The following is a 53,016-nucleotide window of genomic DNA, read 5'->3' as shown; positions in this document are numbered from 1 at the left end:
CGCGCGGTCGACGGGGCCTTCGCTGCCAACGGTCAGCAGGCCGGTGGCCAGGTCCACCTCGACGTTCGTGACGCCGGCGACCTCGCTGACCTCCTCCTTGACCGAGCTCACGCAGTGGCCGCAGGTCATGCCGTGCACGGTGTAGGTGGTGGTGCTCATCGCTGTCTCCTTGGACGTCATCGTCGTCTCCAGTCTCTGCTTCGAGTCTAACACCGTACCCCCCTAGGGTATTTGAGCCCGGGGTCTTATGAGATTCGGGTCACGTTTCTCTTGTGGATACGGATGGCGTACGCCTGGCGGCATGTCGTCACCCTGCCCTCTTCCTATACCCCCAGGGGGTATATCCGAACAATCCGGAACCTAATACACCCCATGGGGGTATGTCAAGCTGGCCTGATGTGGCCCGAAAGCCTTGCATCGGAGCGAGAGGCATCTACCTGCGCCAGCAGGTGTGTGGCGGAGGCCTGCGTGTGCTGTGTGCGGCGTTCTGGAACCAGCGATGAACGCTGGCAAGCGCACTCACCCAGGCCCCCTGGAAGGGCGCTCGTCCCTCCTGCACCCTGGACACGCTTCACCCCATCAGGAACCCCCTGCGCATCCGGGCTGGATATTTGGCATGATCGAGCTGTTGTCCCAGATGGGCCACACATTCGGCCCATCTGGTCAGAGCACAACACAGGGACCGCAGCCATACCTTGCTAGGCTGCTTGTCAACCGTTGGGTCTCACCCCGGCAGGTGAGACCGTCGAAGAAGTGGGGTCACACCGTGAAGAAGCTGCTCGTTCTGGCGCTGATCGCCCTCGGGGGGTTGCTGATCTGGCGTAAGGTGCAGGCCGACCGCGCAGAGCTCGATCTCTGGACAGAGGCGACCGGTAGCGAGAACTAACCGACCGGCGAGGCGATGAGTGACGTCGTCCCCATCAAGCTGGCGTGCCTGGACCTGGCAGGCACCACAGTCGGTGACATCGCCATGGTCGAGCGCGCCTTCGCCGAGGCGATCGCGACCCAGGGCATAGTGCCCGGGACCGGAGCGTACGCGCGTGCCATGGTTCACGTGCACCGGTCCCGGGGCTGCCCCAAGATCGATGTCTTCCGTGGGATCTTCCCCGGCAACGAGGCCCAGGCCCAGGCGGCGAACCTGACGTTCGAGCGCTCCTACGAGGGAGCGCTGGAGCGGGCAGGTCTCGTCCCCGTGCCCGGAGTCCTGGAGGTCCTCGACAAGCTCCGCGGCACCGGCATCAAGCTGGCCCTGATCACCGGCTTCAGCCGCACCACCCTGAGCCGTGTCCTGAGCGTCCTAGGCTGGCACGACAAGATCGACCTGGCCATCTCCCCCGAAGACGCCGGCGGCCGCGGCCGCCCCTGGCCCGACATGGTCCTCCACGCCGTACTCCGGCTGGGAGTGCCCGACGTACGCCAGGTGGCCGTCATCGGCGACTCGGAGAGCGACATGCTCTGCGGCAAGCGAGCCGGGGCCTCGATCGTGGCAGGCGTCATGACGGGCGTGCACAGCAGAGAACGCCTCCTGAAGGGCGGCGCCACCCACATCCTCGACTCGATCGCCGACTTCCCGAACTTGATCCTGAGCGACGACCTTGGTACGACGCAGGTAGCTTCCTCCGCCCGGTAAGCTATCTTCGTCGAAGGGGCCTTAGCTCAGTTGGCAGAGCGCCTGCTTTGCAAGCAGGAAGTCAGGAGTTCGAATCTCCTAGGCTCCACCAGGGAGAACTCACCCTCGCCGATCAGGGCGAGGCGGGGGTGAGTGACGAACTGCGTGACTATCGTCCTGTAGTGGTGGCAGCCCTAGGCGATGTGCCCGGCGCCCAATGAGATCGCTGAGATGCGGAGTGCAGCAGCGAGCAACCCGCTACGGCCCAATGGAACTCCCACGGAGCATCCCCATGGGAAGCTGAGCGGTGTATCTCGGTGCTCGCTTGGCATTCCACCCAGCTCCGCCAGTGGCGGGGCCTCAGACCGCCGCACGAGTGGCGTATGTACACCAGCAGTACTTGCCGACTTTGCGCTGGCCACCGTCACCGTGGCACTGGCCACGCTGCTCATACCGACTGGTGGATCCCCAGAAAGCCACGCGTACCCGTATTGCGTGACGAACTAGCCCTTGTTCCGTTGGACAAGTAGGCTTCTCTCATCGCCTTTATCGGGAGCGTCATATGCCTGAGTACAATGACACCCAGATTCCATATGTTCACGAAGCCGTGATGGATCGGTATCGCCAGGAAGCTGCCTTAAGGCGTGTACGGAGGAGGCGTGGCTTCTTCGTTTCGGCTGGGATCGGATCACTCGTAGTTCTTGCAGCAGGGATCCTCTTCTTTATTATCTTTCCGCGAGAAACGGGGAGCGTAGTACCTGGCACAGCAAGCGCTTCTCTGGCTCTAGTCTGCTTTATCGTGGCCGTCGCTTGTCTTGTACGCAGTCGTTTTATTGGACGAGAGATACGTCAGCGCGAGAAGAAGCTCGCTCAGATAAAGGCCAATATCCGACCCGAAAACGTGTCAGAAGCCGACGAGGTAGAGTTGGCTGCCCACCTTGCAATGTATCATGCCGAAACTCTAGCTGTTATAAACGAGTATCGCGATAATGCAACTCGGTATAGAAAGATCCATAATCGGTTCCAGTCTATTGTCATTATTGGGTCAATCGTCACCACCGCAGTCACAAGTGCAGCTGGACAACTCGAATATCTGCGAGTGGTTGCTCCGTTTATTAGTATTCTCGTTGGAATTTCTGCGGGCATGACGGGTTACTTCAAGTTTCGTGAGCGGAGCATAAATCTCCAGCGTACCGCAGACGATATCGAGCACGAGTACACCGCTGTCTGGCTTGGTATCGATCGATATCGAAACATTGATGACGAGCTTGGACGCTATGTGGAGTTCGCTGAGCGTGTGGAGCACCTGAAGGCTGAGCAGCGAAAGGTGGAACAACAGCTTGAGCAACCTCCTGAGCTTGCAAATCATGCGGCAGCCCCTCAGTTGCACCAGTGAATTTCATTCGCCGTCATGGTCCACGTGAAGATCGCGGAGTAATCCGCTACTCGGTTCAATGCTGTAAACGTGAAACGATTCCGTGCGCATGCTGCCGAAGATGTCCCTTGGGTGCACGGCCATGAGGTTGTGCCGTAAGGGTGCTCCCCTGGCGCCGTGAGCGGCGCCGGGGAGCAAAAGCGTGAAGTCTAGCTAGTCCTGGTCACCGAAGATCGCATCCATGGCCGCAGCTCCTTCGAGGAGAACAGGGCGAAGCTGAAAGCGGTATACCGTCTCCGTTACCACAGTGTTGGCGTGTCCAACTAGCCGGGAGATGTCTTCGATTGGCACCCCAGAGTCTGATAGAAGCGATACGAAGCTATGCCGCAGTTCGCGGGGCGTCCATTCTCTGTCACTTAGACCAGCGATGCTGAGCACCCTGCGAAAGTCGCGTCGAACGTTCGTCGCGGTGACTGCTGTGCCAGTCTTTGTGCGAAAGACCAAGCCTCCGACGGCCGGTGAATTGTGTGCATCGGCGCGGACTTCGTCTTGAGCCTCTTTGAGCAGGCGAAGAGCCTTGACTGCGCGGGCTGGCAGTTTGAGTGTGCGCCGTGACTTGATGGTCTTCGTATCGCCCTTCTTGCGTACGGATCGCCAGACGTAGACAGCGAACTCCTTGTGATCCCACCCAATCTCTTCGACCGACAGCCACGCGCTGCGCTCCTGATCGAACGCCACGACGTGTGGCCACGTCAACGCGCGTACCTCTTCTGTGCGTGCCCCCGTCAGCAAGGACACAATGATGTAGGCGCGGATGCGATGTTCTGCCTGATCAGCGGCTGCCATGACGGCTTCTGCCTGTGCCAAGGTAAGCGCTCGTGATGGGCGGCCAGCGCGTCCCTCGGGGATATCGCATAGGTCAACTATGTTGCGCTTGACCTTGTCGCGCCTCATGGCATTCTTGATGGCGCGGTTGAGGATGGAATGGATGAGCTTGAGTGACCGTGTACTGAGGAGTGGGGCTTTGCTGGCAAGCCACTTGTCGACATCCTCGACCGAGAGGTCTCGCAGTTTGCGAGCGCCAAGGGCCGGAATGACATGCAGCCGTGCGAAGTCTGTGTATAGCCGAATGGTTTTGGCGTCTCGACCCTTGACCCCATGCTCCAGCCAATACTTAAGCGCATCGCTTACGGTGTAGTCCGCCGGTGCGATGGCCAGGCCGTCTTCGTAGTCGCGGAGGACTTCTTTGAGCTTGTTCTTGGCCTCGGTCTTGGTCTTGCCGCTGCCCCGCTTCACGATGCGCTTGCCGCTGGGGTCGTAGCCGAGGCTGGCGGTGGCGATCCAGCGTTGGCGCTTGTCGTCCCAGTGGAGGCCGCCGTCTCCTCTGCTGCGTCGCTTGGTCATTAGGCTGCTTCCTCTGCTTCCTTCTCTAGGAGGGCGATGTAGGCGCGGATGGCGTTGGCGGTGATGAGGCGGGCGCGGCCTTGCTTGACGGAGCGCAGGCGGCCGGTGCGGATCTGGTCGTAGATGACGGTGCGGCTCATGCGGAGCAGGCGCATGGCGTCGGTGACGCGGTAGAGCTGGGTGTCGGCGAGCCGGACGCTGTCCGGCGTTGAGGTGGTCACTCGTGGTTCTCCTCGTCGGCGGGGACAGCGGGGACAGGCAGCCGGGCCGGTTGTCCCTCGTGGGTGTGGGTGTGGGTGTGGGTGTTGGTGCTGGTCGTGGCGTGGTTGGGGACGGTAGGGACGCCGGGGACGCCGGGGACGCCTGCCGGGGACTCTGTTCCGGGGAGGCGGTAGTGGCCGGTGGCGTTGACGCAGAGCTGGCCGTCGGCGTTCATGCGTTGGCAGGTCTTGCGGACGTTCTCGTGGGACAGGCCGGTGGCGTCGGCGATGGCCTTGGGTGTGCTGTTTGGGTTGGCGCGGACGTGGCGGGCGATGGCGGCGCGGGTGTCGGACAGGGTGTGGTCTTCGGGTGGGCCGTCCAGGAGGTGCCAGAGGCCGGCGGCGGGTTGGAAGGCCATGGCGTATTCGGCTTCTTCGACGTCGCGGCCGGTGACGTGCAGGACGCCGTCAGCGGTGCCTCGGGCGCGTTTGAGGACGAGGGTGGCGTCTGCGGCTCCGGCCAGGCCGTTGGTGCCGGAGACTTCGCTCAGGAAGTCTTCTGAGGCCATCTTGCGGACGTGGTGGATCAGGACGACGGCGACGCCGTAGGTGTCGGCCAGGCGCTTGGCGCGGCTCATTGCGGCGTAGTCGGCGTCGTAGGCGGACAGGCCGGGTGGTGTGGTGCCTCGGATCTTGGCGAAGACGTCGATGACGACGAGGCGGGCGTTGGTGTTGCGGTCGAGCCAGCGGGCGATGGCCTCTTCGCCGCCTGCGGGCAGGGTCGGGCAGGTGGTGGCGAGGGTGAGGTCGCGCGGGGCGGGCTGGCCGCCGAGGATCTTGCCCATGCGGTTCTGCAGGCGGCGGGCGGTGTCTTCCAGGGCGAGGTAGAGGACGGGGCCGGGCTCCAGCTCGATGGCTTCCAGGGCCTTGGCGCCGCTGGCGACGGCGATACCGAGGCCCAGGCTGAGCCAGGACTTGCCGACCTTGGGCGGGCCTGCGAGGAGGCTGAGTCCTTCGGCGATGATGCCGGGGACGGCCCAGCGGGGCTCCGGGAAGGTCATGGCCATCAGTTCGTCGGCGGTCCAGGAGGTGCGGAACGGCACGGGCTGGCCTGGCGCTTGGACGGCATCACCGTTGACCAGGCGAAGGTGGGTGCTGCGGTCGTTGGTCATGCGGCCACCGTTCGAGGCCGGCGGGCTCCGGCGCGCAGGCCGGAGGCGATGGTGCGCTGGGCCTCGCGGTAGGGCTGGCCGATCTGCGTGGCTGCCTCCATGAGCCACGTAGTGACGGCGGCGGCGTGTAGCTCGCCTCCGGCGACGAGCTGGCCGAGCGCGACGGACGCGAGGTAGAGCGCGTTGTTGTGGCCGTGGGGTGGTGAGCTGGCCACCCGTTGCAGCTCACCGAGGACGGCGGCGCGGATGTACGCGCCGTGGCGGTCGGATGCGAGGGGCACGGTGATGGGCTTCTGTGGTGGCAGTGGGGCCGGGCGTAGTCGCTCCACTAGCCAGGCCGGGAGCGGTGCCGGTGGGATCGGGTGAAGGACCTCGTAGGGGCCGCTGCCGTGTTCGTCGGTGACGTGGCTGCCGGGGCCGACGACGTAGCCGCCGTTCGCGCGGGTGTCGATCAGCCAGCCGAGGCCGCCGTTGCCGCCTTGGGTGTTCGTCAGGGTGACTCCGTTCGGTGCGGTGAAGTACAGGTGCAGGCCGCCGCGTCGGGTGCGGACCTGGAAGGTCTCCAGCGGAAGTGGTTGTCCGGCCTGGTCGCAGAGGGCGGCGAGGACGTCTGCGCCGTCTCGGATGCCGGGGCGGTTCCACTGCGGTGGTGGTTGCTCGTAGGGCTTGGGCTGGTCGAGGTCGATGACGACGAGGCCGGATGGGCCGGTGGCGATGCCGAGGTTGTACGGGCGCTGCCAGATGCGGCGGATGGTGGCCGGGTCATTGGTGGTGCGGTGTTGCCAGTTGGTGAAGCCGCGGGGCGGGGTCTTGCCGTTCGGGGCGAGCGGGAAGACGTGCCAGCCTCGGGCGGCGGCTGCGAGGGCGTAGCGGGTCAGGTTCGTGATCGGCATGGGTGCTCCAGTCAGCGGGTGGCGTCGCGGTGCAGGGCGCGAAAGTGGTTCCAGATGTGGCGGCCGATCCGTAGGCGGAGGCCGGTGGCGCGGCAGCGGCGGCAGTCGTGGGTGCCGCGTCCGATGCGGTTGGGCTTGCGGCCCTTGCCGTGGCAGGAGCGGCAGCGGCGGAAGGGCCTGATGTAGCACTCGACGGCGTAACGGACGGTAATGAACAGGGTGGTGACGATCACTGCGCTAGCGATGAACAGGGCAGAGTCCATGGGTGGCCTCCTGGGCCGTTTTTGGGTGTCGTCAAGGGAGGGCGCTAGCGTGCTAACGCCCTGGCCAGGGCTTATTTCTGGTGCTAGCGGGGGTGCTAGCGATAGCAGGGTCAGCCGCTAGCGCTAGCACCCTCCGGCGGGGTCACTCGGTGCCAGTTCGGCGGTTACGGTCCGCTATGGCGTCGGTGAGGTCGTCCAGGCGGATGCCGCGCCTGGTCACGGCCTTGCCGTCGATGCGGCGGCCGATGCTCTGGACGGGTACGGCGTGCGGCTTGAGTGCGGTGGTGAGTTGTTCGGAGGCCCAGCCGGTGTAGAAGTCGGGGCGCAGGTCGGCCAGGCGGGTGCACAGGGTCTCGTTCCAGGCGGCCGTCTCGCCTGCGGGCCAGATCTGGGCGAGGTCGGTGAGCAGGTCGAAGGCGGGCGCGTCGGTGCGGGTCTGAGTGCCTTCCTCGGGCAGGGTGCCGGCCAGGCCGCGTAGCTGCATGGCGCGGGTCACCACGTGCTTGGCGGCGTCGGTGTCCACCATGAAGGAGCGGCGGGCGGCTGGCTTGCCCAGGCCGGACAGGATGCCCCAACCGGCCTCCTTGACCGGTTCGAAGATGGTGGCGCGGTACCCGTTCTTGTACATCGAGGTGCCGAGGATCATGTCGTTGGCGACCTGGTCGGCGACGCTCATGCAGTAGCGGGTGTTGACGTTGCGGGTGATGCCGGTCGGGAGGCTGTCCTTGTCGGGGATCTGGGTGCCGATCAGCAGGATCACGCCTAGGGCGCGGCCCAGCTTGATGACCTTCTCCAGGATCTCCCCGGCTTCCTTGCCGTACTTGCCGTGCAGGAACAGCTCCTGGATCTCGTCGATGGCGACGATCAGCGGGTGCAGGCCCGAGTCCTTGAGCGAGGCGAGTTCCGGAGTGACCTTGTTCTCCGGGGCCTTGCCGAGCTGGGCGAAGTGGGCGATGCGCTTAGAGCGGCGCTCGCACTCCTTGTAGAGCCAGCGGATCATCCCGGCGCAGCGGGCGATCGTCTCGTCGTCGAAGCCGTTGCCGTACTCCGTGGAGACCGGCTCCAGGACCTTGAAGTCGCCGACGCCCTTGAGTTCGTAGATGCGCAGTTCGGCGCGCGGGTCCAGGCTGGCCGCGAGCACGGCCAGGCGCAGGGCGAAGGTCTTGCCGGAGCCGGGCTGGCCGCCGACGAGCCAGTTGCGGAACATCAGGGCGGCGTTGACCGTGTCCATGCGGGGCGTGGTGGCGAACGGGAAGGGCTTGAAGACGTCCACCTTGCCGTCCTTGAGGAGGGGCCAGGCGGGTTGCTTCATCTGGGAGGCGGGCTCGTAGCCGACCCAGAGGGCGAGGCGGCCGGGGTGGCCGTCGCCGGGTTCGGGCCAGACCTGGTCGAGTGGGAGGCGCATGCCGGAGGCCAGCCGGCCACGGCGGGCGACCACGTCGGCGGCTTCCACGCCGAACGGAAGGTCGATGATGGCCAGGTGACCGGGGCCGTCGCGGTGGATGTCCTGCGGGAAGCTGATGGCGTGCTGGTCCTTGCTGACGGCCTGGTTGATGCCGGAGATGCCGCAGGACAGCAGCGCGCGACGGACCAGCTCGGCGGTGAGCTTGCGGTAGCGCGGTCCTTCCGAGACGCGGTCGGTGATGGGCTTGTCCGTGGGCCTACCGGCGCGGGCCAGCAGCGGCACCACCACGGCGATGGCCAGTAGGCGGCCCCACGTCGGGATGTCGGCCAGGAGGAAGACCAGCAGGGCGATCAGGGCCGTCACCGCGAGGGCGGCCAGGACCGACCAGCGCCAGCGGGACTGGCGCTGGCGCTGCTTGTCCAGCTTGAGCCAGGTCTCCGGGTCGTTGCGGTCGGCGGCGTACTGGCGCAGTGCCCAGTTGCCCTCCTCCGCCGTCGCCCAGTGCAGGAGCTTGCCCGTGGCGCGGAAGAAACCGATCGGGGCGTAGAGGGTGGCCTTGGCGGCGTACTTGGGAGAGCGGACCGCGTGGTAGCCGAGCACGTATCCGGCGTCCTTGGCGGCCCAGATCAGCATGGAGCGTGTACCGTTCCAAGACTTCAGGGTTGCGGGGACGATCGGAGCGCGGCGTCGGTCAGTGCTGGAGTGGTAGGGCACGTCGTCGTCCGGCGGGTCGACCGGCGGACCGAGGACCGTGCCCTCGATCGCGATGGTCTCGCGGTCGAAGAACTCGTCCTCGTCGCGGTCGTCCGCGCGGCGGGCGCGTCGGCGGGCCGCGTCCAGCGGGACGACCTCGCCACCGGTCTCGGGTGCGGTCGGACCGTCGTTCTCGTGGGAGTGGTCTTCGTGGTCCTGCGGGTGATGAGTCATGATGTGTGCACCTCGTGTGCGTAGCTGCGAGCGGGGTTGCGGGGCGCGGCCGGAGTCTTGGCGGATGAGGCCGCGTCCCGTACTGGCTTGTTCAGGGACGATGTGCGGTCGGACCGCGTCTCGTCCGTACGGGCGGTTGTGGTGATGTCGGCGGTCGGTCCTTGCGGTCCGACCGGTGGTGGATCGCCGGTCGAAGGGCGGGCGAAGGTGAGAGCCATCAAGCCGCCTCCTGCTCCGTGTTCTCGGCGGTCGGACCGGTCTCGGTCCGCAGGCGGGCGAGCAGTGCTCCCGCGCGGTCGGTGGAGATGGACTGGCCGGTCTGGCGGATGGCGTCGCGGAGCCGGTCCCGCGTCAGCGTGACGCCTCGGGCGTCGTGGTCGGCGGCGACCTGCCAGCCCAGCGGCATGAGGTCGTCCACCTCGGACGGGGCGATGGCAGGACGGGTGGTCTTGCGCGACTTACGGGGTGACGGCTTGCGGGCGGGTGCGGCGGTCAGGGCAGGACGCTGGGGAGCCGGAGGCGGCACGAGTCGTACCGGTTCGGTCCGGGCCGGCGCGAGTTCGCCGAGCTTGTACAGGGCGCGCTCGCGTCGGCTGGCCTTGAACTGCCACAGGCGGCCGTACCGGTCCTGAAGGTCGGTCTTGGCCAGGATCCGCTCACGCTCGCGGTTCAGGGCCTCGGGGTACGAGCGCACCTCCCAGAGCACCATCCGCCGCCACAGGGCGAACGTCGGCACCGGAGACAGCAGCCAGCGCGAGACGCGGATGCTGTCCAGGCGGCGGGACGGGTTGGCCAGGTTGGCGCGCTTGCGGACCGCGTGCGTGCCGATCTCGACGGCCACCACCCACAGACCGGGCAGGATCGCGTGGGCGACGACGGCGAACCAGTTCGGCCCGCCAGGTCCGGTGGCGTAGGCGGCGACGTTCAGGTAGACCGTGACGGCCGTGAGCGTCCAAGGGATGAACCGCAGCCAGCGCACCCGCATGTCCAGCCGGGCCAGGACGATGTCCAGCGCGGAGAACACGCCGATGCCGAGGTCCACCCCGAGGGGCAGCAGGAAGGCGAGCGGTCCGAAGGTGGGCTTGGCCGCGTCCATGACGGTGGCGAAGGAGATGACGAACCCGATCAGGCCCAGCACGCCGACAGCGGCGGCGGTGACCGAGATCAGGGTCTGCTCTCCTTCCGACAGCGGGCGCGGGCCGGGCTGGTCGTTCATGGTGCTGGCTCCGTTCGGTGAAGTGGCGGGACTGTTCATCGGTCCCACCGCCGTCCCCAGCAGCGCGGGCAGCCGGGCTTGCTGCACCAGTTGCGGGGAGAGGCGGCCCAGCCTCGGGCGACGACTTCGAGAGAGCCGCCCTGGCGGACGGTGGCGCGGGAGACCTGCCAGAGCCGGTAACGCTCCTGGCCCATGCGCACCAGCTCGATGCAGAGGCCGCCGACGAGGAAGGCGAGGGTGTAGGAGAGGACTGTGATCATGGCTAGCTCCACTTGCGGTTCTTGAACTGCTGGGCGGACTGCTTGCGACGCTTGATCGCCTCCGGGTCGGAGAAGCGATCGAGGTGCGGGTTGGCCTTGCGGGCGTTCTTCTGGAGCTGCGCCCACTGCTGGTCGGTGATGGTGTTCGGAGGCTGGTCGTGGGACATGGGCTGATCTCCGTTCAGTGGCCGGAGCGGGCGAGCATGCGGCAGACGCGGCAGCCGGGTTGGCAGCGAGCGCCGTGGATGACGCAGCGCTGGGCCGGAAGGCCGCCGCCGCAGCGGCAGCCGAACGGGCTCCGGGTCCGCTTGCCGCACTCGCAGCACTGGAAGCGGGCGGCCATCACGCCACCTCGTTCGCGCGGCGGCCGGGTAGGAAGGTGAGAAGCGGGCGTACGTCCCGCAGCTCCTCTGCGGTGTAGCCCGCCCAAACGCCCTCCTCCGGGTCGAGCGCCATGGCGTAGGACAGGCAGGCGGCGCGGGCCGGGCAGCGCGTCTGGCAGATGGCCTTGGCCGTCGCCTCCCGGGTCCAGCGCTCTTCGTCGGTCTCGATGTCGGGGCCGGTGAAGAGGACGGCCATGGTGGAGTCGCACGCAGGTTCGGCGTTGATGAGGTCGTCCAGGAGATCGGAGACCTCGTCGTTCTCGTACTCGTTGTTCACAGGTCCACCCCCAGCGCGCGGAGGGCCTGGACGAGAGCGAGGCGGATACAGGTGGGGCAGATCGGCGGCGACGGCGGCTCGACGTCCGGCGCGGACTCCTCCACGCCGTCGCACATGAGACAGAACCACTGGACGGGCTCGGCGAAGTCGTCAGGGACGATCCGCATGGTCTTGGACCCGTAGGTCATGATGAGTACACCTCTCTTGAAGGGGCGCCGGGGTGCGGGACTGGTTTGGCGACTAGGGACCGCATCCCGGCTTCTTCGTTGTTTGGCCTGGTCAACTGGGCTGATCATGCCCTGGTGCGTCTTATTTAAACAAGACGAACAAGCGTCGTCAACGACTGCTGGCATACTTGTTTGAACAAGGCGAACGAGAGGGGCTCAACATGCCCAGCCAGAGGCGGCGGGACACGCTCCGCGGGGACGTGTCGGCACGGATCGCCGAGGACCTACGACAGGCCATCCTGAGCGGCGAGTACGCCGAGGGGGACCGGCTTCCGAGCACGTCAGAACTCATGGAGCAGGAGCAGGTGTCGTCGCTGAGCGTGCGACACGCCTACCAGGCGCTGATCGGTGAGGGCCTGGTCGTGGCCGTGCCGAAGAAGGGCTTCTACGTCCGCGAGTCGCTGCGTATGACCTGGCACATGACGAAGTGGCAGGACCCGAAGCGCCTGGAGAACGTCAAGACCGACGGCTGGACGGCGGACGTCGAGGCCGCCGGGTTCTCCCACCGGCAGACCATCAGCGTCAGCATCCTGCCCGGCAGCCACCTCGTGGCTGGAACACCGATCGCGGAGCGGCTGGGCATTCCGGAGAACGAGCGTGTCGTGGTGCGTAGCCGCGTCCGGTTCATCGGGCCAGGACCGGATCAGCCGGCCAACGAGCCAGAGTCGCTGGCGGACTCCTATTACGCGTACAACCTCGTCAAGGACACGGGGATCATGGAGCCGGACAGCGTCAACACGGCTCAGGTCCTGGCCGAGCTCGGGTGTCCGATGCGCGACCACATCGACGAGCTGACCCCGCGGATCGCCTCTCGTCAGGAGACGGACCGGTTGCAACTGGCGGGGGTCATGGCGGTGCTCGAAGTCGTCCGTACGACGCTGACCACGTCAGGCAAGCCCGTGCTAGTGCTGCACCAGATCAGGCCGGGTAACGGGTCGAAGTACATCTACCAGGTGGAGTGCAGAGATGACTGACCGTCCCGTCCTGGCGGCCCGTCTCGCCGTCGAGAGCGATACCGAGCGTGTCGTCGAGCTGCGTGCCGAGTCCGAACGCTGGTTGGCCGAGCGTGGCATCCAGCAGTGGACGGCGAAGTGGGACGAGATCGGCCGGGAGAAGATCCGCCGCAACATCGCCAACCGCGAGACCTGGGTGTTCGAGGCCGGCGGCGAGGTGATCGCCACGGTCACGCTTAACACCCGGCCGGATCTGGACTTCTGGGACCCCGATACCGATGGGCCTGCCCTGTACCTGTACAAGCTGCTTGTTGCTCGGGACCAGGCGGGCCGGGGCCTGGGCGGCGACATCGTGGACTGGTCGGTGGACCAGGCCGCGCGGCAGGGGTTCCCGTGGCTGCGCCTGGATGTGTGGCGCACCAACCAGGGGCTTCAGCGCTACTACCTGGAGCACGGGTTTCAGCACGTACGCACGGTCGTGGTGGACGGGCGCGACTCAGGGGCCTGTTTTCAGCGGCGAGCCGCGCCCGTCTCCGTGCCGAACATCGTCGAAGAGGGCGTACGCGACGTTCTGTGACGTGAAGAGGTGGACTTCATGACCTGCGTTCCTTGTGCTGGTGAGCAGTCACCAGGGCGATCCACACCTGGCGAGCTTCCGGGTAGCGGCCCCGGCCGGTCTCCTCGTACCCGACGCCCTCGACGTGGCGCAGGACGAAGAACCTCCCGGCCTCACAGCACCACTCGTACTCACCACAGCACGAGGTCTCCGTCACCCGGACGCGGCGGGCGCTGGTCGGGACGTGCGGTTCCCAGACGTACATGGTGGCTTGCTTCCGGTTCACACAGCTCGGGGGCGGCGCCTGACAGCGCCGCCCAACGCGATGACTGAGCTGACGTACGAATCCGCCGGCCTTCAGTCGGCGGCGGCGATGGCCTTCTCCCTGCGCAGCCGCAGCAGGGTCACGCCGTAGATGTAGGAGGGGTCCGATGCGTAGCGGTCCAGCCGCACGAACTGCACCGCGCCCGTGGCGCCGGGCGCTAACGACTCCAGCGCCTGCCGCAGGCGCACGGAGGCCCGCTCCAGCTCGCCGGTGATGCCGCACGAGCCTCGGCCGTCGTCGTCAGAAGCCGTCCACGAGTAGAAACCCTCGGTGTCGAAGTGCACGACTACATCAGAGACATGTGCGGTACCACGCCTGTAGAGGACACTGAGAGGCGACCCCTGATGTCCGCCCCCGTGTCCGCCCGTCCCCGGAGGTGCACAGGATGACCGACATCCCCGAGGTTCCCGTCTGGGCCACCCGCCTGCTCGCCGCGCGCACCGCCCGCGACTGGTCCCAGCGCGACCTGGCCCGCGAACTGATCAGAGTCTCGGACGAGCCGCTGACCGAGGTGCCGAACCTCATCCGCCGCATCCGAGGCCACGAGACCGGCGAGCACCGCCCGGACGCCTTCTACACCCGGCTCTACTGCAAGGCGTTCGGCCTGACGGAAGACCAGCTGTTCGGCACCGTCATCAAGCCGGTCCCCACCCTCGCCCTCCCCACCCTGGCCCCCGACGCCGACCTGTACGAGCGCATCACCCGCGCCATCGAGCGCCCCTCCCGCGTCGATCTGGCGACCGTGCAATGGCTGGAACACTGCCTGGCCGAACACCGCCGCGTCGAAGACACCATCGGCAGCCGCCCCCTCCTACCCCTAATCCACGCCCAGCTCTCCACCGTGGCCGACCTCGCCCGAGGCGCCCGAGGCCCGCTCGCCGACCGGGCCGTAGCCGTGCTGGCCCAGTACGCCCAGTTCATCGCCTGGATGTGCCAGGACTCCCGCCAGCACGCCGCCGCGCTGGCCTGGTACGACCGCTCCCACGCCTGGGCCATCGAAGCCGGAGACGCCTGTCTCGCCTCCACCACCCTCAACATGCGCGCCCATCAAGCCTGGAGCCTTGGCGATGCACCCCGCTGCGTCCGCCTCGCCGAAGCCTCCCGCTGGCACGACGGCCGCACCACCTACGGCGTCCAAGGCATGGCCGCCCAGATGGCCGGCCGGGGCCATGCTCAACTGGGCGAGGCCAATCTGGCGCGCACCCGGCTCGCCGAAGCCGAAGACCTCATCCGGACCGCCGCCGAGCGCCCCGAGGACGAGCCGCCCTGGATGTACTTCTACGACGAGGGCTGGTTCCTCATGCAACGCGGCATGGCCGAGCTGGAACTCGGCGACGGCCGCCGCGCCACCGATTACCTCGAACGCGGCCTGTCCACCCTGCCTGACCACTACCGCCGCGACAGAGCCTGGTTCGGAGCCTGCCTCGCCCGCGCCCAGGCCCTCCAAGGCGACGCCGAAGCCGCCGTCGCCACGGCCCTGGATGTCGCTCCGGACGCCACGACGCTCAACGCCTACGCCGTGACCGAACTCCGCGGTGTCGCCCATGATCTGGCTTCAGCAGGCGCAGTCGGTTCTCAGACGATCAAAGACTCTTTGGCAGGGCCGTAGCCAGTGTCCCCGCCGTCCCTGCTGTCTCTTGTCTCCCTTTGAAGTGCAGAAATATTGGGAGCCAGCGGGGGACAGGTCGGAGACAGCGGCGTCGGTGCTGTCCCCGGGTACAGCTGAAACACTGGTCGCCAGCGGTCCGGCCCTGCCCCCGGGTGTTTCAGCACTCGCGCGTCGATGGCCTCTTGGTTTCGTTCTCGCCGCCCGTCAATCCCGGCGCTGTTGCGGACGTTCGGCATATATACGGTCTTTGACAGCACGATGGGGCCGGGCGCGCGAGGGCAAGCCGCATACGCCCCTCTGCGCGACAACCGCTTCACCGGAGTAGCCGACGAAGATTTCGACGTGGCGATCGGCGTCTGTGCCGCTGGTATGGAGCAGTCAAAGAGGGGGTGTTCCTGCCTAAAAGCGTTCTATGTCAGTCATGTGGCATTGCTTTGCGAGATCAAGTGATGTCGACATATCTCTTTCGATATATCCCGGCCGGTGATCCACCTGCTACGGTGATCGACCGCACATGTAGTAATGATTTGGGGCGAAGTGAGGACTTCCTTCAGTTCTTGCCTTTCGGACGCCACTTCTCAACGGGGAGTGGAGTATGCAACGGTCAAATTGATCAAGAGGATTGGTGCAGCTATGGCCGTGGATACATCAGACCCGGTTGCCATGGAGCAGTGGTTCTCGTCCGAGGGAACACCGACGCTTATTCGCCACTATTCGTTTCGACGCCATGTGCTACCGCGGGCCCTATCGTTCATGGCGGCCTGCGGGCTGACAGTTCTTGTCATTGCTCTAGGGAATAGTAGCGGGGCCATGCTTCTTATTATGCTGGTGTCGTCTGTTGCTGCATGGTTTGGTTTCCGCTTGGCGCGCCGTAGCCAACGCACTCTAGTCGCCCGTATCGCTACAGGCGCTATGCATATGATCTGGTTAACCTGGCCTGTCGCGATTCCATTGTTAGTAGCAGCTACGCGACCAGCAAGCGATCTCGGCATACTCCTGCCGAGTCACGAAGCGGACAAGTGGTACGAGCTTGTGTACGATTCGAAGTACCCCATTACTGTCGGAGACGTGTGGGCCGAGGCAGGTGTAGCAATCGGCTACCTGGTAGGGCTCTGGATTTTCGTGTCGATTTTCGCTCTAATGATTACCTGGTTCGGTGTATTTCGGTTAGTGGGGCGCGCTCTGAGAGATCTTGCTCAGCATGCGTTTGATCTCCTGCATATCCTCAGTCGCACCATGCCTGCAATGGTGTTCTTGACGCTGTTCCTATTTGTCAATGCCGATATGTGGCAGGCGAGTGAGTTGTTGACTCCGTTACGTCTCGTTGTAGCGTTAACCATCTTTGGGGGCATCGCTTTTCTCGCTACCGCAGCGCAACTGCGTGAAGAGCGGAACCAACTCATGGAGCGAGGTGCCACGGTGCCGAGCGAGGTCGAGAGTCGGTATCATGCAAGCGAAAACGTGCAGCTACCTATCCTGCCACCATTGACATGGACGCAGCGAATGAATGTCGTCATGGCGTTCGGTGCCCGACAGATCGCCCTTTCGGTGTGGGTAGGTCTTGGCGTGTTCGTGTTCCTGATGGCCCTTGGCGTGACTATAATCCCCGCTAAAACTGCAGCTCGGTGGATCGGCGCCGATTACCAGGAGCTGTCATGGTTACCCATACCGGTTGCACTTGTGCACGCCGCCGTTCTCCTTGCAGGATTCGCCGCCATGTATTTTGCGGTAATGTCTATGACGGATCCGGCATATCGAGAGACATTTTTCGCGCCAACTGCCCGAGATCTACAGGAGATCCTGCGGATTCACGCGGCTTACGCAGCTATCGTCGGCGCTTCGGAAACAGGTGCCGATGCGCGGACCATCGCACAGCGAGCGGTTACCCGCGTCCGTTCCAACTTTCGCGAAGCGCTAGACGATAGTTATCGGCGAATACGCTATCTTGGCCGGCGTTTCCCGCGGAGTGGCCGGGCCGATGGAGGTGATGCGTCCGCCGAGTCCGCAGAGGACGATGGGCCCGGCAGGTAGCATCCCGCAAGTCAGTTGCCCGGGTGTCGGTCGCGGACGCAGCCCGACCTGAAGTCCTGGCATCAGCCCAGGCACCAAACGATCGTGCAGCAGGCGTGGGGTCCCAGCTGAGCTGTCGCGACTACTGGGAGACTGACATCTATATTCGACCGCCCATGCTCAACAGCACAAGATCATACGCTGTGCCGATACCGCGCCGCTCAACACGCCGCACAGCTGAGAAGGCGCGCGAGCCCGACATGGTCATGAGTGACATTCTGCGTGACAACCACCGAAGATGATCACGAACGCTGGCGTACGCTCCCGTACTCTCAGTGCAAGTGAGAAGGATCACGCCGGTCGCCAGCATGTGTGTTCGAATTGCTTTGCAAGCAGGAAGTCAGGAGTTCGAATCTCCTAGGCTCCACTGCACGTAGAAGGCCACTTCCTATGATCGGGAAGTGGCCTTTTCGATCTTGTACAGCTGCGAAGTACAGCTACAGCGTCAACCTGCCTCGACACGCTCGCTCTGCTCCTGGGGGATCGGGAAGCCGTAGCGCTGTGAGATCTCCTTGAGGGCTTCGACGCAGGCTGACTGCACTGGCTGGTAGTCCGCGTACCGGAGCTTCACGCTCGCGTACGGCTTGTTCGGACACGGACCCCGTCTCTCAGTCATCCCGTGCCAGCCGCAGAGTCCTTTGTATCCCTCTGTGTCTAGGCTGTGGTTCTCTACGCTCGTAGGGCTTCACCCAAATCACGACATGCGCCATGACCGCTGACCTTACGAGCGCCAAGCAACAGACGGGTTGAGATTCGCTTGAGCAGATGTCCCCAATCGCTCGCGCACGAAGACGCCAGTGTGCTCTGCGATGATTTCCCGCATGTTGGAAGAGAAGCTCGACGCGCTCTCGCAGATGATGGCCGAGCACATGGACATGTCCTTCCCGCCTGGCTTCCGCGGCCTCGACATCGAGGACCAGGACATGGTGTTGCTCGACGCAGACGTCTATGGCTTCGCCGCAGGCGTCCTTGAAGGTTCGCTCAGCGCACAGCACCGTTCTGGCCTGACACGGCTGCTCTTGGCCTGCGAGAAGATCCTTCCGGTGATCGACGACCAGTATGCGACCAAGTACTACGCACATGTGCGCGACATGGCCGCATTGGCCGCCGAGATCGAGAGTCTGCGCGCCAAGTAGTCTGCGGTCACGGCACTAAGAAAGGCCATCCCCCGGAAGGAATGGCCTTCTGTGATTCATCGTGTTCTAGCGTTCTAGTATTACAACAACACTTCGTTGTTCTTGAGCCAGCGCCGCCAGTAATGGCTGCTGCGTGCGCGGGTCTGGGACATGCGTCGGCGCTCGGACCAGGCCAATGCGTGGGCGAGCGGTCGGGTGGTCAGGTAGATCAGGTGTGCCAGGAGACGACGGATCTCGGCGGGTGTGAGGCGGACCAGGCCGCTCGGGCTTTTGGGGCTTGAGCAGCGGTGACGGCCAGGAAGGCGTGGGCGAGCATGGCCAGCGTGATGTGCCGGTACCAGGCGTGATAGCGGCGTACCTGGTAGTGGTCCAGGCCGGTTTCGTTCTTGGCCGAGGCGAAGCACTCCTCGATCGCCCAGCGGGCTCCAGCGATCCGCACCAGTTCCTCAACGGGTGTGCCGACCGGGCCGTAGCACAGGTAGAAGGCGATCTCGTCAGGATCGGTGATACTGCGGCGGATCAAGATCCAGCGGGCAAAGCCGGGCTCGGCCTCCCAGTGCAGGGTCCCGGCCGCCCAGTCGTACCAGCGCGGTCCTTTAGCGCCGTCACCGGCAGAGATGCGCTTCCACGCCTGCTTCGGGATGTCAGCCAGGAGGCTGTCGGCGCGCACGTTGCCGCCCAGACCGATCCCCACCGATTGGTTACGGGGCACTGCGACCACATAACCGAGGCGGTGCTGCTCGACCATCCGGCGAAACTTCGAGTCCTGGCCGTAGGCCTCATCTGCCGTCACCCACCGGGCCGGCACCCCGGCCGCGAACGCGCGTGCCAGCATCGCCCGGGCCAGGGCTGGCTTGGTGGCGAACTCCACCGTCGCCGGGATGCCGGCGCGTGCGCACCGATCCGCATCAGCGGTCCAGGACTTGGGCAGATACAACTCCCGGTCGATCAGCGCCCGCCCGCGCGCCGTGGCGTACGCCAGGAACACCCCGAGCTGGCAGTTCTCCACCCGACCGGCCGTGCCGGAGTACTGGCGCTGCACCCCGGCCGACTGATCGCCCTTCTTCAGGAAGCCGGTCTCGTCCACCACCAGCACGCCATCGGGCCCGCCGAGATGCTCCACCACGTAAGCGCGCAGGTCATCGCGGACGGCGTCGGCGTCCCAGGTGTAGAAGTTCAGCAGCCGCTGCATGCCCTCCGGCCCGTCATCCCCGGCGGCCTCGGCCAACTGCCAGCTGTTCTTGCGCTCCACCGGCGCCAGCAATCCCAGCAGATACCCCCGCGCCCGACGGCGCGGCTCCACCCGCCCGAACCGTCCGGCCACCCGCGCGAACAGCTCATCAAACCCTGCCAGCCAGGCATGCAGGTCTTCCGCAGTCACCGACTCAGACACAGCAAAGATCATACACTAACGAAGTGTTGTTGTAATACTAGGCTCCACACGTATGAAAGCCCAGGTCAATGGCCTGGGCTTTCGATCTTCTGTAGGGCTGTTCAGGGTTCCGTGCCCGATGACCTCGCTGAGCGCCCCTGGGGCTACGTCGTTCAAACTTCTGTGCGCTCCCGCTGTCGCGCGTCCGCCGAGTGCTGATAGATCAGGGTGGCCCGCGTGCTGGAGTGACCCATTCGCGCCATCAGGTCCCGTGTGGACGCCCAGCGAGCGTGTTGCCCGGTGTGTCGCAGGTCTTGAAAGTGGATCTTCGGTACGCCTGCGTCTTCGAGAGTCTTGGCCCAGACGCGGCGGTTGAAGTCGTGTTGCGGAGCGGGCCGTTGTCCGGGCCGACGAAGACGAGGTCCTCGTCCCCGCCCGGGGGCGGCGGTGCTGCGCGCCGTCGCCCGGCCATCCGCATGCCCGGCGCGCGCCGGGCATGCGGCCTGGGGCCGGTCCCGACGCGCGAGCGGGACTACGGGCCGTCACCGTACGCACGCCGCGCCGTACCTTCGCCATCCGCCGGCCTTTGGTCGCGCCGCCGCCCATATGCAGCACGACGATCGCCACGGGGTGGCCGGTGTCCGATGTGGTTGAGGGCGATCGAAGATCCGAGGTTCGTTCCTTACCCCCGGCTCACGGCGACCGTGGCTGATCGTGCAGTAGCGACATCGTGATGTGTCCAAGATGCACCTCCGCCATCGTGCGCTGCTATAGAGGGTCCATGACCGGTACTGTCGCATCCCCGAGGCGAATAGCGTGGTTGGCTCCGCTCGCCGTCAACGTCCTGTTCGGTTACCTTGCGGTTTTTCCGCTGAGTCTCGTCTGGTACTACCTCACCAACTCTCCGCTAGTCGCTCTGGGCCTGACGGAACGGGACCCCACCGACAACGACGGAATTCTTGGTTACCTGATTGTGCTTGGCGGTGTAGGACTTTTCATCGTCCTGTGGGCGGTGGTCAATCTCGCACTCCGGGCGCTTTTGAGATTGCCTGCACGGTCCTATTGGCTGGTTTCGGTGGCCCCTTTGTTCGGCCCGTTCATCCTGACCTGGGTGTTTCCCGCCGCATGCGATCTATGGAAGATGCCGCTGGGCTAGCCATGACCCACTCCTGCCCTCAACGGCCGTTCCCCGGCATCGCTCATGAGCGGTGTGGAGACGTGGGTGTACCGTTCGGTGGTGGTCACCCTCGTGTGGCCGAGGATCTCCTTTACCACGCCGTGCCCGTCGCGTGTCCGTTGGGACGGGAAACAAGGGGGAAGCAGCGGGGAATCACGGGGAATGCGATCAGCGCTGTGATCTGCGTCTCCGCAGGTCAGCCGAGATCGGCATGTGTCTTTGCAAGCAGGAAGTCAGGTGTTCGAATCTCCTAGGCTCCACTGCACTTCGAAGGCCACTTCTTGTGATCGGGAAGTAGCCCTTTTCAATCTTGTACAACTGCAAGTACAGCTACGGTGACGACTCGCCCCGGCGTCAGGTGTTCGGCTCCCCTGAAAGCGAGTCGACGAACGCCTCAGCTTCTGACTGGCTCATGTCCTCGGTGCTTCGCGCAAGGAAGATGGCTTGTTTCCGGTGGCCGGCCTCAATCAGTTTGCGGATCCGGGTGGGCAGGTCATCCTCATCGAACACCGGGAAGCCCGGCAGGGCCCCACCGGCACGTAGAACCTTTGCGATTTCCAATGCGGTCGGCCCGGACACCTGGGACTCCTTGCGGATCAGGTTCACAGCGTCATGAAACCGTCCCGCCTCGATCAGGTCGTGCGCCCGGACCTGCACATCGACAGGAGTCATGAGGTCCAGGCCGACGTAGATACGCGATACCTTGCGTTGTCTCGGCCACCGGCTGATTCCGAGCCCGAGGATCACCAGCAGCAGGACAAGGAGGCTCGACTCCAACCCATCCGAGCCGAACATGCGGTGATCGCAATGAGAGAGACCGACAGTTCGGAGCTCCTCGCGGAATGCTGACGGCCGCTCCCTGGGGAAGCGGCTGTCAGGTGACATCGAATCCGCTTATCGGTCATGGCGTGACCTTGCGCCGGCCACTTGGCTGGCAGAGCCTGCCCAAGCGATCGTGCCATCGAACGTGACCATTCTCCGGTGAGAAGGCCCTGCGTGGCCTGATACCCCAAAACTCCGGCAGGCCGTCACTCCGGGGATTGGCGGCTTGTGAGAAGCTGCCGCCGCACAAGTACGCGGGGTCAGGTGCGGCCCAGCATCCAGGTGCCGGGGTCGGCGGGGTTCTCGCTGGTGAGGATGGCGTGGACGCCGTCAAGGAACTCCTGGCGATTGAGCCGGCCGTCGCCGTCGTTGTCGAGGCGGGCGAAGGCCAGCTCGCCGATCTTGCCGTCGAGGTCCATGGCGGTGTAGAAGCGGACGTACTCCTGGAGGGAGATGGCTCCGTCGGCGTCGGTGTCGGTGGCGTCGAACAGCGGGGCGGCCAGGCTGAGGACCACCTCGGCGTGCCCGTCTGCCGATCGCCCAACCTTGTTGCTTGCGGCGGCCAGGTATTCCGCGCAGCTCACGGAGCCGTCGCGGTCGATGTCGGCCACGCTGCGCAGGTGCTCCCACCAGTCCGCGAAGCCCTTCCTGATGCCCTGGTGGTGGGCGGAGTCGGGGTCGGGGGCGAGGGCGGCGCAGAACTGGTCGGCCCTCAGGGTGAAGTCGGCGGCGGTCAGCCGGTTGTCATCGTTGGTGTCCAGTGCGGCGAAGATGAGGGCGAGATTGGATGCGGTGAGCGATGAGGACATGCGAGCCTCCGGTCAGAGCGACGGAACGTTGTTCCCCCGAATCTCGCTCAACGTAGCACTCCACTTACTCAGCGTAAATATATGGTCACGCTTCCGTGTCATCCATCCCTGCTCGATCGGCCGGTGCCGACGCCGAGCCTGCGCCGGCCCGGGTGGCATTTTGGGCGGCTCATGCTCGTCGTTGTCGGGTGGCTGCTGTTCGGCGTCGGCTGGCTGATCGTGCTCGGTGTTGTTCTTGTCAGGCGGGGAGGCTAGTCGTGGCCTTCGCTCCGCTCAGGCCTCTCTTCTTGAGAGGAGCAGGCTTCACCTGCGCCTCTGTGTCGGTACGGCCTCGTGTTTGCCGGCCAGTGGGCGCAGCACGATCCCGAGCCGGGTGCTCGGCCATGGTGTGAACGGCTCACAACGCCCATTCGGGTTGGAGGCGTGACTTGGGGACCTGCTTTCAACGACGGCCGTTCCCAGGCGGGGTGCGTACGCTCAGTTCCTCCGGCCCGCCGTACCGTTCGTGTTCCACCACCCGCATCCTCACGGGCCTGACTCCGCGTCCACGATGACCACCAGCTTGCCGCGCGTGTGCCCCTCCGCCAGGTCCTCGTAGGCACGTGCCGCGTCGCTCAGGAGGTAGGTCCGGATCTCCGGCTCGGGCAGCGTGCCGTCCAGGACGTGGGCGGCGAGAACGTCCATGGTGCCGGGGTGGAGATCGGTGGTGCCCATCACCGTGGTGACCGCCGGGTGCGTCGGCGTGCCCGGCGTGGTGCTGAGCAGCCGTCCGCCGGGGCGCAGCGCCGTGGTTGCCGCGAGCACCGCCTCGCCGGTCAGCGCGAGGTTCACCACGGCGTCGACGCCTTCCGGGTGGCGGCGCCGTACCTCTTCGATCGGGTCGCTCTCGCGGTAGTCGATCACGTCGGCGGCTCCCAGGTTTCGCGCGTAGTCCCCGTCGGGCGTGGTCGCGGTGGCGAGGACCGTGCACTGCCTGGCCAGCAGCGGCACCACGACGCTGCCGATGCCGCCCGGCGCGCCGATCACCAGCACCGCTTCGCCTGGCCGGAACTGTCCGCGGCCGAGTACGGCGAGTCCGGCCATGCCGGTGCTGGGCAGGGCGGCCGCCGTGGTGGCGCTCAGCTTCGGTGGCCTCTTCGCCAGGTACGGCCCGGCCTGAAAGGTCGAGTACTCGGCCAGCGCACCGGAGGTGACGGCCGGGATGCCCACGCCGGAGGCGAACGACGGCGGTGCGCCGAAGCCGAACACCTCCTCACCCACCTCGAATCCCTCCGTCCCGGGGCCGAGCTTGGTCACCGTGCCGGCGACGTCGGTGCCGGGGACGAAGGGGAAGTCCAGCGGCACCATCTCGCGTACCGTGCCCGCGGTCATCAGCAGGTCGGCGGGATTGAGCGAGGCGGCCGCCACCTTGATCTGGAGTTGTCCCGGGCCGGGCTCGGGAATCGGCAGGTCCTCGATGGCGAACGAGTCAGGCGCGCCGTACGTACGGACGACAAGGGCTTGCATGACCATCCTTCCTGCGAGACAGGTTGTCTCTCAGCAGGCATACTGTCCGGCCCAGTACGAGGTGGACAGTCTCAACACTGGCGTTCTGTCTCAAGCTGGACAGGCGGCCCGAAGTGTCTCAGGAAATGTCCGAGTCCGGCGCATGAGGTATCCGCACGGCCGCCGGTCGCCGCTTCCTGCGCCCGCTCGGCCGGATCCATGAACCCTCTGACGGGCCGAGCAGCTCGTTCCTTGAGCGGTACCCGTGCTCAGTAGCTGTCGCTCCAGCGGTACCAGTGGCCCTGGACGTGCTCGAACGACGAGGCGACAGACGGATCGGAGTCATCGGTCGGTACGCGCTCGGGGCTCCAGACGTAGCCGTGGGGATCCACGCTGGGCCCGTTCTCGCCCACCTGGAAATAGACCCGGTCGCCCTCCCGAAAGACGGCCTGGAATTCAGCCTCCCCGACTCTCCGCGGCCGGTCGATTGAGCCGTCTTCCGGCCCGGTCGCCCGGGCGACCTGCTCCATCTCGGCGAACGAACGCATGACGCGTTGCTTCTCGACGTACCCGCAGGACGTCAGCAACGCCAAGGCGGCGCAGGCCAGCAGTATTCTCATGCCTTCGGTCCTCGAAGAGGGGGCCAGTCCCGTGCTCGTGACGCTCCGTTCAGCCACGGCGGCCCGGTGCGGGGGGCACGCGTTCGAGCTTGGTCCACCCCGTCCAGCCTCGCTGCTGCAGCAGCTCGATCAGCCGGCGTGCCGGCGGCACGGTGTCGAACGCCAGCTTGTCCATCAGCTTGACCAGCGATGAGTCGATGTCGGTGTCGTCGACATAGTCCTCGCCCCGCTCCTCCGCCATCCGCGTGAGGTAGGCGGCCAGCTTGTCGGCCAGCTCGACCAGTCGCGGGTCGTCGTCGGCCCGGTCGAGAGCCTGGCCGAGGGTGAGGTAGAAGTCGACGAGGCGCGGGTCGGCGATCTGTTCCCGCTTGCGCGCCATCCACTCCGGGACTCGCTCGGGTGAGTGCGCGGCCAGCGGGATCCAGCCGTCGCGTTCGGCCTGGACGATCCGCTCGTCGACGCCGAGCGCCCGCAACCGGTCGAGGTACTCGACCACTTCCGGGGGCAGTGCCAGGCTGTCGCCGGAGATGAGCCGGGCGATGCGTTCCCGGTGCCGCTGCCGCTGCCTGATCTCGGCGCGCAGCCGCCTGTCGATGTCGGCGACCGCCGCGGCGAACTCCTCCTCGCCGGCCTGCAGCAGCTCCCGCACCCGCGCCAGCGGGACCCCGGCCTCGGCCAGCGTCCGGATCTTGATCAGCTCCACCACTGCGGCGCCGTCGTACCTGCGGTAGCCGAAGTAGTCCCGCTCCGGCTCCGGAAGCAGCCCCTTGGCGTGATAGTGCCGCACGGCGCGCACCGTCACTCCGGCGTACGACGCCAGCTCGCCGATGGTCAGCATCAGGCCAGCCTCCCATGAGTCGCTCAGGAGGCCGTCCGTCCGGCCGGGCCGCGTGCGTCGCGGATGATCCGGGCGATCTCCGGGGCGTGCGTGAAGACCAGCTGGTGGTCGGCGTCGAGCCAGGAGGTGGTGATGTGCGGCTGCTCGCGGACGAGCCGCTCGACACCGGCATGCCAGTTCCGGTTGAAGCGCTGTGCGTGCTCCTCGCCGCTGTCGCCGGCCATCGAGGTCGACATGACCATGCGGATGGGCCGGTCGATCTTCCTGTACCGGTCGAGAATCCCGGACCGGATCACATCGATCTCCAGGTTCAGGTCGAGGATCTCCTGGGCGGTGAGCAGCACCTGACGCGCGGTGCCCCGCTCGGCCTCCTGCTGCGCCGCCAGGCCCTCCCACATGGCGCGGAACTGCGGCAGGACGGCCTCGGTGATGAACGGTTCGGGCACCGGGTTCGCCCCGTCGATGAGAACGAGTTCCGCGACGGTGCCGGGATGCCGGGAGGCGTGGTGCACGGCCAGGTCCGCGCCCAGGGAGTAGCCCACCAGCACGGGCGGCGCATCCAGGTGGAGGCGTTCCAGCTCTGTCATCACCGCGGCGAGATCGCCGAGGAACGCCTCGAAGGAGTAGTGGCCGGCGGCCGAGGCGAGGCCATGGCCCCGGAGGTCGAAGGTCACCACGTCGTGGTCGCGGCGCAGCAGCCCGGCCAGCTCGTGCAGCCCGGCCTGGGTCGAGTTCAGCCCCGGGCACAGGACCAGCGGTCGTCCCTGCCCGCCGCGGGACACCGGGATCGTGACGCCGTCGTGGTGGATCGTGAAGTGCCGCATCGTCCTGTCGCCTCTCTCAGCCTGCTCTCCAGCGCCGCCGTGGCCTGGCGACCTCGACCGCGCTGGTTTCGTGGTCATGGCGCCATGCTGAGGGGTTGCCCCTGCGTCAGGGGCAACCCCTCGCGGCGGATCAGAGCGAGCTCTGGATTCAGCGATGACGTCCCATGCGCCACGGTCGCCGACGTGCACTCGTTCGCGGCGTGGGCCGGCCCGCCGATCAGGGGCGAGCGGCGGCGGCCTTGCGATGGTGAGAGGCGCGGGCCTTGCCGCGGTTCCATCGAGCACCAAGTGCGGCGCCGGACGTTCCTCCTCGGGGGTGGAACGTCGAAGCGGCCCTCCTCCGGAGCGCCGCCCGTGCTCTCCGCGGCATGACGTGTCACGGCGTCCGCCTGCACCGGGCCAGGGTCAGGGCTTCAACGCGATGGCGTGCACGGCCTCTTCGATCTTCTCCAACCCCCGCCTGAGAACCTGCGCCTGGTGCAGGCTCGCCCACACCTGCGCCGTGGCCACATCGCCCTTCTGCAGCGCCTTGCGAGTTTCGCTCTCGTAGTCGGTATTCCCGAACGGCTCCATCGGCTCCTCCTCGTGGCTGACGTACGGCCACTGCCCCCAGGAGGCCCGGCCCTCACCAGCCAGGGCGACATATGCTCGGCGGCCGATGGATCGTGAAGAGGAATCAGGGGTTCGCCGAACTACGGGTGTTCCGACGTAACAGCCTGAAAGGCCGGCATGCATGACCGCTCCCCCTCAAGATGCGGCGCCTCCCAGCGAGGACACCGACGCGCAGGTGATAGAGGCGTCGTGGCGTGACCCTGATCGCTTCGGCGCCGTCTTCGATCGTTACTTCGCCTCCATCCACCGCTACGTTCACCTGCGCCTGGGCGAGTCGGCCGCCGACGACCTCGCCGCCGAGACGTTCCTGCGCGCCTTCCGTAGCCGGGATCGCTTCGACCTCACCTGCCCCAGCGCCCGGCCCTGGCTGTACGGCATCGCCTCCAACCTGGTCGCCGACCATCATCGCGCCGAGGCGCGCCGGTACCGGGCGCTGGCCAGGAGCGTCGATGCCGGGGAGGTCGCCAGTCATGACGAGCGGGTGGTGCAGCGGGTCTCGGCGGCGGTCATGCAGCCGCGGCTGGCCGCCGGCCTGGCTCGGCTCTCGGCCGGGGACAGGGACGTCCTGCTGCTGGTCGCCTGCGCCCAGCTCAGCTACGAGGAGGTCGCCGCGGCGCTCGGCATCCCCCAGGGAACGGTGGGATCGCGCCTCAACCGGGCCCGCAAGAGGCTCCGCAAGATCATCGGTTCCGCCGGGGAGGCACTGTGATGAACGAACTCGAAGCGATCAAGGGCCACCACGACAGCCTGCCGGGACCCGCGCCCGAGGTGACCGCGCGTGCCTGGGCGCTGCTCACCGAAGAGGCCGAGCGGGCCGAAGGCGGCCACCCTGAGCGGCCCCTCGGCGGATCGCGAGGCAGGCGGTGGGTGGTGCGGGCCGGTGTGGCCGTGGGCCTGGCGGCGGCGGTGACCGCGGGAATGATCTTCGTGCGTGGCGGTGACGAGTCCGTTCCGTTCGGGACGGCTCCGGCCGGCGCCGCCGAGTTGCTCCGGCACGCCGCCACGGTCGCGGCGCGGGAGGAGCTCCGGCCAGGGCCGGGGCAGTTCGTGTACGTCGAGCAGAAGGGCGTCACGTTCGCGTCCGGCTCCGAGGGCGAGTACACCCAGGACGTGCGCCGGGAGGTGTGGATGCCGGGCGGGGATCCCGGCAAGGCCCTGACGCGCTCGACGTACGGGCGGACGACCGTCATCAGCGGCGGGCCCCCGGAGCACGTGCAAGCCCCCGGAACGGTGGAGTTCCAGCGGGCGGGGCAGTGCCGCCACGGCTTCTCGGGCCTGCCGTTCCAGGCCGCCGATCTCCCTGGCGACCCCGACAGGGCGCTGGCGAAGGTCCGCCAGGAGGCGGAGACGTTCGTACGGTCGGACCAGCGCAGGCGAGGAGAGACGGGCCTGAGCCGGAAAGAGATCGACATGCGGGTCGAGAAGGTCGTCGCGAGCTCGTTGCTCAGGCTGGCGCAGAACCCGCTCACCCCCTCCCGGACCAGGGCCACGGTGTTCGGCGTGCTGTCGAAGCTGGCGACCGTGACCGTCGTCCCGGATCTCACCGACCCGGCCGGACGGCATGGGGTGGGCGCCTCGATCAAGTTCGAGACTCCCGGCGGCGGCTGGGAGCGCGGGGAGCTCATCTTCGAGCCGGCGACGTACCGGTTTCTCGGCTACCGGAGCTGGATCGGGCTGCCCGAGGGCGGGCAGGTGAGAGAGATTCCGGGCGCGAGTACGGCGATGCTGACGGTGAAGGTCGTGGACTCCATGCCGGAGGTGCCGAAGGACGCCGGCAAGCCGATGTTCTGCTGATCTGGTCACCGAGTCGTGTCACGGGGATCCGGGGAGGATCCCCGTGACGAGTCGGAGTCGCCCATGGTGATCAGGCGGCGTCGAGGGCTTCGGTGATCTTGCGGGCCATCTCGGTCGTGGTGGGGTCGGGCCGTCCCTGCTGAGCGGCTTCGACGGAGACCAGGATGGTGCGGCGGAAGTTGTCGGCCTCTTCCGGAGCCTGCTGCTTGAGCAGGGTCATGGAGGCGGTCAGGGCGGGCAGGACGACGTCGGCGAGGGTGGCGGTGGTCCTGCCGTACTTGACGCCCTTGGGGGCCTTGGCCAGGACGTGCCCGGTCAGGCCGGTGGCGGAGGTGAGGGCGATGGAGCCTTCGGTGGCGGCCTTGTGGGCGGAGGTGGCGGCTCCGGCGGCGGACATGAGGGAGACGGCGCCCCAGCCGGCGATGCGGAGGGTGAGCTGGTCCTGGGCGGTGAGGGTGACGGACATGGTGGTGTGCTCCTTCAACGGTGAGTCGGTTGAGCGGGCAGGTGCTGCTCCGTTCATGTCCTCTACGATCGACGGTCGCTCTGATACGGGGCCGTCGCCGTGCTGACGGCACCGCTGACACGCCCCCCGCGGGGTCACCGGCCCCCTGACGCCTCCACGAGCACCTCCCCGGCCGCCGTCCGCCTGTACAGCACCGACCGGGGCGCGGTGGCCCAGGTGACGTCGCCGGCCGCGGCGATGACGGTGCTGGCGGCCGGATCGGTCGCCGTGACCCTGACCCTCGCGGCGCTGGGCGGGCGCGAGGAACGGCTGCCAGGGCGTCTGGCTGTCTCGCCGGAACCCGCCGCCACGGACTAGAGGATCGGTTCCGAGGGTCGGTGGTCAGGGCGATCACGGACGGGTGGCGCGGCCTCGTAGGCTGAGCTCTTGTCCGTAGGTCTGGGGGAGCGATGACCAGTAGGTTCACCGAGTTGTCCGTCGACTGCCACGATCCGGAGAGGCTCGCGGCCTTCTGGTGCGAGGTGCTGGGCTTCGAGGTGATCGACCGGAGCGAGGGCAAGGTCGAGATCGGCTCCTGGGTGCCGACCGTCGAGGAGGTCCGGGCCCGCCAGATGCCGCCCACCCTGGTGTTCATCCGGGTGCCCGAGGGCAAGACCGTGAAGAACCGGCTCCACCTCGACGTCAGCCCGATCGACGGCAGTACCGGCGACGAGGTGGCCAGGCTGCTCGGCCTCGGCGCCGCCAAGGTGGACGTGGGCCAGGGCGCCGGCCGGAGCTGGGTGGTCATGGCCGATCCCGAGGGCAACGAGTTCTGCGTCCTGCGCACCCTGGCACCGTCCGACTAGGTGGTCGAGGTTGACAGTGGTCACGGGGTCGTGGCATCGGACGCCGCCAGCGGGAAGCTGACGCCGGTCAGTTCCTCGGAGGCCGTCCACAGGCGGCGGGCGAGTGCGCCGTCCCGGGCGGCCTTCGACCGGCCGACGAGCTTGGGGGCGCCGCGCCCCTCCAGGAATCCGCTCGGGCCGGCGTAGGCGGCGCCGGGGATGTCCGCCACGGCGGCGTAGAGGGTGGGCAGGGCGCCGTCGTCGTCGCTCTGGGAGAGAAGGCCGGTGATGGTGGTGCGGAGCCGGCCCAGCGGGGTGTCTCCGCGGCCGAGGTGGCCGAGGAGGTTGGTGGCGGCCATGCCGGGGTGGGCCGCGGTCGCCAGGACCGGTGAGCCGGCCTCGGTGAGGCGGCGCTGCAGCTCCGAGGTGAACAGCAGGTTCGCCAGCTTCGACTGGGCGTAGGCGGCGAAGGCGCGGTAGGGGCGGCGTTCCCAGTTGAGGTCGGCGAAGTCGATGGTGCCCGTCCGGTGGCCGTTGGAGGAGACGGTGGCCACGCGCCGCCGGATGCGGGGCAGCAGCAGGTTCGTGAGGGCGAAATGGCCCAGGTGGTTGGTGCCGAACTGCAGCTCGAAGCCGTCGGCGGTACGGCCGAGCGGCGGGATCATCACGCCGGCGTTGTTGATCAGTACGTCGATCGGCTCGGTGGAGTTCTCGGCGAACGCGCGGATCGAGGAGAGGTCGGCGAGGTCGAGGCGCTGTACGACGGTTTCGCCGGTGATGGTCGCGGCGGCGGCGTGGCCCCTGGCGGGGTCGCGGACGGCGAGGACGACCCGGGCGCCCTTGGCGGCGAGCGCGCGGGCGGCGGCGATGCCGATGCCGCTGTTCGCGCCGGTGATGACGACGGTGCGGCCGCTCATGGCGGGGAGCTGGGCGGCGGTGAATGTTGTCATAGCCAACAATGTAGGCAGTGACAACTATGCTGTCAACGACAACATTCTGGGTAAGATGGGCGCCGTGCCCGCGTACCATCACGGAAACCTGCGCGCGACGCTGCTCGCCGTCGCCGAGCGGAGCCTGCGCGAGCGTGGCGCCGACCAGCTCTCGCTGCGCGAGCTGGCCCGCGAGGCCGGCGTCAGCCACGCCGCGCCCCGCCGGCACTTCGCCGACCGCCAGGCGCTGCTGGACGCGCTCGCCGAGGCCGGGTTCGCCCGGCTGGACACCGAGCTGCGTACGGCGCTGGCCGCCGCCGGCGAGGAGTTCGCGCCGCGCCTGCACGCCATGGCGGCGGCCTACCTGCGCTTCGCCACCGAGGACGCGGCGCTGCTCGAGCTGATGTTCACCGGCAAGCATCGCGAGGGCGCCGACCGGCTCGTGGCGGCCGCCGCCGCGCCGTTCGGGCTGATGGACGATCTCATCGCGCAGGGGCAGGCGCAGGGGGTGCTGGAGCCCGGTGACTCGCAGCGCGTGGGGATCGTGCTGTTCGCGACGCTGCACGGCATCGCCACGCTGGTCAACGGCAACCTGGTGGTGCCGGAGCTGCTCGACGGGCTCGTGGAGGCCGCCGTCGATCAGTTCATGCGGGGGTCGCGGCGTCGTCAGCCGGCAGGACCGTGCACGTCCGCGACGTGCACGGGCGTCGGGTGCTCGCCTCGGGGATCGTGACGACCCTCGGCATGGAGGGCGGGAGTTTTCACGTTCGCGACGCCGAGCCGCACGAGGCCGCCCGGGTGCTCTGCTCCGAGGAGACCTGGCAGGGGTAGCACCGCGATGGGCCGGCGCGCGATCATGGCCTGCGTGGCGATGCTCCGGTTACTGGCGATCACGACGGCGTTCGGCGCGATCGTCGCCACCCAGGCCTGGCCCGCGACGAGCTGGGGCGACGGAAGTTCCGGCCTTGGCGATCCGGAGGCCGAACGGTGAGACGTAAGGCGCGAACCCCCTGAAATCCCCCTTCAGTTCGCAACCTTGCCAAGACCAGCAATCCCCATCAGGATGAAAAGCCGATGAGATCGGCGAACGGGCGCCCCCGCGCCTTCCCCTTTTACATCGTCTGCGACGTCTCGCACTCGATGCACACCGCCCGCGACGACGGACGGCCCACCCCGTTCGAGGTGCTCTCCAACTGCGTGGGCGAGCTGCTCTTCGAGCTGGAGGCGGGCGATCCGGGCGTCAGCGAGGCCGCGCACGTGGCCGTGGTGTCGTTCTCCGACAAGGTCGAGCTGGTGCTTCCGCTGACCAGGCCGTGCGACGCGATGAGGGTGCCGGCGCTGAGGCCGGGCAGGCAGACGGATTACCTGGCGGTCTTCAGCGAGCTCGTGAAAATCATCGAGAAGGATCACCGGAAGCTCTCACGGCAGTTCGACGTGCGGGCGCCGGTGGTCTTCTTCATCACGGACGGGGAGCCGTACGTCGGCAAATCCCATCAGGACGTCGAGATCTGGGGCCCAGCGCGCGACCGGCTGGCGAGCCTCCAACCGGCTCCGTACATCGTGGCGCTGGGGTTCGGGACGGTGCGGGAGGAGACGCTGCGGCGCGTCGCCTCCACGCTGAGGGGCGAGGTGCTGGCGTTCGCGGGCGAGGTCGCGACGGGGGCGGCCACCGTGCTGCACGGCATCGCGCAGGCCGTCTCCGACAGCATCAGCGCCTCCGTCAACAGGAACACGGCCGTGCTGCGCGGGCCTGACGGGATGCGGCAGCTGAGATGATCAGGGCGGCGCTGGCGGGGTTACTGCTGGTCATCGGGATGGGTCCGGTGGGAGTGCAGCCTGGTCCGGCGCCGGAGCGGGAGCTGGTGGCCGCGGGCCATGGGCCGGAGCCGGTCGTGACCGTGACCGCGACGCCCGGCCAGCGCCAAGGCAGCGGGGAGACGGGGCCGGGCTGGCCGTGGTGGATCCTGTCCGGCATCGCGGGTGGCGGCGCCGTCCTGCTCGGGCAGGTGCTGCTGCGGCGCAGGGCCCGCGCCGCGGCCGACGGCAGGACGCCGCTCGGCCCGTTGCCTCAGCCGCTGCCCGTCCTGCTGGCGGGCGGTGCGGACTCGCGCGCCCCTGGCGTCGCGCTCGACGGCGGCATGCTCGCCCAGACCACGGTCCGCGCCGTGAGCCTGCGCGGCCGGCGGCACCGCTACCGCGGCGAACCCCTGCAGGACGCCTACGCCGTACGGCTGAGCGCGGACGGACGGTGGGTGATCGCGGCCGTGGCCGACGGGCTGGGCAGCACCCTGCACGCCGAACACGCGGCCGCGGTGGCCGTGCGCGCCGCCACGAACCTGGCCCTGACCCCCGGCCTCGGCTGGCACGCGGCCTTCGCCACCATCGCGGGGGAGGTCATGCGCGCCACCGCCAGGCTCGGCGACCGGCGCACCGGCAGGCACGGCGCCGGGGCATCGGATCCGCCCGCCACGACGCTGACGATCGGGGTGGTCCCCGCGGACGGCAGGCGCGGGATCGCCGCGTGCGCCGCCATCGGAGACTCCCCGGCGCTGTGGCTCCATGACGGGACGTGGACCGAGCTCTTCCCACCGGAGGGGCGGCCCGGCAACGTCACGTCCGCCCTGCCGGAGGACCTCGGCGAGCTGCGGGAACGGCAGATCGATTGGGGGCCGGGAGATGTGCTCGTCCTGTGCAGCGACGGGTTCGGAACGGCCCTGGGCGGCGGCGGAAGCGTGCTCGCCCAGCGGCTCGTCACCTCGTGGAGCTCTCCGCCCGCGCTGCGCAGCTTCCTGTGCGACGTGGACTTCCATCTGTCGACCTACGACGACGACCGGACGGTTCTGGCGTTGTGGGCGGGCCGTCACGACACGGCCGTCCTGTGACAGGAGTGCGGCGGCAGCAGCATGAACCCCCCAGACGTGGTCGAAGAGGCGGATCTGACACCTTCCGCGGACGCTGACGGCTACTACCTGCGCCCGGGCGGTCAGGCGCGGAGCCTCGAGCCGTGCGAGGTCGGCGGCGTGCCCGGCCGGTTCCTGTTCAAGCGGTACGACGAGGAGACGCTGGCGGGGCTGGACGAGGACGCCCTGCTCGCCATGGTGCGCTGGCGGCGCGAACTCCCCCGGCAGGACCGCGCGGCACTCGACCGGCGCTGCGCCTGGCCGATCGCGGCGGTCGGGCGGGACCGGATCACCGGCATCCTGATCAGGCCCGCTCCCGAGCAGATGTTCGTCGAGCTGCGCGACCGGCGGGTGCCGCGGCACCTGGACGAGCTCACCCGGTCGCCCGAGCGGGTGGACGCCCTGCGCGACCACTACGGCACGCGCTACTACGAGCCGCCGTACAAGCTGGCCGTGCTCGGCCGGCTGCTCTCGACCGTGCAGTGGCTGCACGAGCAGGGCTACGTGGTGGGCGACCTGCAACTGCGCAACGCCGTCTTCACCATCGACCCGGCGCCCGCGGTGTACCTGCTGGACTGCGACTCCTGCCTGCCGGTCGGCGGGCGCGGCGCCCTGCCGGAGGCCGATCCCGAGCAGTGGAAGCTCCCCCGTGAAGGGGCGTTCACCCCCGAATCGGACTATTACAAGTTCGCCTGGGCCGTCGTACGGTGCCTCCAGGAGAGCGCCGAGACGTGGTCGCTCGACGAGACCGCGCTCGCCAGGGTCCTGCCGTCACGGCATCGCCGCCTGATCGAGCAGTGCGTGGACGGCGCGCCCGCATCGGTGGACGTCGAGCGATGGCGGGCGGCGGGCGAGTCGTGGCGCTGGCTCGTCACTCCCGAGCGCATCTACGTCGAGACCGACTCCAACCTGCGCGAGGCGTGGCGGCGGGGGAGGTCCGCGGTCGGCGACGGCTCGCGCGCCCGGCACGGGGGAGTCGTGCTGCTGATCGTCGTCCTGGCGGCGATCGCCGTCGTCGCCCTGGTCACGTGGGGAGTCTGAATGAACACCGGCGAGCCACGGCGCATCGGGCCCTACGAGGTGCTCGGCCGCCTGGGCGCCGGCGGCCAGGGTACGGTCTACCTCGCGCAGGGTGAGGCGGGCCGGGTCGCGATCAAGCTGATCCACGCGCAGGGGGCGGCCGATCCGAAGGCGCGCAGGCGGTTCGCGGACGAGGTGGCCATGGCGTCGCGGGTGCCCAGGGCGTACACGGCGATGATCATTGACGCGGCCATCGACCGTGACCAGCCGTACATCGTGAGCGAGTACGTGGAAGGCCCGTCCCTGCAGGAGCTCGTCGAGACGCACGGGCCGCTGTCGGGATCCGCGCTCGAACGCCTGGCGACCTACACGGCCACCGCGCTGGCGGCGATCCACGGCGCGGGGGTCGTCCACCGGGACCTCAAGCCCGCCAACGTCATCGTCGGCCCGGACGGGCCGCGGGTCGTGGACTTCGGCATCGCGCGCGCCCTGGAGGCGACCGCCGCGATGACCACGCCGGTGGGGACCCCGGCCTATCTCGCGCCGGAGCAGGTGGGCGGGGTCGACGCCGAAGTCGGCCCGCCCGTCGACGTGCACGCCTGGGCGGCGACGGTGTACTTCGCCGCCACCGGCAAGGCGCTGTTCGCGGGGAGCAACGTGGCCTTCATCATCAACCGCGTCCTGAACGAGACCCCCGACCTGAGAGTGATCTCCGAGCCGCTGCGTTCACTGATCGCCGAGTGCCTGGCCAAGGACCCGGCGCGGCGGCCGGCCGCCATGGACCTGCTCGGCCGCCTCGTGGGGTACCAGTCGGAGACCACGGCGGCGACGATGCCGCGTACGGTGCTCCTGCCGGCCACCATCGGGACGCTGAAGGAGACCACCACGCTGGGCAGCGGGTCCGCGGCCGACATCGTGATCCACGGGGCGGGGATCGCCCCCGCGCACGCCACCGTACGCAAGGTGAGCGCGGGGTACCGGCTGCACGATCACAGCGGCGGGCTGGGGACGTTCATCGACGGCCGCCCTGTCCTGTACGCGACCCTGCGGCCGGGTGATCGGTTCAGGATCGGCACGGCGGTGCTCCGCCTCACCGCGGCGGGGCAGCTGGAACGCGTACGGCTCAGCCGGATGTACCCCGCGCGCTGGTGGCTGCTGCTGCTCCTCGTCACGGCGGTGGCGCTGGCGGTGATCGTCGTGGTCACGGGATAGTCACGGGCGTGGGCGTGGTGACGTTCACGCGTTCCCCGGTCTTGGAGTCGAGGGTGAAGGCGCCGCTGGCGCCGCGGATGACGTTCGTGCCGGTGAACAGGTAGAGCTGCCCGCGCACCGCCGCGGCCGAGGGCAGGCTGAGCTGGGACGGATCCACGCCGATGGCGGCCTTCTGCACCGCGGTCGCCGCGGCCGTCACCGCGTCGTACGCCAGGATCGCCAGCCCGCTGCCGAGATGCCCCGCGGGGAACGTCACCCCGTGGTGCGGCGCCACGAACTCGTTGCGGAAGTCCCGGTAGAGCTGGCGGTGCGGATTGTCCTCGTGGTCGAGCCGGTTGGGATCGGCGAGCGGCACGAACATCACCTTGATGGGCGCCTCCGGGTCGTGCAGCGACGGGTCGCTCGGGTCCTGGTCCTGGGCGTCGTCACCGGTGACGACGGTGATGGGGGTGGATCGGCAGGGCCGGCTGCGCAGCAGCTTGAGGAAGGTGGGCATGAACGCCTGACGGCCGGCGTAGAAGATCATGTCCGTCTTCGTCCCGCAGATGGTGTCGCTGATGGTCCGCAGGAGCGAGGGGCCGCCACGCGGGTCGAAGGGGAAGCTGAGCCCTGACCTGTCGACGTACGGCTTGAGCCCGAGTTTCGGGTCGAGGAAGGCGTCCTTCAGCGAGCGGGCGTACAGGTCCTTGGTGCCCTGCGGGGTCACGTCGGCCCACATCAGCGCCGCGTTCCCGCCGACCTTCTTCTTCTTGAACTCCTCGGCGATGGCGGCGAGCTGGGCCGAGGTGCTGACCGCGGTACGGGTGAGACCGGGGATGGGCCCGGCGGCGTCGATGTCGCCGGTGGTGTTGAACCCGGCCGCGGTGATGAAGTCGGCGACCATCGGGATGCCGGGATCCTTGGCCAGGGCGCGTGCGGCGTCGATGCTCTCCTGCTGGCTGGGGCCCATCCCGGTGACCGCGACGATCTGCCCGGGGCTGCCCGTCGCGCCCGTCGCGGCGTTCTTCCGCACCGCCTGCACCGTCGTCCGCCACTGCGAGCCGTCGTGCCCCGTGTTGGCCAGCAGGAGCCGGATCTTGGGGAACGTCTCGGACCGGTTGGCCCGGTACTGGCCGATGAACGCCCCTTCGAGCTGGTGGAGGGCGCGCTCGCCGACCAGCCCGCGCGGGCCCGCCCCCATCGGGGCCATGAGCGCGATCGTGCTGTAGTCCTTGCCCTGGGCGACCTGGCGGTTCTCCGCCGCGATGGCCTCCAGGATCTGCTGGTACTGCTTGCCCAGCACCATCGTCCCGTCGGCCGGGTCCATCAGCCCGACGCACTCACCGTCGACGTCCACGACGTCCGCGCTCCCGGTGTCGCAGCCGCCCCACGGCCACCAGCCCTGGGTGTAGTTCACGAGCACGACCGTGGAGATCAGGACGGCGACCACCACGACGATCACCACCAGGCGCCGCCGGAACAGCGTTCCGACCTGGCGTAACAGGCTCCATGCGCGCGCGGCTGGGGAGGGTGCCGGTGCCGGTTCGTCATACATCTGGACTCCAAGGCCGTCACTGAACCCGTGACCGTGCAGCGCTCGCACGCTTTCCCTCCCTGAAGCGGCGGACGCCTAAACTCACCGTCATTAAAACGTGATCAATGGTGGCCGGACAACAGTCCGCGAACATGGTTCAGCATCACTCTTGGGACAGATGGGGCACAAGGTGATGCACTACAGCACAATCGAGGCATGGGAAACCCTCGGCAGCCCGCCCCGCGGGACTACCCCGGTGTGGTGGCCACCCTGGTGGCGATCCTGGCGGTCCTCCTGCCGGGCGGCCTGGCGTTCAGCGTCCACCGATACCTGAACGGCCCCGCCCCGATCACCGGCGTCGCCCTGTCGGCCACGGCCACCACCTCCGAGCCCGCCCGGCCGAGCCCCGGCAAGAAGGCAAGCCGGGACACGCCGATCAGCGACGACGAGTTCGGCGACTGGAACTTCCGCATGGGCGGTGTCGCGTTCAAGGCCAGGAGGGTGAGCGGCTGGACGTACGACTCCTGCGCCCCGGTCGACAGGCAGGGCGTGCTGGCAGAGAACGGCTGCGAGCGTGCCGTCCAGCTCGCCTACTCCGCCTACAGCGGGCATCTCACCGCGGTCCAGGTCATCCTGGCCTTCCCCAGCGACAAGGCCGCCAAGGCGACGGCCACGCGCCTGGCGAGCTCCTCGCGGGGCGTGAAGTGGCGCCGGGACAAGGTGCTCGACGCGTACGTCTACGGCAGGATCCGGTCGGGTGCGATCGGGCGGTACGTCGTCTACACCGCCGTCACCGCGGACAAGACGGCCCAGGCCAAGGCCGCGCGGTTCCACCGGCATCTGCAGGCGGACCACCTGAACTACTTCGTCTTCCGGGACGCGAACGTCACAGGCTGAGGACGCTCCACGAGGCCACGGGCAAGATCGACCAGGTGGGGCAGGCGGCAGCGTCCGAGCCCGGCCGGCGGAGCCCGCCTTCGTTGGGTTCGGGGCCGGTGTGGCCGGCTGGGTGTTGACGGCTAACATCGCGATCGTGGCAGATTGGGAGCTTCGTCCCGCTTTGGCGGCGGACGTCGAGCCGGTGGCCGAGCTGCGGGCCCTGGTGATGCGTGCGGATCTCGAACGGCTGGGCCGCTACGACGAGCACCGCGTGCGGCAACGGCTGCGTGACGCGTTCGAGCCGGCCCACGCCTGGATGATCGAGGTGGGCGGGGACTTCGCCGGCTGCGTCGCGCTGCGACCGGCGCAGGGCTCGTACTGGCTGGAGCACTTCTTCCTGGACCCGCGCCTGCAGGGCAGGGGCATCGGCTCCGCCGTGCTGGGCCGGCTGCTGGAGCGCTGCGACCGCGAGAACGCCGAGGTGAGGCTGAACGTGCTGCAGGGCAGCCAGGCGCGCCGGCTGTACGAGCGGCACGGGTTCACGGTCGAGTCCGAGGACGAGGTGGACGTCTTCATGGTGCGGGCGGTCAGCTCCCCGTCCAGGGACGGAGCTTCTCCGGGTTGAGCACCGCCCAGATGTGCTTGATGCGGTCGCCCGCGATGTCGAACGCCAGCACCGACACGGTGACGCCGTCGAGCTGAGCCACCAGCCCCGGCTGGCCGTTCACGGTGCGCTCGACGAGCTCCAGGCCGGATCGCGCGTCCATCCGGTCGGCGAAGAAGCGCGCGATCGGCTCGGCGCCCTGGACGGGGTGGAGCGCGGCCGTGACGAGGCCGCCGCCGTCGCCGGTCGCCGTGGCCTCGGGGTCGAGGATGGCGATGAGGGCGTTGATGTCCTTGCCCTCCCAGGCCCGCTTGAAGGCCCTGACGACGCCGGCCTGCTGGGAGGACGGCGCCGCCGGGACGCGTGAGTCGCGGATGCGGCGGCGGGCCGAGGTGGCGAGCTGGCGGCAGGCCGCCGGGGTGCGGCCGACGACCGCCGCCACCTCGGCGAACGGGTAGCGGAACACGTCGTGCAGGATGAACGCGACGCGTTCCGCCGGGGTCATGGACTCGAGCACGACGAGGAAGGCCATGTTGATCGACTCGTCGAGCGTGACGCGGTCGGCGGGGTCGCCCGGCTGCCCGTCCGGCCACTCCGTACGCTCGGGCAGCGGCTCGGGGATCCACTCGCCCACGTAGCGCTCGCGCCGGGCGCGGGCCGAGCGGAGCAGGTCGAGGCAGATGCGGCCGGCGACCCTCGTCAGCCAGGCGGCGGGCGAGTCGATGGCCTCCTGCTGCTGCCGGGACATGGCGTACCAGCGGGCGTAGGTCTCCTGCACCACGTCCTCGGCGTCGGCCAGGGAGCCGAGCAGCCGGTAGGCGAGGTTGATCAGGTGCCGCCGCTCGCTCATGATCAGGCTCAGCTCGGGATCGGGTCGGGTGCCCATCGTGTCGCCGGCTCCTTCGGTCGTTGTGCCTTCATCCACTTCGACGAGACACCGGCCCGGACTGTGAGGTCGGCTCGTCGCCTCACATCGCGCGCGGCTGCGTCGTCGTACCGGCGAACCGAACGCCGAGAAGGGATCGATCATGGAACCCGTCAACGTCGCGATTATCTATTACAGTGCCACGGGCACCGTGCACGCCCTGGCGCAGGCCGCCGCCGAGGGCGCGGAGAAGGCCGGCGCCGACGTGCGGCTGCGCAAGGTCGCCGAGCCTGCCCCGCAGGAGGTGATCGACTCCAGGCCGGAGTGGGCCCAGCACGTCAGGGACACCGCCGGCGTCGCCGTGGCCGGCGCGGACGACCTGGCTTGGGCCGACGCGGTGCTGTTCGGCACGCCCACCCGCTTCGGCAACCCGGCCAGCCCGCTCAGGGTGTTCATGGAGAGCGTCGGCAGCCTGTGGTTCCAGGGCAAGCTCGCGGACAAGGTGTACTCGGCCTTCACCGCCTCCAACACCGCCCACGGCGGGCAGGAGTCCACCATCCTGGCGCTGGCGAACACGTTCTACCACTGGGGCGGCATCATCGTGCCTCCCGGCTACACCGACCCGATCCAGTTCCAGACGGGCAACCCGTACGGCACCTCGCACGTGGCCGGCGACGGCCCGCCCAGCGAGGTCGCGCTGCAGGGGGCCCGCTACCAGGCCCGCCGCGTCGTGGACACCGCCGCCGCGTTCAAGGCGGGCCGCGCCGCCTGAGACGGTCGCGCGCGACGGCCTGCCCGGCCGCCGCCGTTGCCGCCGGACCACCTGTCGTGGCGCGGCGTCGAAGGCGCCTGTGACGGTCGCGCCGTCCGTATCATCTCGGCATGGAGCTGAACCCGGAGCCGCGCCTCAGCCGGCGGGCGGTGCTCCTGGCCGCCGGCGGGCTGCTGGCCGGCTGCTCCCGGCGGCCCGAGGCCGATCGGGTCCGGTTACGGCTGGCCACCGGGCCGGCGGGGGCGGTGTACCGGCGCATCGGCGGCTCGCTGGCGGAGCACATCTCCGAGCAGGTGCCGGGCGCCACGGTGACGACCGTGCCGAGCAGGGCGTCCACCGACAACATCCGGATGTTGCGGGCCGGCGAGGTGCAGCTCGGGCTGACGAGCCTGGACGCGCTGATCACGGCGGACGGCAGCGCCCCCGAGGGGCTCTCGGCGGTCTGCCGGCTGTACGACAGCCACCTGCACCTCGTGGTCATGGCCGGCTCGGCGATCGCCGAGTTCGGCGACCTGAGGGACAGGCGCGTGTCCCTCGGCGCCCGCGACTCGGGCACCGAGTTCACCGCGCTGCGGGTGCTGCGGCTCGGCCGGGTGCGGGCCGACGGGCGTTACCTCAGCCAGGCCGAGTCGGCGGCGGCGCTGCGCGACGGCGGGATCGACGCGATGTTCTCCCTGACCGGCGTCCCGACACCGGCCATCACCGAGCTGGCCCAGCGGCACCCGGTCCGGCTGATCCCGCTGGAGGAGCAGGCGGGCGAGCTCTTCACCGCGTTCCCCGGGCCCTACACCCCGGCCATGATCCCCGCGACCGCCTACGCCGGGGTCCCGGCCACCCGTACGGTCGCCGTGCCGAACGTGCTGCTCGCCCGCAACGACCTGCCCGACGACCTGGTGTACGCCATCACCGACACGATCTTCACGCACACCGGCACGATCACCTCCGCCTCCCGTGACGGCGCCGGAGCCGTGCCCGACGCCGTTCCGGAGGTGTGGCAGATCAACGTGCGTACGGGGATCGCCACCGCGTCCATCCCGCTGCACCCGGGCGCGGCCGCCTGGTTCCGTGCCCGCAAGCACTAGTCCCGGACGATCGGCAGCGCGACCACCGCGGCGAACCCGTGCCCCGACCCGTCCGGACGCGGCAGCCCCTCCTCCAGCAGCAGCTCGCCCCCGGCCGCCCCGACCAGGTCGGCGCAGATCGCCAGCCCCAGCCCCGTCCCGGGCACGTTCTGGTGCCGCGGCGACCGCCAGAACCGCCGGAGCGCCTGGGCCCGCTCGGAGGCGTCGAGTCCCTGCCCGTCGTCACGGACGGCGATCGTCACCACGTCCCCACCGGTCCGGGCGGTCACCTCCACCACCTGTGCCTCCGACAGCCGCAGGGCGTTGCTGACCAGCTCGTCCAGGATGCTGCCGAGCCCACCGGTGGGCTCCAGCAGCCGCAACCCGGGCGGCACGTCCACCGCCAGCGTCCGCCCCGACGTCGCCGTCAGCGCCCGCCACCGATCCACCCGGGTGGCCAGCACCGCGTCCAGCTCGACCGGCGAGGCCGTCCGTATGCTCTCCATCCGCGCGCTGGCCTGCAGCGAGTTCAGCAGCCGCTGCATGGCCTTCACCTCGTCGACGGCCACCTCGTACACCGGCCGCCCGCCCCCTGCCAGGTGCGGCTCCATGCTCTCCACGGCGAGCCGGAGGCTGGTCAGGGGGTTGCGCAACTGGTGCGAGGCGTCGGAGACGAACGCCCGCTGCCGCTGCACGGCGTTCTCCACCGCGTCCATCATCGTGTTGAACGACCCGGCGAGCCGCCGCAGCTCGACCGGCCCGGCCTCGGCGTCCGCCCGGATCGTGAGGTCGCCCTGCGAGATCCGCGAGCTGGCGGCGTCCAGCTCCCGCACGGGACGCAGCACCCACGCCGACACCGGCCAGGCGACGGCGATCAGCGCGATCAGCGGCAGCAGCCCGAGCGCGGCGAGCTGGGCCCACTGCAGCAGGACGCGCGAGCGGGTCTTGGACAGGTCGGAGATGGTCACGACGGCGCCGACGACCTCGCTGTCCCGGCCCACGGGCTCCGCGACGACGAGCGCGGAGCCGTCCCACGGCGCCCATTCGCCCGACGGCTCCGAGCGTGTCCCGGCCAGCGCCGCGGTCACGATCCGGGGCAGCGCGGGCTCGGCGCGCGCCGCCTCCTGGTACGCGCGGGCCGGCCCGAGCAGCACCGTGCCCGAGGTGTCGATCACCGCGGCCGGGATGCCGTACAGCTCGTGGTAGCGTGCCAGCTCCTGCTGGAGGGCCTCGGTCCGCCCGGTCGACAGCGCGGTCTCGGCCAGCGACGCGAACCGGCCGACGTCGCCCAGCCGGTCCACGTACGTCTCCTGCATCTCCCGCTCGGCCAGCGTGACGCTGTGCGGCGCCCCGAGCGCGGCGACGAGCAGGACCGCGAGCGGCACCAGGACGACGAGCAGGCGGCGGCGCACGGCGCGTCAGCCGATCAGCTCCGGCTGGCCGGCCAGGAGCCGATAGCCGACTCCGTGGATCGTGCGGATGGGCACGGACGGGCCGAGCTTGTTCCGCAGCGCCGCGATGTGCGTGTCGAGGGTGCGGCTGGAGGACTCCCAGGTGGCGCCCCAGATCTGGTCGAGGATGACGTCGCGGCTGACCACGTTCGGAGCCCGGCGGGCCAGCAGCAGGAGCAGCTCGAACTCCTTGCGCGTCAGCGTGACGGGCGCGTCCTCGACGAAGACCTCGCGGGTGGCGACGGCGATCCGCATCGGGCCGAGCACGAGCGGCTCGTCCGGGTGGCTCAGCGCACGGGCCACGCGGGTGCGCCGCAGCACGGCGTCGATCCTGGCCAGCAGTTCGGGGACGCCGAACGGCTTGACGATGTAGTCGTCGGCGCCGGCGCGTAAGCCGCGTACCCGCTCGTGCTCCTCCGAGCGCGCGGTCACGGCGATGACGGCGGTCTCCGGCCGGTCGCGCAGCTTGCGGATCACGTCGAGACCGTCGCCGTCGGGCAGGCCCAGATCGACGAGCACCACATCGGACGGCGCGGCGCGCACGGCCTCCGCGGCGGTGGCGATGCGGTGGACCTCGAAGCCCGCCTGGGCCAGGACGGTCACCAGGCCCCGCGCCACGCGGTCGTCATCCTCGATGATGGTGATCCGCATACCGGCGGATTGTACGGCGCGGACGGCGCTTGTGTTAGCCCTTCACTTCTTGGGATTCTTCTGACATCCAGCGCATTCCTTGAGATTTCTCTGACACCATCCGCGTCCCTGCCACCCGAGACTGAGGCCGCGCACTCACTGACCAACGGGCATGCGCTGACGAGGAGGTCGCCATATGAGAACGACCAGCAGGTACCGGGCCTCCACCCGGATCATCACCGCGATCGGCGTCGTTTCGCTCGTCGCCGCCTGTGCCGGCAACGGCGGCACCACCGCCACGGGAGGCGCCACGGGCGGAGGCTACCCGGACAAGAACATCACGTTCGTCGTGCCGTTCAGCGCGGGCGGACCGACGGACACCGTCACCCGCATGATCGCCGAGCCGATGGCCGCCAAGCTCGGCGGCAAGATCGTCGTACAGAACGTCGAAGGCGCCGGCGGCACGGTCGGCGCCGGCGAGGTCGCGCGGGCCGATCCCGACGGCTACACCGTGCTCATGCACCACATCGGCATGTCCACGGCCCCCGCCCTCTACCAGAACCTCGACTACAAGCCGCTCGAGGACTTCCAGACGGTCGGGCTCGTCACCGAGGTGCCGATGACGATCGTCGCCCGCAAGGACTTCGCGCCCAAGACGCTCCAGGAGCTCGTCACCCACGTCAAGGCGAACGCGAGCAAGGTCACCCTGGCCAACGCCGGCATCGGCGCCGCCTCCCACCTGTGCGGCCTGCTGTTCCAGACCGCGACCGGCGTCAAGCTGCAGGAGGTCCCGTACGAGGGCACCGGCCCCGCGCTGACCGACCTCGTCGGCGGCCAGGTCGACTTCATGTGCGACCAGACGACCAACACCAGCGGCCAGATCACCGCGGGCGAGGTCAAGGCGTACGCGGTCACCACGCCGGAGCGGGTCAAGAGCCTGCCCGACCTGCCCACCACGACCGAGGCCGGCCTGCCGCAGCTCCAGGTCAGCGTCTGGCACGGCCTGTACGTCCCGAAGGCCACGCCGCCGGAGGTCGTCCAGAAGCTGACCGAGGCGCTGAAGGTGGCGCTGGCCGACCAGAAGGTCATCGACCAGATGGCCAAGCTCGGCACCGCGCCGGTCCCGGCCGAGGACGCCACTGCCGAGGCGCACCGGACCAAGCTCCAGGAGCAGATCGGCACCTGGGGCAAGGTGATCGCCGACGCCGGGGTCAAGGCCTCCTGAGGTGAAGCACCGCCGATCCTTCCCTGACGTCCTCGCCGGAGCCGTCTTCGTCCTGATCGGTGGCGCGTTCGCGGCGGGGTCGCTCGGCTACGAGCTGGGCACCCCGCTGCGGATGGGCCCCGGCGCCTTTCCCTTGCTGGCCGGCGCGGTCGTGGCCGCCCTGGGGCTGGCGATCGTCGTCAAGGGGCTCGTCGCGGGCGAGGTGGCCGCGTTCGGGCCGGTCCCCTGGCGGGCGATCGCCGTCATCGTGCTCGCGCTGCTGTTCTTCGGCTTCACCGTACGGGGCCTCGGGTTCGTGCCGGCGTCGGCGGTGACCGCCCTGCTCACGACGCTGGCCAGCACGCGCGTCCGCCCGCTCATGGCCGTGGCGGTGGCGGCCGGGCTCACCGCGGCCGGCACGCTCATCTTCGTCGTCGGACTCCAGCTACGGATCCCGCTCGTGGGCCCGTGGCTGGGCTTCTGACGCCGCATCCGGATTGAGAGGGCATGGAACTCCTCGACAACCTCGCACTGGGCTTCTCGACAGCCCTCCTCGTCCAGAACGTCCTGTACTGCTTCGTGGGAGTGCTGCTCGGCACGGCGGTCGGCGTGCTGCCCGGCATCGGCCCGACGGCCACGGTGGCGATGCTGCTGCCGATCACGTTCAGCTTCGAGCCGGTGACGGCGCTGATCATGCTGGCCGGCATCTACTACGGCGCCCAGTACGGCGGCTCGACGACCGCCATCCTGATCAACCTGCCCGGCGAGTCGTCGGCCGCGGTCACCGCACTCGACGGCCACGAGATGGCCCGGCAGGGCAGGGCCGGCGCGGCGCTGGCCACCGCCGCCGTCGGCTCCTTCGTCGCCGGTACGATCGCCACCGTCGTGCTGGCCGTCGCGGCCCCGCCGCTGGCCAGGGTCGCGCTGCAGTTCGGCGCGGCCGACTACTTCTCGCTGGTGCTGCTCGGCCTGATCGTGTCGATCGCGCTGGCCCGCGGCTCGGCGCTCAAGGCCCTGGCCATGATCGGGCTCGGCGTCCTGCTCGGCACCGTAGGCCAGGACATCTACACCGGCACCCCCAGGTTCGTCTTCGAGCAGCGGGAGCTGTACGGCGGCATCGACTTCGTGTCGGTCGCCGTCGGCATGTTCGGGGTGGCCGAGATCCTGCGCAACCTGGAGAACGAGCGGACCCGCACGATGGTCGTCAGCAGGGTGAAGAACCTCTGGCCGACCCCCGAGGACCGGCGCAGGATCGTCGGTCCCATCCTGCGGGGCACCGGGCTCGGCGCCGCGCTCGGCGTCCTGCCCGGCGGCGGCCACGTGCTGGCCTCGTTCACCTCCTACGCCGTGGAGAAGCGGATCTCCAAGCGGCGGCAGGAGTTCGGGCACGGCGCGATCGAGGGCGTCGCCGGCCCCGAGTCGGCCAACAACGCCGCCGCCCAGACGTCGTTCATCCCGCTGCTCACCCTGGGCCTGCCCGCGCACCCGGTGATGGCGCTGATGGTCGGCGCGTTCATCGTCCACGGCATCACCCCGGGCCCGAACGTCCTCACCGACGAGCCGGAGCTGTTCTGGGGGCTGATCGCGTCGATGTGGATCGGCAACGTGCTGCTCGTGCTGCTGAACCTGCCGCTGATCGGCATCTGGGTGCGCATGCTGCACATCCCGTACCAGGTGCTGTTCCCGATGATCATCCTGTTCGCGGCGATCGGCACGTACTCGCTGTCGTTCAACGCGTTCGACGTCTACGCGATCGTCTTCTTCGGCCTTCTCGGGTACGTCCTGATCAAGTGCGGCTGCGAGCCCGCGCCCCTGCTGCTCGGGTTCGTCCTCGGGCCGCTGCTGGAGGAGAACCTGCGGCGGGCGCTCATCATCTCCCGCGGCGACGCGACGGTCTTCCTCACCCGCCCGATCTCCGCCGTCCTCCTGCTCCTGACGGCGGCGGCCCTGGTGGTCGCCGTCCTCCCGGCGATCCGCAGGCGCCGCGAGGTCGTCTTCTCCGAGGACGAGTAGGCCGGGCCGCGCGCGGGCGAGCCGGGTCCGCCGGGGGCGGCATCCCGCGCGCACGGGCGCATGCCGTGCGAGGCCACCCCGTCCGCGGGGGCCGCGGTCCTGTGCGAGCGGGCATGACGCCGCCCGCTCGCACAGGACTCCGCACTACGTCACGCGGGTTCCCCGACCGAACCCGCTACGACGAACGAGATCAGACCAGGTCGAACCGGTCGGAGTTCATGACCTTGGCCCACGCCGCGACGAAGTCCCGCACGAACTTCTCCTTCGCGTCGTCGCTCGCGTACACCTCGGCCAGCGCCCGCAGCTCGGAGTTCGAGCCGAACACCAGGTCGGCCCGGGTGCCGGTCCACTTGAGCTCGCCCGTGTCGGCGTCGCGGCCCTCGAACGTGCTCTGGTCCTCGGACGTCGCCTTCCACGTCGTGCCCAGGTCGAGCAGGTTGACGAAGAAGTCGTTGGTCAGGACGCCGGGGGTCGTGGTGAAGACGCCGTGCTGCGTCTGCTGGTGGTTCGCGCCGAGGACGCGCAGGCCGCCGACGAGGACGGTCATCTCGGGCGCGGACAGGTTCAGCAGGTTCGCCTTGTCCAGCAGCAGGAACTCGGCCGGCAGGCGGTTGCCCTTGCCGAGGTAGTTGCGGAAGCCGTCGGCGGTCGGCTCGAGCGCGGCGAACGACTCCACGTCCGTCTGCTCCTGCGTGGCGTCCACGCGGCCCGGCGTGAACGGCACCTCGATGTCGAAGCCGGCGTCCTTGGCCGCCTGCTCCACCGCCGCGCCGCCGGCGAGCACGATCAGGTCGGCCAGCGAGACCTGCTTGCCGCCGGTCTGGGCGCCGTTGAAGGCCTTCTGGATGCCCTCGAGGGTGCCGAGCGCCGTGGCGAGGCGGTCGGGGTCGTTGACCTCCCAGCCGATCTGCGGCTGCAGGCGGACGCGGGCGCCGTTGGCGCCGCCGCGCTTGTCGCTGTTGCGGTAGGACGAGGCGGACGCCCACGCGGTGGACACGAGCTGCGACACCGGCAGGCCCGAGGCCAGGATCTGGCTCTTGAGCGCGGCGATGTCGTCGGCGTCGATGAGCTCGTACGTGCGCGCGGGCAGCGGGTCCTGCCAGAGCAGCACCTCGGACGGGACCTCCGGGCCGAGGTAGCGCACGATCGGGCCCATGTCGCGGTGCGTCAGCTTGTACCAGGCCTTGGCGAACGCGTCCGCGAACTCCTGCGGGTTGTCGCGGAAGCGGCGCGAGATCTGGTCGTAGATCGGGTCGACGCGCAGCGAGAGGTCGGTCGTGAGCATCGTGGGCGCGTGGCGCTTGGACGGGTCGTGCGCGTCGGGGACGGTGCCCTCCCCGGCGCCGTCCTTCGGCCGCCACTGGTTGGCGCCCGCCGGGCTCTGGAACAGCTCCCACTCGTACCCGTACAGGATCTCGAAGAAGCTGTTGTCCCAGGTGATCGGGGTGTTGGTCCAGATGCCCTCGAGGCCGCTGGTGATCGCGTCGCCGCCCTTGCCGGTGCCGAACGTGTTGCTCCAGCCCAGGCCCTGCTCCGCCAGGGTGGCGGCCTCGGGGTCGGCGCCGACGTGGTCGGACGGGCCCGCGCCGTGGGTCTTGCCGAACGTGTGACCGCCCGCGATCAGGGCGACGGTCTCCTCGTCGTTCATCGCCATCCGGCGGAACGTCTCGCGGATGTCCCTGGCCGCGGCGAGCGGGTCGGGGTTGCCGTTCGGGCCCTCCGGGTTGACGTAGATGAGGCCCATCTGGACGGCGCCCAGCGGCTTCTCCAGCTCACGGTCGCCCGTGTAGCGCTCGTCGCCGAGCCACGTGGTCTCGGGACCCCAGTAGACGTCCTCCTCGGCCTCCCAGACGTCCTCGCGGCCGCCCGCGAAGCCGAACGTCTCGAAGCCCATCGTCTCCAGCGCCACGTTCCCGGCGAGGATCATGAGGTCGGCCCAGGAGAGGTTGCGGCCGTACTTCTTCTTGACCGGCCACAGCAGGCGGCGGGCCTTGTCCAGGTTGGCGTTGTCGGGCCAGCTGTTGAGCGGCGCGAAGCGCTGCTGGCCGGCGCCGGCGCCGCCGCGGCCGTCGCTGATCCGGTACGTGCCGGCGCTGTGCCAGGCCATCCGGATGATCAGCGGGCCGTAGTGCCCGAAGTCGGCCGGCCACCAGTCCTGGGAGGTGGTCAGCACCTCGGCGATGTCACGCTTGACGGCCGGGAGGTCGAGGCTGAGGAACGCCTCGCGGTAGTCGAAGTCGTCGCCGTAGGGGCGGGCCACGGCGGGGTTCTTGGCGAGGATCCTCAGGTTGAGCCGCTCCGGCCACCACTGACGGTTGCCGCCACCCTGGGTCGGGTGGGCAGCGCGCGTGTGCGCGACCGGGCAGCCGGCGCCTTCGCCCTCTGCCTTCGGGTCTGTGACGATCGCGTCATGGTTCTCGGTCATGGGAATCCTTCCAGGACTTGGGTTCAGCAGCTCACGCAGTGCGGTTGGTGGAGCAATCGGGGCACCGGCCCCAGTAGATGACCTCGGCCTCGTCGATGGCGAAGCCGTGGTCGTCGGCGGCATGCAGGCACGGGGCATGACCGACCGCACAGTCGACGTCGGCGACCGCGCCGCACGACCGGCACACGATGTGGTGGTGGTTGTCCCCCACGCGCCCCTCGTACCGGGCCGGGCTCCCGGCCGGTTCGATCCGGCGCACGAGACCCGCCGCGGTGAGCGCGTGGAGGGCTTCGTACACGGCTTGCAGGGAGACATGACCCACGCGCTCGCGCACCCCGGAGGCGATCGCCTCGACATCGAGGTGGTCGCCGTGCCGGACGGTGTCGAGCAACGCGACCCGGGCGGCGGTCACCCGCAGGCCGGCGCCGCGCAACTCCTCGGCGGTGGTCGGAGTCCTGGGTGCGGTCATGGCGCCACAACTTACCGCCATAAACACGAGAGATACAAGATAACGAACAGTCCCAGTTATGTCCCGGGTCAGGGTTTTACCGTCCGCCCGGCGGAGCTTGAGAAAACGGCTGCTCCGCACGTGTGCGAGAGTGAGCGCACGTGCCGCCTCGCCCCCCGGGAGCCGACAGCTCGTGCCGCCCACCGACCCGGCTCGCCTGGCCGCCTACGACGCCGTGTCCACCGCGCTGGCCATGCTGAGCGACCGGGAGGTGGCCGAGCTGGTCGCGGCGGCCGAGCCGCGCGTGCTGACCGGCGCCTTCGCCGGGTTCCCCCTCCTGTGCCACTGGCGGGTGATCCCCGATACCGCTCCGGAGGGGCGCCCATTTCCTCAATCTGCTCACCGACGGCCGCGAGATCTACTTCGCCGATCTGGGGCTGGCCCTGAGCACGCGGTTCACGCTGTCCGCCGAGGAGTCCCGCTTCCTCGACGATCACCTCTCCTACGACCGGTACTACACCACCAGTCACCTCCTTCGCCACCACCTGCCGGGCGGCACGCGGGAGAGGAGGGAACACGTCCGGTTCCTGCGCGAATGGGTGGCGGGCGGCGTCCGGCGCGATCAGCTCTCCGAGGCCGTCGCCGGGCTCGTCGATCGGCACGCCGCGACCGCTCTCGTCTTCGAGGAGTTCGCCGGGCGGCTGGTCGGCGAGAGCAAGCGGACGCCTTTCCCGCGCGGGGAGCTCGACCGCGCGTAGCGGTCAGCCGGCGTGCCAGAACGTCGACAGCACCACGTGCACGGCGGTCGCGCCCAGGACGCTGATCACCGCGTTGCGGGTCTTCAGGTGCAGCCCGACCGCGGCCGCCAGGGCCAGGACGGCCGGCACCATGGCGGTCCAGGGCGTGGGGCGCAGGTCGCGCAGGGTGTAGAGAGCCAGGATCAGCATGATGCCGGTCGGCATCTGCAGGGCCAGGAACTGCAGGACGGACGAGCGCCGCAGCGGGCCCAGCACGGCGAAGGGCAGGGCACGCAGGCCCCACGTGATCGCGGCGCTGACGGCCACGACGGCGGCCAGGTAGAGCGGGGTGGGCACGGTGGTGCTACCTCTCCGGGCCCAGGCCCGAGGTCGATACCGGTACGGGTGAAGGGGCCGAGGGCGCCGGCCTGGTGGCCGTGGCGCCGGCAGCGACGGGTGCGGTGACCGGGGCCGGGACCATGACCGGGGCCGGGGCCGGGCGGCGGTGGCGCAGGGCGTACCGGATGAGCAGGCCGGCCGTGAACAGGCCCATCGCGACCGGCAGGAGCTGCCCCGGGGTCAGGAGCGCGGCGCCGGCGAAGCTCGCCGCGGCCAGCAGCGGCGTCGGCAGGTCGCGCCGGTCCCGCCAGGCGTCGATCGTCAGCACCACGAACAGGGCGGTCAGCGCGAAGTCCAGCCCGTGCAGGGTGACCGGGACCAGCGCGCCGGCGAGCGCTCCCGCGGTGGCGCCGCCGACCCAGTAGGCCTGGCACAGCGCCTGCATCCACAGGATGCGCGCGCCGCTCCAGCCGCGGGCGCGCCCGCCCGCGGTCAGCGCGTACGCCTCGTCGGTGAGCGCGAAGGTCGCGTAGAGGCGGCCGAGCGGGCGGACCTGGCGCAGCGGGAAGGACAGGGCGTAGAAGACGTGCCGCATGTTCACCAGTAGCGCCGTGACGGCGATCTGCCCCAGGGGCGTCGCGGCGGCGACCAGCCCGAGCAGCAGGAACTCCAGCGACCCCGCGTAGATCACGGCGGTGAACACCGTCGCCCACCACCAGTCCAGCCCGGCGTGCGCCACCAGCACGCCGAAGCTGACCCCGAGGGGGAACAGGCTCAGCCCCACCGAGGCGGTGTCGGCCGCAGCCGCCGTGAAATCCCGCGTTCGCATGAAAGTAATTTTAGTGCTTATCCCGCATAATATGGTTTCACGCGTTAGGGGAAATCGGACAGATGAGCAATCTTATTATCCTGGATCACGTTGATCGTGAAATTTTGTTCCAGCTGGCCCAGGACGGCCGGATGTCGAACGTGGAGCTGGCCCGCAGGGTGGGGCTGACGCCGCCGCCGTGCCTGCGCCGGGTCAAGCGCCTGGAGGAGGCCGGGGTGATCGCCGGGTACCGGGCGCAGATCTCGCCCGAGGCGCTCGGCCGCTCGCTGGAGGTGGTCGTGTCGGTGGAGATCGCGGTCAACGACCTGCAGACCGTCGAGGAGTTCGAGTCGCGGGTGGCGGCGCTGGAGGAGGTGCTGGAGTTCCGGCGGATGTTCGGGCGGCCCGACTACTACATGCGCGTGGCGGTGGCCGATCAGTTCGCCTACGAGAGGTTCCTCAGCCAGCAGATCCTGCCGCTGGCCGCGGTCTCCCGGGTGGACTCCCACCTCACCATGAAGCGCATCAAGGATTAGCGGCCGGGTTCTTCTATATGTAGGCTGCCTACGTGTAGCGTGCCTACAATGAAGGAGACACCCAGATGAGTGCGGAACAGGCCGGCGGATCCCCCGGGCGGACGGTGCGGCTGGTCGTCCTCGTCATTGCGGGGATCATCGTCGGGAACGTGCTGGTCACCCTGCTGATGACCCGGGACACCGGCCTCGGGGTGGACGAGCTCATCGCCTTCGCCGGAGGCGCCGTCCTCGGGCTCCTGGTCGAGTTCGGGGTCTTCCGGCGGTCCGGGCGCTGAGCCGTGGACGCGCTCGACCTGGCTCGGCTCGAGTTCGGGATCACGACGAGCCCGTACACGCCGTCACGGTGGCCTGCTACTACCTGCAGCACCCCTCGCGCGGCGCCGGCTCGGCCACGCCGGCCCAGTGGGCGCTGCTGCACGTCTACCTGCGCGGCGGGCTCGCCGCCCTCACCCCGTTGACCCGGCGCGCCCGCCGGCTCAACTCCCACCGACACGGCGGCCACACGCCCGGCGCGGACGACTTCCCCGGCGCGCCGCCCTTCCCCGGCGGTGCCACGCCGCCGCCCGGGTACGCCACGACGATCACCGACGTCGCCCTGGACGGCACCTTCCCGGCCGAGGGGCACGAGGAGCGCGTCAGGCGCTGGGCGGCGGACACGGTGGTGGCGTGGGGGTGAGGGTGTCGAGCAGCGTGCGGACGAACGAGGCCGCCGCCTCCTCGTCGTCCCGGAACCCCGCCTCCGACATGTGCTCCAGGAACGCGTGCTG

Annotated in this window: 62 protein-coding genes, 1 tRNA gene and 1 pseudogene (2 of these 64 cut by a window edge); 31 read left to right on the top strand and 33 right to left on the bottom strand. The window is 68.9% G+C overall.

Annotated elements, in window-relative coordinates:
* Window positions 1-159, bottom strand: partial view of a heavy-metal-associated domain-containing protein gene (locus tag ACBJ32_RS37765; protein ID WP_375130818.1) — the 5' portion only. 54 nt of this gene lie to the left of the window's left edge; only the first 159 of its 213 coding nucleotides appear in the window; the start codon lies at window positions 157-159; its stop codon lies beyond the left edge, outside the window.
* Between the two features lie 607 nt (window positions 160-766).
* On the opposite strand from ACBJ32_RS37765, the gene ACBJ32_RS37760 reads away from it, so the two are divergent.
* The 4 genes from ACBJ32_RS37760 (at window position 767) to ACBJ32_RS37745 (ending at window position 3,005) form a co-directional block, all read left to right on the top strand.
* Window positions 767-886, top strand: a complete 120-nt coding sequence (locus ACBJ32_RS37760; RefSeq protein WP_020542320.1) for a DLW-39 family protein — start codon at window positions 767-769, stop codon at window positions 884-886.
* 15 nt (window positions 887-901) lie between these two features.
* Complete coding sequence (locus ACBJ32_RS37755) at window positions 902-1,630, top strand: HAD-IA family hydrolase (protein ID WP_344476575.1); 729 nt, start codon at window positions 902-904, stop codon at window positions 1,628-1,630.
* A gap of 15 nt (window positions 1,631-1,645) precedes the next feature.
* Window positions 1,646-1,721: transfer RNA gene (locus tag ACBJ32_RS37750), tRNA-Ala, on the top strand.
* Between the two features lie 450 nt (window positions 1,722-2,171).
* Window positions 2,172-3,005, top strand: coding sequence for a DUF4231 domain-containing protein (locus ACBJ32_RS37745; RefSeq protein ID WP_375130817.1), 834 nt, complete (start codon window positions 2,172-2,174; stop codon window positions 3,003-3,005).
* Between the two features lie 192 nt (window positions 3,006-3,197).
* On the opposite strand, the gene xerC is transcribed toward ACBJ32_RS37745, so the two are convergent.
* From xerC to ACBJ32_RS37690, 11 genes are all read right to left on the bottom strand, one after another.
* Window positions 3,198-4,388 carry a tyrosine recombinase XerC gene (gene xerC / locus ACBJ32_RS37740; RefSeq protein WP_375130816.1) on the bottom strand — a complete coding sequence of 397 codons (1,191 nt, stop codon included), beginning with the start codon at window positions 4,386-4,388 and terminating at the stop codon, window positions 3,198-3,200.
* Window positions 4,388-4,609 (bottom strand): helix-turn-helix domain-containing protein, encoded by a 222-nt coding sequence (locus ACBJ32_RS37735; RefSeq protein ID WP_168021980.1) that lies wholly within the window; start codon window positions 4,607-4,609, stop codon window positions 4,388-4,390. Before ACBJ32_RS37735 ends, xerC begins: the two co-directional genes overlap by 1 nt.
* Complete coding sequence (locus ACBJ32_RS37730) at window positions 4,606-5,760, bottom strand: AAA family ATPase (protein ID WP_375130814.1); 1,155 nt, start codon at window positions 5,758-5,760, stop codon at window positions 4,606-4,608. Before ACBJ32_RS37730 ends, ACBJ32_RS37735 begins: the two co-directional genes overlap by 4 nt.
* Entirely contained in the window at window positions 5,757-6,653 is an 897-nt protein-coding gene (locus tag ACBJ32_RS37725; RefSeq protein WP_375130813.1) for a bifunctional DNA primase/polymerase, read from the bottom strand. The genes ACBJ32_RS37730 and ACBJ32_RS37725 overlap by 4 nt, the downstream gene beginning before the upstream one ends.
* Before the next feature lie 11 nt (window positions 6,654-6,664).
* Window positions 6,665-6,916, bottom strand: a complete 252-nt coding sequence (locus ACBJ32_RS37720) for a hypothetical protein (protein ID WP_375130812.1) — start codon at window positions 6,914-6,916, stop codon at window positions 6,665-6,667.
* Window positions 6,917-7,058: 142 nt separating this feature from the next.
* Window positions 7,059-9,248 carry a cell division protein FtsK gene (locus tag ACBJ32_RS37715; RefSeq protein WP_375130811.1) on the bottom strand — a complete coding sequence of 730 codons (2,190 nt, stop codon included), beginning with the start codon at window positions 9,246-9,248 and terminating at the stop codon, window positions 7,059-7,061.
* A 217-nt stretch (window positions 9,249-9,465) separates the two neighbouring features.
* Entirely contained in the window at window positions 9,466-10,464 is a 999-nt protein-coding gene (locus tag ACBJ32_RS37710; RefSeq protein WP_375130810.1) for a DUF2637 domain-containing protein, read from the bottom strand.
* A gap of 35 nt (window positions 10,465-10,499) precedes the next feature.
* Window positions 10,500-10,724, bottom strand: coding sequence for a hypothetical protein (locus ACBJ32_RS37705; protein WP_375130809.1), 225 nt, complete (start codon window positions 10,722-10,724; stop codon window positions 10,500-10,502).
* A gap of 2 nt (window positions 10,725-10,726) precedes the next feature.
* The gene (locus ACBJ32_RS37700; RefSeq protein WP_375130808.1) at window positions 10,727-10,891 is read right to left on the bottom strand and encodes a hypothetical protein; all 165 of its coding nucleotides are present in this window, start codon (window positions 10,889-10,891) and stop codon (window positions 10,727-10,729) included.
* A gap of 175 nt (window positions 10,892-11,066) precedes the next feature.
* Window positions 11,067-11,384, bottom strand: a complete 318-nt coding sequence (locus ACBJ32_RS37695) for a WhiB family transcriptional regulator (protein ID WP_375130807.1) — start codon at window positions 11,382-11,384, stop codon at window positions 11,067-11,069.
* A complete protein-coding gene (locus ACBJ32_RS37690) occupies window positions 11,381-11,572 on the bottom strand; it encodes a hypothetical protein (protein ID WP_375130806.1) in 192 nt (63 codons plus the stop codon). Before ACBJ32_RS37690 ends, ACBJ32_RS37695 begins: the two co-directional genes overlap by 4 nt.
* Window positions 11,573-11,772: 200 nt before the next feature.
* Here ACBJ32_RS37690 and ACBJ32_RS37685 point away from each other — a divergent pair, with 200 nt between their 5' ends.
* Window positions 11,773-12,585, top strand: a complete 813-nt coding sequence (locus tag ACBJ32_RS37685) for a GntR family transcriptional regulator (protein ID WP_375130805.1) — start codon at window positions 11,773-11,775, stop codon at window positions 12,583-12,585.
* Window positions 12,578-13,141, top strand: coding sequence for a GNAT family N-acetyltransferase (locus ACBJ32_RS37680; protein ID WP_375130804.1), 564 nt, complete (start codon window positions 12,578-12,580; stop codon window positions 13,139-13,141). The genes ACBJ32_RS37685 and ACBJ32_RS37680 overlap by 8 nt, the downstream gene beginning before the upstream one ends.
* Before the next feature lie 16 nt (window positions 13,142-13,157).
* Here ACBJ32_RS37680 and ACBJ32_RS37675 read toward each other — a convergent pair whose 3' ends face one another.
* Both ACBJ32_RS37675 and ACBJ32_RS37670 read right to left on the bottom strand, forming a co-directional pair.
* The gene (locus tag ACBJ32_RS37675; protein ID WP_375130803.1) at window positions 13,158-13,385 is read right to left on the bottom strand and encodes a hypothetical protein; all 228 of its coding nucleotides are present in this window, start codon (window positions 13,383-13,385) and stop codon (window positions 13,158-13,160) included.
* 92 nt (window positions 13,386-13,477) lie between these two features.
* Window positions 13,478-13,729, bottom strand: coding sequence for a hypothetical protein (locus ACBJ32_RS37670; protein ID WP_375130802.1), 252 nt, complete (start codon window positions 13,727-13,729; stop codon window positions 13,478-13,480).
* Window positions 13,730-13,830: 101 nt separating this feature from the next.
* Here ACBJ32_RS37670 and ACBJ32_RS37665 point away from each other — a divergent pair, with 101 nt between their 5' ends.
* From ACBJ32_RS37665 to ACBJ32_RS37655, 3 genes are all read left to right on the top strand, one after another.
* Window positions 13,831-15,054, top strand: coding sequence for a multiprotein-bridging factor 1 family protein (locus ACBJ32_RS37665; RefSeq protein WP_375130801.1), 1,224 nt, complete (start codon window positions 13,831-13,833; stop codon window positions 15,052-15,054).
* 588 nt (window positions 15,055-15,642) lie between these two features.
* A complete protein-coding gene (locus tag ACBJ32_RS37660) occupies window positions 15,643-17,085 on the top strand; it encodes a hypothetical protein (RefSeq protein ID WP_375130800.1) in 1,443 nt (480 codons plus the stop codon).
* Between the two features lie 860 nt (window positions 17,086-17,945).
* Window positions 17,946-18,260 (top strand): hypothetical protein, encoded by a 315-nt coding sequence (locus tag ACBJ32_RS37655; protein ID WP_375130799.1) that lies wholly within the window; start codon window positions 17,946-17,948, stop codon window positions 18,258-18,260.
* 80 nt (window positions 18,261-18,340) lie between these two features.
* Here ACBJ32_RS37655 and ACBJ32_RS37650 read toward each other — a convergent pair.
* Window positions 18,341-19,665 (bottom strand): annotated as a pseudogene (locus ACBJ32_RS37650) (IS701 family transposase).
* Between the two features lie 748 nt (window positions 19,666-20,413).
* On the opposite strand from ACBJ32_RS37650, the gene ACBJ32_RS37645 reads away from it, so the two are divergent.
* Window positions 20,414-20,788, top strand: a complete 375-nt coding sequence (locus tag ACBJ32_RS37645; protein ID WP_375130798.1) for a hypothetical protein — start codon at window positions 20,414-20,416, stop codon at window positions 20,786-20,788.
* Between the two features lie 375 nt (window positions 20,789-21,163).
* Here the strand turns inward: ACBJ32_RS37645 and ACBJ32_RS37640 are convergent, their stop codons facing one another.
* From ACBJ32_RS37640 to ACBJ32_RS37610, 7 genes are all read right to left on the bottom strand, one after another.
* Window positions 21,164-21,604, bottom strand: a complete 441-nt coding sequence (locus ACBJ32_RS37640; RefSeq protein WP_375130797.1) for a hypothetical protein — start codon at window positions 21,602-21,604, stop codon at window positions 21,164-21,166.
* A 287-nt stretch (window positions 21,605-21,891) separates the two neighbouring features.
* Entirely contained in the window at window positions 21,892-22,440 is a 549-nt protein-coding gene (locus tag ACBJ32_RS37635; protein ID WP_375130796.1) for an EF-hand domain-containing protein, read from the bottom strand.
* Between the two features lie 525 nt (window positions 22,441-22,965).
* Window positions 22,966-23,946 (bottom strand): NADP-dependent oxidoreductase, encoded by a 981-nt coding sequence (locus tag ACBJ32_RS37630; protein ID WP_375130795.1) that lies wholly within the window; start codon window positions 23,944-23,946, stop codon window positions 22,966-22,968.
* A gap of 248 nt (window positions 23,947-24,194) precedes the next feature.
* Window positions 24,195-24,545 carry a hypothetical protein gene (locus ACBJ32_RS37625; protein ID WP_375130794.1) on the bottom strand — a complete coding sequence of 117 codons (351 nt, stop codon included), beginning with the start codon at window positions 24,543-24,545 and terminating at the stop codon, window positions 24,195-24,197.
* 49 nt (window positions 24,546-24,594) lie between these two features.
* The gene (locus ACBJ32_RS37620) at window positions 24,595-25,383 is read right to left on the bottom strand and encodes a MerR family transcriptional regulator (protein ID WP_375130793.1); all 789 of its coding nucleotides are present in this window, start codon (window positions 25,381-25,383) and stop codon (window positions 24,595-24,597) included.
* Between the two features lie 23 nt (window positions 25,384-25,406).
* Entirely contained in the window at window positions 25,407-26,207 is an 801-nt protein-coding gene (locus tag ACBJ32_RS37615; RefSeq protein WP_375130792.1) for an alpha/beta fold hydrolase, read from the bottom strand.
* 405 nt (window positions 26,208-26,612) lie between these two features.
* Complete coding sequence (locus tag ACBJ32_RS37610; protein ID WP_357874355.1) at window positions 26,613-26,780, bottom strand: hypothetical protein; 168 nt, start codon at window positions 26,778-26,780, stop codon at window positions 26,613-26,615.
* A 160-nt stretch (window positions 26,781-26,940) separates the two neighbouring features.
* Between ACBJ32_RS37610 and ACBJ32_RS37605 the strand changes: the two genes are divergently transcribed.
* On the top strand, window positions 26,941-27,528 hold the full coding sequence (locus ACBJ32_RS37605) for an RNA polymerase sigma factor (RefSeq protein ID WP_375130791.1): 588 nt from the start codon (window positions 26,941-26,943) through the stop codon (window positions 27,526-27,528).
* Window positions 27,528-28,613, top strand: a complete 1,086-nt coding sequence (locus ACBJ32_RS37600) for a CU044_5270 family protein (RefSeq protein WP_375130790.1) — start codon at window positions 27,528-27,530, stop codon at window positions 28,611-28,613. The genes ACBJ32_RS37605 and ACBJ32_RS37600 overlap by 1 nt, the downstream gene beginning before the upstream one ends.
* Before the next feature lie 70 nt (window positions 28,614-28,683).
* Here ACBJ32_RS37600 and ACBJ32_RS37595 read toward each other — a convergent pair whose 3' ends face one another.
* Window positions 28,684-29,079: a hypothetical protein gene (locus ACBJ32_RS37595; RefSeq protein ID WP_375130788.1), complete on the bottom strand. Its 396-nt coding sequence runs from the start codon at window positions 29,077-29,079 to the stop codon at window positions 28,684-28,686.
* A 99-nt stretch (window positions 29,080-29,178) separates the two neighbouring features.
* Between ACBJ32_RS37595 and ACBJ32_RS37590 the strand changes: the two genes are divergently transcribed.
* Complete coding sequence (locus ACBJ32_RS37590; RefSeq protein ID WP_375130787.1) at window positions 29,179-29,436, top strand: hypothetical protein; 258 nt, start codon at window positions 29,179-29,181, stop codon at window positions 29,434-29,436.
* A 92-nt stretch (window positions 29,437-29,528) separates the two neighbouring features.
* Window positions 29,529-29,924, top strand: a complete 396-nt coding sequence (locus ACBJ32_RS37585) for a VOC family protein (RefSeq protein WP_375130786.1) — start codon at window positions 29,529-29,531, stop codon at window positions 29,922-29,924.
* A gap of 20 nt (window positions 29,925-29,944) precedes the next feature.
* Here the strand turns inward: ACBJ32_RS37585 and ACBJ32_RS37580 are convergent, their stop codons facing one another.
* Window positions 29,945-30,853: an oxidoreductase gene (locus tag ACBJ32_RS37580; protein ID WP_375130785.1), complete on the bottom strand. Its 909-nt coding sequence runs from the start codon at window positions 30,851-30,853 to the stop codon at window positions 29,945-29,947.
* A 64-nt stretch (window positions 30,854-30,917) separates the two neighbouring features.
* On the opposite strand from ACBJ32_RS37580, the gene ACBJ32_RS37575 reads away from it, so the two are divergent.
* The 6 genes from ACBJ32_RS37575 to ACBJ32_RS37550 all read left to right on the top strand — a co-directional run bounded on the left by ACBJ32_RS37575 (window position 30,918) and on the right by ACBJ32_RS37550 (window position 35,964).
* Entirely contained in the window at window positions 30,918-31,565 is a 648-nt protein-coding gene (locus ACBJ32_RS37575; protein WP_375130784.1) for a TetR/AcrR family transcriptional regulator, read from the top strand.
* Window positions 31,566-31,697: 132 nt separating this feature from the next.
* On the top strand, window positions 31,698-31,823 hold the full coding sequence (locus tag ACBJ32_RS37570) for a hypothetical protein (protein ID WP_375130783.1): 126 nt from the start codon (window positions 31,698-31,700) through the stop codon (window positions 31,821-31,823).
* 83 nt (window positions 31,824-31,906) lie between these two features.
* Window positions 31,907-32,608 carry a VWA domain-containing protein gene (locus tag ACBJ32_RS37565; protein ID WP_375130782.1) on the top strand — a complete coding sequence of 234 codons (702 nt, stop codon included), beginning with the start codon at window positions 31,907-31,909 and terminating at the stop codon, window positions 32,606-32,608.
* Window positions 32,605-33,714 carry a protein phosphatase 2C domain-containing protein gene (locus tag ACBJ32_RS37560; protein ID WP_375130781.1) on the top strand — a complete coding sequence of 370 codons (1,110 nt, stop codon included), beginning with the start codon at window positions 32,605-32,607 and terminating at the stop codon, window positions 33,712-33,714. The genes ACBJ32_RS37565 and ACBJ32_RS37560 overlap by 4 nt, the downstream gene beginning before the upstream one ends.
* A 21-nt stretch (window positions 33,715-33,735) precedes the next feature.
* Window positions 33,736-34,773, top strand: a complete 1,038-nt coding sequence (locus ACBJ32_RS37555; protein WP_375130780.1) for a hypothetical protein — start codon at window positions 33,736-33,738, stop codon at window positions 34,771-34,773.
* Window positions 34,774-35,964, top strand: coding sequence for an FHA domain-containing serine/threonine-protein kinase (locus tag ACBJ32_RS37550; RefSeq protein ID WP_375130779.1), 1,191 nt, complete (start codon window positions 34,774-34,776; stop codon window positions 35,962-35,964). It begins immediately after the preceding gene.
* Here ACBJ32_RS37550 and ACBJ32_RS37545 read toward each other — a convergent pair.
* Window positions 35,954-37,498 carry a hypothetical protein gene (locus tag ACBJ32_RS37545; protein ID WP_375130778.1) on the bottom strand — a complete coding sequence of 515 codons (1,545 nt, stop codon included), beginning with the start codon at window positions 37,496-37,498 and terminating at the stop codon, window positions 35,954-35,956. The two genes, ACBJ32_RS37550 and ACBJ32_RS37545, sit on opposite strands and share 11 nt — an antisense overlap.
* A 195-nt stretch (window positions 37,499-37,693) precedes the next feature.
* Here ACBJ32_RS37545 and ACBJ32_RS37540 point away from each other — a divergent pair, with 195 nt between their 5' ends.
* Entirely contained in the window at window positions 37,694-38,374 is a 681-nt protein-coding gene (locus ACBJ32_RS37540; protein ID WP_375130777.1) for a hypothetical protein, read from the top strand.
* 136 nt (window positions 38,375-38,510) lie between these two features.
* Window positions 38,511-38,981, top strand: a complete 471-nt coding sequence (locus ACBJ32_RS37535) for a GNAT family N-acetyltransferase (RefSeq protein WP_375130776.1) — start codon at window positions 38,511-38,513, stop codon at window positions 38,979-38,981.
* Here ACBJ32_RS37535 and sigJ read toward each other — a convergent pair.
* The gene (sigJ, locus tag ACBJ32_RS37530; RefSeq protein ID WP_375130775.1) at window positions 38,944-39,846 is read right to left on the bottom strand and encodes an RNA polymerase sigma factor SigJ; all 903 of its coding nucleotides are present in this window, start codon (window positions 39,844-39,846) and stop codon (window positions 38,944-38,946) included. The two genes, ACBJ32_RS37535 and sigJ, sit on opposite strands and share 38 nt — an antisense overlap.
* A gap of 142 nt (window positions 39,847-39,988) precedes the next feature.
* Here sigJ and wrbA point away from each other — a divergent pair, with 142 nt between their 5' ends.
* Window positions 39,989-40,597, top strand: coding sequence for an NAD(P)H:quinone oxidoreductase (gene wrbA, locus ACBJ32_RS37525; RefSeq protein WP_375130774.1), 609 nt, complete (start codon window positions 39,989-39,991; stop codon window positions 40,595-40,597).
* A 110-nt stretch (window positions 40,598-40,707) separates the two neighbouring features.
* The gene (locus tag ACBJ32_RS37520; protein WP_375130773.1) at window positions 40,708-41,679 is read left to right on the top strand and encodes a TAXI family TRAP transporter solute-binding subunit; all 972 of its coding nucleotides are present in this window, start codon (window positions 40,708-40,710) and stop codon (window positions 41,677-41,679) included.
* On the opposite strand, the gene ACBJ32_RS37515 is transcribed toward ACBJ32_RS37520, so the two are convergent.
* Window positions 41,676-43,070 carry a sensor histidine kinase gene (locus ACBJ32_RS37515; protein ID WP_375130772.1) on the bottom strand — a complete coding sequence of 465 codons (1,395 nt, stop codon included), beginning with the start codon at window positions 43,068-43,070 and terminating at the stop codon, window positions 41,676-41,678. The two genes, ACBJ32_RS37520 and ACBJ32_RS37515, sit on opposite strands and share 4 nt — an antisense overlap.
* Before the next feature lie 6 nt (window positions 43,071-43,076).
* The gene (locus tag ACBJ32_RS37510) at window positions 43,077-43,760 is read right to left on the bottom strand and encodes a response regulator transcription factor (protein WP_357874399.1); all 684 of its coding nucleotides are present in this window, start codon (window positions 43,758-43,760) and stop codon (window positions 43,077-43,079) included.
* A gap of 175 nt (window positions 43,761-43,935) precedes the next feature.
* Here ACBJ32_RS37510 and ACBJ32_RS37505 point away from each other — a divergent pair, with 175 nt between their 5' ends.
* The 3 genes from ACBJ32_RS37505 to ACBJ32_RS37495 are packed head-to-tail and all read left to right on the top strand — an operon-like array spanning window position 43,936 to window position 46,956.
* Window positions 43,936-44,964: a tripartite tricarboxylate transporter substrate-binding protein gene (locus ACBJ32_RS37505; RefSeq protein WP_375130771.1), complete on the top strand. Its 1,029-nt coding sequence runs from the start codon at window positions 43,936-43,938 to the stop codon at window positions 44,962-44,964.
* 1 nt (window position 44,965) lies between these two features.
* Entirely contained in the window at window positions 44,966-45,427 is a 462-nt protein-coding gene (locus ACBJ32_RS37500; protein WP_375130770.1) for a tripartite tricarboxylate transporter TctB family protein, read from the top strand.
* A gap of 23 nt (window positions 45,428-45,450) precedes the next feature.
* On the top strand, window positions 45,451-46,956 hold the full coding sequence (locus ACBJ32_RS37495) for a tripartite tricarboxylate transporter permease (protein WP_375130769.1): 1,506 nt from the start codon (window positions 45,451-45,453) through the stop codon (window positions 46,954-46,956).
* A gap of 190 nt (window positions 46,957-47,146) precedes the next feature.
* On the opposite strand, the gene katG is transcribed toward ACBJ32_RS37495, so the two are convergent.
* Both katG and ACBJ32_RS37485 read right to left on the bottom strand, forming a co-directional pair.
* Entirely contained in the window at window positions 47,147-49,381 is a 2,235-nt protein-coding gene (katG, locus tag ACBJ32_RS37490; RefSeq protein ID WP_375130768.1) for a catalase/peroxidase HPI, read from the bottom strand.
* Between the two features lie 31 nt (window positions 49,382-49,412).
* On the bottom strand, window positions 49,413-49,850 hold the full coding sequence (locus ACBJ32_RS37485) for a Fur family transcriptional regulator (protein ID WP_375130767.1): 438 nt from the start codon (window positions 49,848-49,850) through the stop codon (window positions 49,413-49,415).
* A gap of 578 nt (window positions 49,851-50,428) precedes the next feature.
* On the opposite strand from ACBJ32_RS37485, the gene ACBJ32_RS37480 reads away from it, so the two are divergent.
* Window positions 50,429-50,587 (top strand): hypothetical protein, encoded by a 159-nt coding sequence (locus ACBJ32_RS37480; RefSeq protein ID WP_375130766.1) that lies wholly within the window; start codon window positions 50,429-50,431, stop codon window positions 50,585-50,587.
* 3 nt (window positions 50,588-50,590) lie between these two features.
* On the opposite strand, the gene ACBJ32_RS37475 is transcribed toward ACBJ32_RS37480, so the two are convergent.
* Together ACBJ32_RS37475 and ACBJ32_RS37470 are read right to left on the bottom strand one after the other, a co-directional pair.
* Window positions 50,591-50,923, bottom strand: coding sequence for a branched-chain amino acid transporter permease (locus tag ACBJ32_RS37475; protein WP_375130765.1), 333 nt, complete (start codon window positions 50,921-50,923; stop codon window positions 50,591-50,593).
* Between the two features lie 7 nt (window positions 50,924-50,930).
* A complete protein-coding gene (locus ACBJ32_RS37470) occupies window positions 50,931-51,734 on the bottom strand; it encodes an AzlC family ABC transporter permease (protein ID WP_375130763.1) in 804 nt (267 codons plus the stop codon).
* A gap of 104 nt (window positions 51,735-51,838) precedes the next feature.
* Between ACBJ32_RS37470 and ACBJ32_RS37465 the strand changes: the two genes are divergently transcribed.
* The 3 genes from ACBJ32_RS37465 (at window position 51,839) to ACBJ32_RS37455 (ending at window position 52,925) form a co-directional block, all read left to right on the top strand.
* Window positions 51,839-52,249 carry an Lrp/AsnC family transcriptional regulator gene (locus ACBJ32_RS37465; RefSeq protein ID WP_375130762.1) on the top strand — a complete coding sequence of 137 codons (411 nt, stop codon included), beginning with the start codon at window positions 51,839-51,841 and terminating at the stop codon, window positions 52,247-52,249.
* A 65-nt stretch (window positions 52,250-52,314) separates the two neighbouring features.
* A complete protein-coding gene (locus ACBJ32_RS37460) occupies window positions 52,315-52,524 on the top strand; it encodes a hypothetical protein (protein ID WP_375130761.1) in 210 nt (69 codons plus the stop codon).
* A 68-nt stretch (window positions 52,525-52,592) separates the two neighbouring features.
* Window positions 52,593-52,925 (top strand): DUF5946 family protein, encoded by a 333-nt coding sequence (locus ACBJ32_RS37455; protein ID WP_375130760.1) that lies wholly within the window; start codon window positions 52,593-52,595, stop codon window positions 52,923-52,925.
* Here ACBJ32_RS37455 and ACBJ32_RS37450 read toward each other — a convergent pair.
* Window positions 52,885-53,016, bottom strand: partial view of a TetR family transcriptional regulator gene (locus ACBJ32_RS37450; RefSeq protein ID WP_375130759.1) — the 3' end only. 474 nt of this gene lie beyond the right edge of the window; 132 of the gene's 606 nt are visible here — the last part of the coding sequence; the start codon falls outside the window, past its right edge; it ends in the stop codon at window positions 52,885-52,887. The genes ACBJ32_RS37455 and ACBJ32_RS37450 overlap by 41 nt on opposite strands.

The sequence above is a fragment of the Nonomuraea sp. GTA35 genome, assembly GCF_041950525.1.
In the GTDB taxonomy this organism is placed as follows: Bacteria; Actinomycetota; Actinomycetes; order Streptosporangiales; family Streptosporangiaceae; genus Nonomuraea.
Note: the sequence above shows the minus strand (reverse complement) of the source record. Positions and strands in the feature narration are given on the sequence as shown.

What these genes read in the sequence shown, in the direction of transcription:
- ACBJ32_RS37580 (WP_375130785.1), bottom strand. Translation starts at nt 30,853, where the DNA reads ATGACAACATTCACCGCCGCCCAGCTCCCCGCCATGAGCGGCCGCACC.
- ACBJ32_RS37640 (WP_375130797.1), bottom strand. Translation starts at nt 21,604, where the DNA reads ATGTTCGGCTCGGATGGGTTGGAGTCGAGCCTCCTTGTCCTGCTGCTG.
- ACBJ32_RS37620 (WP_375130793.1), bottom strand. Translation starts at nt 25,383, where the DNA reads ATGCTGACCATCGGCGAGCTGGCGTCGTACGCCGGAGTGACGGTGCGC.
- ACBJ32_RS37755 (WP_344476575.1), top strand. Translation starts at nt 902, where the DNA reads ATGAGTGACGTCGTCCCCATCAAGCTGGCGTGCCTGGACCTGGCAGGC.
- ACBJ32_RS37675 (WP_375130803.1), bottom strand. Translation starts at nt 13,385, where the DNA reads ATGTACGTCTGGGAACCGCACGTCCCGACCAGCGCCCGCCGCGTCCGG.
- ACBJ32_RS37725 (WP_375130813.1), bottom strand. Translation starts at nt 6,653, where the DNA reads ATGCCGATCACGAACCTGACCCGCTACGCCCTCGCAGCCGCCGCCCGA.
- xerC (WP_375130816.1), bottom strand. Translation starts at nt 4,388, where the DNA reads ATGACCAAGCGACGCAGCAGAGGAGACGGCGGCCTCCACTGGGACGAC.
- ACBJ32_RS37460 (WP_375130761.1), top strand. Translation starts at nt 52,315, where the DNA reads ATGAGTGCGGAACAGGCCGGCGGATCCCCCGGGCGGACGGTGCGGCTG.
- ACBJ32_RS37665 (WP_375130801.1), top strand. Translation starts at nt 13,831, where the DNA reads ATGACCGACATCCCCGAGGTTCCCGTCTGGGCCACCCGCCTGCTCGCC.
- ACBJ32_RS37610 (WP_357874355.1), bottom strand. Translation starts at nt 26,780, where the DNA reads ATGGAGCCGTTCGGGAATACCGACTACGAGAGCGAAACTCGCAAGGCG.
- ACBJ32_RS37625 (WP_375130794.1), bottom strand. Translation starts at nt 24,545, where the DNA reads ATGAGAATACTGCTGGCCTGCGCCGCCTTGGCGTTGCTGACGTCCTGC.
- ACBJ32_RS37730 (WP_375130814.1), bottom strand. Translation starts at nt 5,760, where the DNA reads ATGACCAACGACCGCAGCACCCACCTTCGCCTGGTCAACGGTGATGCC.
- ACBJ32_RS37540 (WP_375130777.1), top strand. Translation starts at nt 37,694, where the DNA reads ATGGGAAACCCTCGGCAGCCCGCCCCGCGGGACTACCCCGGTGTGGTG.
- ACBJ32_RS37605 (WP_375130791.1), top strand. Translation starts at nt 26,941, where the DNA reads ATGACCGCTCCCCCTCAAGATGCGGCGCCTCCCAGCGAGGACACCGAC.
- katG (WP_375130768.1), bottom strand. Translation starts at nt 49,381, where the DNA reads ATGACCGAGAACCATGACGCGATCGTCACAGACCCGAAGGCAGAGGGC.
- ACBJ32_RS37690 (WP_375130806.1), bottom strand. Translation starts at nt 11,572, where the DNA reads ATGACCTACGGGTCCAAGACCATGCGGATCGTCCCTGACGACTTCGCC.
- ACBJ32_RS37550 (WP_375130779.1), top strand. Translation starts at nt 34,774, where the DNA reads ATGAACACCGGCGAGCCACGGCGCATCGGGCCCTACGAGGTGCTCGGC.
- ACBJ32_RS37615 (WP_375130792.1), bottom strand. Translation starts at nt 26,207, where the DNA reads ATGCGGCACTTCACGATCCACCACGACGGCGTCACGATCCCGGTGTCC.
- ACBJ32_RS37495 (WP_375130769.1), top strand. Translation starts at nt 45,451, where the DNA reads ATGGAACTCCTCGACAACCTCGCACTGGGCTTCTCGACAGCCCTCCTC.
- ACBJ32_RS37485 (WP_375130767.1), bottom strand. Translation starts at nt 49,850, where the DNA reads ATGACCGCACCCAGGACTCCGACCACCGCCGAGGAGTTGCGCGGCGCC.
- ACBJ32_RS37630 (WP_375130795.1), bottom strand. Translation starts at nt 23,946, where the DNA reads ATGCAAGCCCTTGTCGTCCGTACGTACGGCGCGCCTGACTCGTTCGCC.
- ACBJ32_RS37715 (WP_375130811.1), bottom strand. Translation starts at nt 9,248, where the DNA reads ATGACTCATCACCCGCAGGACCACGAAGACCACTCCCACGAGAACGAC.
- ACBJ32_RS37655 (WP_375130799.1), top strand. Translation starts at nt 17,946, where the DNA reads ATGTTGGAAGAGAAGCTCGACGCGCTCTCGCAGATGATGGCCGAGCAC.
- ACBJ32_RS37560 (WP_375130781.1), top strand. Translation starts at nt 32,605, where the DNA reads ATGATCAGGGCGGCGCTGGCGGGGTTACTGCTGGTCATCGGGATGGGT.
- ACBJ32_RS37520 (WP_375130773.1), top strand. Translation starts at nt 40,708, where the DNA reads ATGGAGCTGAACCCGGAGCCGCGCCTCAGCCGGCGGGCGGTGCTCCTG.
- ACBJ32_RS37545 (WP_375130778.1), bottom strand. Translation starts at nt 37,498, where the DNA reads ATGTATGACGAACCGGCACCGGCACCCTCCCCAGCCGCGCGCGCATGG.
- ACBJ32_RS37720 (WP_375130812.1), bottom strand. Translation starts at nt 6,916, where the DNA reads ATGGACTCTGCCCTGTTCATCGCTAGCGCAGTGATCGTCACCACCCTG.
- ACBJ32_RS37710 (WP_375130810.1), bottom strand. Translation starts at nt 10,464, where the DNA reads ATGAACGACCAGCCCGGCCCGCGCCCGCTGTCGGAAGGAGAGCAGACC.
- ACBJ32_RS37680 (WP_375130804.1), top strand. Translation starts at nt 12,578, where the DNA reads ATGACTGACCGTCCCGTCCTGGCGGCCCGTCTCGCCGTCGAGAGCGAT.
- ACBJ32_RS37600 (WP_375130790.1), top strand. Translation starts at nt 27,528, where the DNA reads ATGAACGAACTCGAAGCGATCAAGGGCCACCACGACAGCCTGCCGGGA.
- ACBJ32_RS37700 (WP_375130808.1), bottom strand. Translation starts at nt 10,891, where the DNA reads ATGTCCCACGACCAGCCTCCGAACACCATCACCGACCAGCAGTGGGCG.
- wrbA (WP_375130774.1), top strand. Translation starts at nt 39,989, where the DNA reads ATGGAACCCGTCAACGTCGCGATTATCTATTACAGTGCCACGGGCACC.
- ACBJ32_RS37685 (WP_375130805.1), top strand. Translation starts at nt 11,773, where the DNA reads ATGCCCAGCCAGAGGCGGCGGGACACGCTCCGCGGGGACGTGTCGGCA.
- ACBJ32_RS37705 (WP_375130809.1), bottom strand. Translation starts at nt 10,724, where the DNA reads ATGATCACAGTCCTCTCCTACACCCTCGCCTTCCTCGTCGGCGGCCTC.
- ACBJ32_RS37470 (WP_375130763.1), bottom strand. Translation starts at nt 51,734, where the DNA reads ATGCGAACGCGGGATTTCACGGCGGCTGCGGCCGACACCGCCTCGGTG.
- ACBJ32_RS37565 (WP_375130782.1), top strand. Translation starts at nt 31,907, where the DNA reads ATGAGATCGGCGAACGGGCGCCCCCGCGCCTTCCCCTTTTACATCGTC.
- ACBJ32_RS37645 (WP_375130798.1), top strand. Translation starts at nt 20,414, where the DNA reads ATGACCGGTACTGTCGCATCCCCGAGGCGAATAGCGTGGTTGGCTCCG.
- ACBJ32_RS37555 (WP_375130780.1), top strand. Translation starts at nt 33,736, where the DNA reads ATGAACCCCCCAGACGTGGTCGAAGAGGCGGATCTGACACCTTCCGCG.
- ACBJ32_RS37505 (WP_375130771.1), top strand. Translation starts at nt 43,936, where the DNA reads ATGAGAACGACCAGCAGGTACCGGGCCTCCACCCGGATCATCACCGCG.
- ACBJ32_RS37595 (WP_375130788.1), bottom strand. Translation starts at nt 29,079, where the DNA reads ATGTCCGTCACCCTCACCGCCCAGGACCAGCTCACCCTCCGCATCGCC.
- ACBJ32_RS37510 (WP_357874399.1), bottom strand. Translation starts at nt 43,760, where the DNA reads ATGCGGATCACCATCATCGAGGATGACGACCGCGTGGCGCGGGGCCTG.
- ACBJ32_RS37745 (WP_375130817.1), top strand. Translation starts at nt 2,172, where the DNA reads ATGCCTGAGTACAATGACACCCAGATTCCATATGTTCACGAAGCCGTG.
- sigJ (WP_375130775.1), bottom strand. Translation starts at nt 39,846, where the DNA reads ATGGGCACCCGACCCGATCCCGAGCTGAGCCTGATCATGAGCGAGCGG.
- ACBJ32_RS37585 (WP_375130786.1), top strand. Translation starts at nt 29,529, where the DNA reads ATGACCAGTAGGTTCACCGAGTTGTCCGTCGACTGCCACGATCCGGAG.
- ACBJ32_RS37635 (WP_375130796.1), bottom strand. Translation starts at nt 22,440, where the DNA reads ATGTCCTCATCGCTCACCGCATCCAATCTCGCCCTCATCTTCGCCGCA.